The organism is Eisenbergiella tayi, assembly GCF_001881565.1.
GTDB classification, from domain to species: domain Bacteria; phylum Bacillota; class Clostridia; order Lachnospirales; family Lachnospiraceae; genus Eisenbergiella; species Eisenbergiella tayi.
Map to the genome: position 1 here is coordinate 479,938 of NZ_MPDJ01000005.1, position 57,671 is coordinate 537,608.

The following is a 57,671-nucleotide window of genomic DNA, read 5'->3' on the forward strand; positions in this document are numbered from 1 at the left end:
AAAGCGTCCCCTCTAAGGACCACCGACCGGCCCGGGCAGTTGACGGGCTGTAATCCCCGGAGGCATTCGGGCCGGAAAGGCAGGGCAGGCAAGGCAATATCCCGGGAGGGACGACGGCGGAACTGTTCCTCCTTTTGTTGTTTAAAATGTGTTATACTAACTTTTATCATTTTTTTTGGATTTGCGCAAACTTTTTTCCTTCCTGGGAAGTCTAATTAGTGTAAAGGGATGAAAATACAAGATTCATGAAAGAAGGTGGGGCACATGAGCCAACATTTAACTAAGAAACAATTCGCACAGTACATGGAAAACGGAAAGGCAAAATTTTATCGTCTCGCTTTCTGTTACGTCAAAAACGAGCACGATGCTCTTGAAATAATTTCGGAAGCCACCTACAGAGGCTTTATTCATCTGAACAAACTGGAAAAACCGGAATTCTTCGATACCTGGATGAGCCGGATCATCATAAATTGTGCTTACGATTTATTGAAAAAACAGAAAAAATATGAATTTGTCGTTCCCGACGACAGCCTTTCCGAACCTCCGGATGCAGTTTCCATTGACGAGCGCATCGATTTATATCAGGCGCTGAACACCCTGCACCCGGAAGAAAAAACATTGATTATCCTCAAATATTTTGAAGACAGAAGCTTCCGTGAAATCGCGGAAACCATGAAACTGCCGGAAAGCACAGTGAAAACCCGGCTATACCGTACCATCGGCAAATTAAAAGAAGCCGTTTCGGTCTGACAACACCCAAGAAAGGAGCTGCTGTTATGAATAAAGGAAAAGAAAACTACAACAACATTCCCCTGCCCGACGGCCTTTCCGATGCCATCCGGACCGGATTGGACAGAGGTCAAAAATATACGGCAAAAAAATGGATTACCGGTTTCGGCTCTCTGGCCGCCGCCTGCCTGTGTCTGGTCGTAATTATGCGGATATTTCCATTTACAAACGGAACCGGCGGAGATAACTCCAATATCCCTTCCCCTGCCAATTCTTCCGACACGCCGGTAACGCCCCAGGCCTTCTCCGATGAAAGACCCGTAGAGGTTCAGGAACCGGAGAATTACCGGATACCCTGCAAACAGACAACGGAAACCTCTCCCAAAATGCCGGTTTATCATGTGGAAGAAAAATGGGCTCCCCACCGCCTTATTTTTACCCTTTATGACATCCGTGATTTCGACTTCGACGCTGTGAGCAAGCCTCTCTTGGAGTCTTCCATGGTACAGGATGTATACCGCAGCATCCTCCTCGATGATTCTGCCGTAAGCTTTGTGGTTGAACTTCCCATCAATATCGAATACCAGCTTTCGGAGCATACCGGGGACGGCTATGTGGAACTCAGCCTCCGCCCTTCCGATACCGCGGATGAAATACGCGAAATTTATTTTCTTTCCTCTCCTGAAATGGACGGCGGAGAAGAAACCGCACTGTTCCGGGAATCCCTTCCTATCGGAGAATACAGCATAGTGAAAACCCGGGAAGGAAAATTCCTTGTAGTTTCAGGCGAATTTGAAACACAGCAGGAGGCGGAAGAAATGCTTGCACAATTGGAACAGAACGGAATGGAACCCGGAACCCTGCAGGTCGCATCCTGTATGAGCGATGAATCCCCTGCGGGCAGCGCCTCTCAGGATACCGTCACCCTGCCTGAGACAACAATGCCTTCCACTATCCGTGTATATGGTACGGTGACGGAAATCAACGGCAGCCAGGTCACAATTTCCAACGATAACCAGGATGACCCCTATTCCACAATCATCCTCAACATTAATGAGGACACCCTCATATTAACCGCAGAAGACTGCAAAGAAAAAACTCTTAAAGATCTGCAGAAAGGCGACACCCTTTACGCCTATGTCAGCCCGGTCATGACCAGGAGCCTGCCTCCCATGTCCAACGCCGAATTAATCCTCTGCCAGATTCCCGCAGACATGATGGTTCCCACCTATGCTGCAATTACCGATGTTTCCTCCGATCCGGACGGCTCTCTCAGAATTACCACGGATCAGGAACTGGTTTGCTACATCAATGAGGATACCGTTATTAAGACTCTGGACGGCAAAAAGGATCTGGACAGCTCCGCACTTCAGTCCGGTAATAAAATACTGATCTGGTACCAGATTGCCACATTAAGCATACCTGCCCAGACCAACCCGGATGAGATCCGTGTACTTCCCTGACTTAATGCCCGCTGATACAAAATAAGCAGCGAATAGTCTTAACAGCACAACAGGTTTATTTATAAAAAGGTTTCTTACCGGCCTGACACCAGGCCCGGTAAGGAACCTTTTTCTTCCTCAAAGCCCCGATTTATTCTCTCGCTTCCGCAGCTACTTTCTGCACAAAGGCTTCCAAATCCTGGCTTCCCAGATCCCCATCATCCCTGCTCCGAACAGAAACCGTGCCGCTCTCCTCTTCCTTCTGTCCTACGATAAGCATATAGGGCACCTTTTCCATCTGTGCACTGCGGATCTTATAACCGATTTTTTCATCCCGGTTATCCATTTCACATCTGAGTCCTGCTGCCTTCAGCGCTGCCATAACCTTACCGGAGTATTCAAAAAACTTCTCAGAAATAGGCAGCACCTTCACCTGCACCGGAGCCAGCCATACCGGGAATTTCCCCGCATAATGCTCAATCAGAATACCGATAAAGCGTTCGATGGAGCCAAACACAACGCGGTGAATCATGATAGGACGGTGCTTTTCTCCGTCCGCCCCCATATATTCCGCCTCAAACCGCATAGGCAGCTGGAAATCCAGCTGAATCGTACCGCACTGCCATGTTCTGCCGATAGAATCCTCCAGATGGAAGTCGATTTTAGGTCCGTAAAAAGCGCCGTCTCCTTCGTTTACCACATAATCCATCCCTGTTTCTTCCAAAGCGCGGCGCAGGCCTTCCGTTGCCAGCTCCCAGTCCTCATCGCTGCCGATACTGTTTTCCGGACGAGTGGAAAGCTCTACATGATAAGGGAATCCGAACTTGCCGTATACTTCATTGATCAGCCTCATAACCCCCTTGATTTCATCTGTTATCTGTTCCTCCGTCATAAAAATATGGGCATCATCCTGAGTGAAGCAGCGCACACGCATCAGTCCGTGCAGCTGGCCGGATTTTTCATGACGGTGCACAAGCCCCAGTTCTCCTATGCGCAGGGGAAGATCCCGGTAGGATCTGGGCTGGGATTTATATACCAGCATTCCGCCCGGACAGTTCATGGGCTTTACCGCAAATTCTTCCTCATCAATTGTAGTGGTATACATGTTCTCCCTGTAATGATCCCAGTGTCCGGATGTTTCCCAAAGCTTCCTGTTTAGAAGGATAGGTGTGGAAATTTCCTGGTATCCTTCTCTCTCATGCAGTTTTCTCCAATAATCCACCAGCGTATTTTTCAGAATCATCCCCTTGGGCAGGAAGAACGGAAAGCCCGGCCCTTCCTCCATGAGAGTAAACAGCCCCAGTTCCTTTCCCAGTTTTCTGTGATCCCTCTTTTTAGCCTCCTCCATCCTCTCAAGATAAGCTGCCAACTGCTCTTTATCCGGGAAGGAAGTTCCATAAATCCTGGTAAGCATCTTATTTTTTTCGTTGCCTCTCCAGTAGGCTCCTGCCAGGCTTGTAAGCTTAATTGCCTTTACATATCCCGTATTGGCAAGATGAGGGCCGGCGCACAAATCCACAAAATCTCCCTGCCTGTAAAAACTGATTACCGCATCCTCAGGCAGATCCTCTATCAGTGCGACCTTATAATCCTCCTTTTTCTCTTTCATCAGGGCAAGCGCTTCTTCCCTGGGAAGAGTAAACCGCTCCAGCTTGAGGCGTTCCTTTACAATCTTCTTCATTTCCTTTTCAATCGCAGCAAAGTCATCGCTGGAAATAGGGCTGCTGAAATCAAAATCATAATAAAACCCATCATCAATGGCAGGCCCGATAGCCAGTTTGGCATCCGGGTACAGACGTTTCACCGCCTGCGCCAGTATATGGGAGGTTGTATGCCGGAACACAGCGGCCCCTTCCTTTTCCTCAAAATTCAGTTCTCCCTGCATTCCATTCTTCATAATTACTTCCATTACTTTGTTCTCCTTTCTCCTGCAATGTTTTTAGGTTTACATCCATCCCGGGCGCCGGCAAAAGCACATAAAAAAGCACCCTCAGAAAAAACAGCATTACCTGTTCTTCTAAGGGTGCATTCCATTTGTATAATAAAAACTATGGGCATCTGAAGCCTTTCGGCTCTTCTTCCCTGATTTTTATGGATCGGTTATGCACGGTTCCACCTTAATTTTTCACTTCAGATTCTTTCAAATCCTAATCTTTAACGCAGATATACGGCCACATTTATCTCTGCTGCACAGCCTTCACATGGCGGCTCCGGAATGGTCTTCACCTCTCTCATCCGTAAAAGGGCTTCCAGCTTCTGCCCTTCTCTCTGGTTACGCTGACTTAAGGCTACTCTTTCCTTCATTGCTTTTCGTTATTTAACTGTATATTAGCATTGCATAAATGGAAAGTCAACCATTTTTAACTTTTGATTTTTTAAAATCAGGAGCACCCACTTTTACCTGCACTCTATAATCATCTTTTCAGGCAGCCTTCCGGCTTTCTATATCTTTCTCTTCTCTTTCCAGCCACTCTCCAAAGTACTCCCGGATTACAGTAAAAGGAGCCGGTCCGATATCCAGAAGAAATGTATGGAATTCCATAGCATCGAATGCACTCCCCAGCGCTTCCTCCGCTTCCGCCCTCATCCTCTCAATCTCCAGATATCCGGTATAATACAACAGGTAATTGGAGGGATCCGCTATTATACTGTCATAAATCTCATCTGTCGTTTCGTCGCTGACAGAAAAAAACTGGCGGATAAAATCAGCGGCCTCTTTCCTGTCCCAGCCCTCGTAATTAATCCGGATATCCAGAAGTGCATACATCCCTTTGGTAATAGAACTGTTCCGGGCCAAAATTTCACCCATACCCTTCTCCAGGCCATTCCCTTCAAACTGATAAGAGCGATTTTCCACATAGGTTGCCCACCCTTCCGAATATGCGGAAAAATTAAGCACATGACGAAGTTCCTGCGTCTCCTTCCTCCGAAAATATTCGTGCTGATACAAATGCCCCGGGAACCCTTCATGAGCCAATAAGGTATAGGTATCATAGCTGCCTTTTCCGCCATTAATATAAATCACATTTTCCTGCGGCCGATCCATGGGAGGCACCATATAAAACGCGGGGCTCATACTGTCCTCCAGGCTTTCAGGCACATACTTAATCCGATACTCACTATCCGGCAGCTGCGGATATTCCTCCGCAATTGCCTCCTGTAAATTTTCCAGAACCTCTTGAGGATCCTGACTGAAAAAAGAATACTCACCGAATTTTTCCGCAAGCTCCGGCGACCGGCGCAAAGCAATACCTATGGCATTTATGTCCGCCTCCAGCTGCTCTTCCACTGCCTTCCTTAATTCATCTACCGTGGAAAAAGAAGGATAAATACTGTTTCTCACCAAATACTCATAGTATTTACGTCCTTTCGGGAAATAATAGATTCCCAAATCATTGCTTCCGCTTCCTTTCAGCGCTTCCAGGCCCTCCGCCAGTTTCTCGTAAGCCGGAACAAAATGCTCCTTCAGAAGCTCTCTGTTCTTCTCGATATAGGCTGCTTTTTCTTCCCCGTTTATTTCCGGAAGCTCCTCCAGCCGCTCCTGAAAGGCTTCATCCAACAGAGAGCCCTCCACATCCTCTATATAAACCCGACAGGATTCAACCACCTTATCCGCCATTCGATCACTCATAAAAAGACCCTCTTCGGCCTTCTTTTTTTCAAATTCCAAAAGCTCATTATAATAAACATCAATCTCTTCCAGAAGCCCAAGGTATATATCCACATTCTGCTTTCCATAAAAACGGTATTCTGCAAGAAGTACCGGAAGCATCAGATGCATCCCCGTAACCGTATTCAGGGGTTCTTCATACAGCTCCAGCCCCTTTCCAGCCCCTTCTCCCTTCAGCATCTCCGTCAGAATACGATATGTAATCCTCTGCTCTTCTGTCAGCTCATCCTCTTTTATACCCTTCAGCGCACTCAGAATCTCTTTGTCCAGTTCCCTGTCCTTCTCCATTTCCTCTACGGAATAAGAAGAAAAAGCGGAATCTGCTTTCGTAATCCCATAGGCCTGCGGATCCGCCAGCGTATAGTTCAATGAAAGTTCATCCTGTGACGCCAATTCCACAAACAAATCTCTTGTAAAGCTGTCAAATACCTGAACCGGATCCTGCTTCCCATTTTCAGCAAAATCCCCCGCCATCGCACTTCCGCATCCCGGCGCCAGGCTCATAACCAATAAAACTACGGAGAGTATAATCGCTGTACTTTTTTTCCCTGTCTTATTTCTCTTCTGTCTGCTTGTCAGCATATACTTTCTGTCCTCCCTGAAATCAAATCATACGATTCCTTTAATGTCCTGTTTAAGTTACGTTTCGCAGTTACTCATCCCATTCCCTTTGTGCCGGCCGTCTTTTTCGCGCCGCGTGCCCGGCTTGTCCCTTCCGGCCTTTGGCGCCGGCTGCGGCTCTGTAAGGATTCCTGTAAGGACCGTTATAAGCTCGCCGGTCCTTAGGCTGCGTCCTTTGCAGCCTTAGTACCGCTGCGTGATTATCCGAGCGCAAGCGTGTCCTGCAAGGAACCTTACAGAGCCGCGGCCGGCGCCAAAGGCCGGAAGAGACAAGCCGGGCACGCGGCGCGAAAAAGACGGCCGGCACAAAGGGAATGGGATGAGTAACATTTTACAAAAAGCGGGAATGCATGTGCATTCCCGCCTTATAATCAAATTCCTTCGTCCGGCTCCAGCAGTGCCTTCTCATACCTGTCCAGAATAATATTCTGGATATTCTCTCTTGTTGCCTGATTAATCGGATGGGCAATGTCCCTGTATTCGCCGTCTGTAGCCTTTTTGCTGGGCATTGCTATAAACAATCCTTTCTCTCCTTCAATTACTTTGATATCGTGAACGACGAATTCATCATCAATTGTAATAGATACGATGGCCTTCATCTTTCCTTCCTTGGTGATTTTGCGCACACGCACGTCTGTAATCTTCATTTGAGATTCCCCCTTTTATCTTTAGATGACATACCTCTCGTTTTTTTCTACCACAATCTTAATCCCGTCTTCCCCTTTATAGAAAGTATTGGCCCGGATAGTATCCCTGCTTTCCACAATGCAGTTCTCAATATGGGTATTATCACCGATGTAAACGTCATTCAAGATAACGGAATTCTTAATATAGCAATTGTTCCCTACAAAGGATTTTTTAAATATTACGGAGTCTTCCACCGTACCATTAACGATACATCCGCTGGAAATCAGGCTGTTGCTGACTTTTGCTCCCACATTGTATTTGGCAGGCGGCAGGTCGTCAACCTTGGAATAAATATCAGGATACTGCTTAAAGAAATAATTTCTGATTTCCGGCTTCAGGAAATCCATATTCGTGGAAAAATAATCTTCTACCGATGCGATATTGCGCCAGTATTCTTTAATTTTATATCCGTATATTCTTTTCTGATTCTTATAACGGATCAGGATATCCTTAACAAAATCATATCTGTCTTCCATAGCGCAGCGCTCAATCATTTCTATGAGCAGGCGGCGCCTGATAACATAAATTCCGCAGGAAATGGTATTGGACTTGGCTACAATAGGCTTTTCCTCAAATTCCTCTATCCGGCAGTCCTCGTTCATCTTAAGGGTACCATAGCGTTCCACATTAGCGCCGATAGGCATGTCCTTGCACACCACCGTAATATCGGCCTTTTTCTCAATATGGTATTCCAGGACCTTATTATAATCCATTTTATAAACACAGTCGCCGGATGCAATTACCACATAAGGCTCATGGCTGCTCTTCAGGAAAGACAGGTTCTGATAAATAGCGTCTGCGGTTCCTCTGTACCAATAGCTGTTGTCCGCCGTAACCGTAGGGGTGAAAACGAACAGACCGCCCTGTTTACGTCCGAAATCCCACCATTTGGAAGAATTCAGATGCTCATTCAGGCTTCTCGCATTGTACTGAGTGAATACGCCCACCTTCTGGATATGGGAGTTGGACATATTGCTGAGCGAAAAATCAATACTCCTGTAGCTTCCCGCGATAGGCATCGCTCCGATAGCTCTTTTCTGAGATAGCTCCTTCATTCTGTGATTATTGCCGCCTGCTAAAATTATTCCTATCGCTCTCAATTTTCGTCACCTGCCTTAATTAAAGATTTGCCGCTTGCAAGAGTGCCTGCCTGGTAATCCGTATCATCCGTCTCTCCGAATATCACCGTATTCTTTCCGATCTGTACGTTTGTGGGGATAGTACTCTTCTCTCCGACAGTTACAATGCCGCTGTTATAAATATGAGGTGCGATATCATTGTCGGCCTCATCTCCCACCCCCATTTTGACGTTATCGCCAACCAGCACATTCTCTGCAATAATGGCCTTATTCAGCTCACAATGACTGCCAATGACCGTATTATTCATAATAATGGAATCGCGGATCACCGTATCTTTTCCTACAGTAACACCGCATCCGATCACGGAATTATAAACCTTTCCGCAGATTTCCGATCCTTCACCGATTATGCTTCTCTCAATCACGCCGTCCGGAGCTATATACTGGGGAGGAAGGATCTCACTCTTTGTGTATATTTTCCAATATTCTTCATAAAGATTGAATTCAGGCACAATATCTATCAGTTCCATATTGGCTTCCCAATAGGAATTAAGCGTTCCAACGTCTTTCCAGTATCCGTTGAACTCATAAGCATACATGGGGGCCCCGTTTTCGTGGCAATAAGGAATGACATGTTTTCCAAAATCCAGATTGGGCTGATCGGCTCTGGCTATCAGCGCCTCCTTAAGGGTTTTCCAATTAAATATGTAAATTCCCATAGATGCCAGATTGCTTCTGGGACTCTCCGGTTTCTCTTCAAAGTCAACAATCTTACTGTTCTCGTCCGTGATGACAATACCAAAACGCTTCGCTTCCTCCACCGGCACAGGCATTACCGCTATTGTGCACTCAGCGCCGTTCTGCTTATGGAAGTCAAGCATTACCTCATAGTCCATTTTGTAAATATGATCCCCTGACAAAATCAGAACATAATCCGGATTGTAACTGTCCATATAATCAATATTCTGATATATGGCATTAGCCGTACCTGTATACCATTCGCTGTTCTCACTCTTTTCATAAGGAGGAAGTACAGTGACACCGCCTATATTCCTGTCCAAATCCCACGGAATACCGATTCCTATATGGGTATTCAGCCTCAGCGGCTGATACTGTGTCAGCACACCTACGGTATCCACGCCTGAATTAATACAGTTGCTCAATGGGAAATCAATAATCCGGTACTTGCCGCCGAAGGACACGGCAGGTTTGGCCACTTTGGAGGTCAGCACACCCAGCCTGCTTCCCTGACCGCCAGCAAGCAGCATAGCAATCATTTCTTTCTTAATCATGTCATCACCTCATGTTTCTGCATCCATATTCTGCATAGATTTACGTATATAACGTAATAAGATTATAACACATGCTTGTACAAAAGTGAATAATCTTTTACAATTTCTTTCTGCGCTTATTTTTTAAATTTTGTGTATATTTAACATATTTAAAACATTAACTTTTCTTCTATTATCTATTTTACATAACATATGCCCGGTATTTCTTATGCACCTTTCTTCTATTTTTCACAAAATATGCGGTATATCGACAAAAAATCCTTTTACTCCGTTTTGATTTTGTAATTCCCTATTGGTTTTTTTTTCATGAATGCGTATAATACATATCAGAATGAACAAAGACTGCTTAGTCTGCGTACACTGTCAGTAGAGGGCGTAAATGGCTGATGGCAGATCGTTTTGTCCAAATAATAAACAGGAAGGGTATCCCTATGTATCAAGTAGATTTTAATCATCCGGTTCACATTTACTTCATCGGCATCGGCGGCATCAGCATGAGCGGCCTGGCAGAAATTCTTCTTTCAGAAGGCTTCCGTGTATCCGGTTCCGACGCAAAAAAATCATCTCTTACCGAACTTCTGGAAAAACAGGGTGCTGTTGTACACTACGGACAGCGCCGTGAAAATATAACAAATGATATCGATTTAGTTGTCTATACCGCCGCTATCCACAAGGATAATCCGGAATTTGCCGCCATGGAGGAGCTGGGTCTTCCCAGCCTGACGCGCGCCCAGCTTCTGGGACAGATGATGCGCAATTACAAAACTCCCATCGGCGTGAGCGGCACCCACGGCAAAACCACCACTACTTCCATGATAACGGAAATACTGCTGGCGGCCGGTACTGATCCCACGATTTCCGTGGGAGGTATCCTGAAATCCATTCAGGGTAATATCAGGGTAGGCAAGTCCGACCTTTTTGTAACGGAGGCTTGTGAATACACCAACAGCTTTTTAAGCTTTTATCCCAGAATCGGTATTATTCTTAATATAGAAGAAGACCATCTGGACTTTTTCAGGGATTTGGATGATATCCGTTCCTCCTTCCGCCGTTTTGCACAGCTTCTGCCTGAAGACGGCCTGCTCATTATAAGCGGCGATATCTCCGATTATGAAGAAATCACCAGAGGGCTTTCCTGTTCCGTCCTCACCTTTGGCTCCGATTCCTCCTGCGATTATTATTATGACGGTATCAGCCACGATGAATTTGCCCATGCTTCCTTCACCCTGCACCGCCGCGGAGGATCAGATATTCCTGTCAGTCTGGGCATCCCCGGGGAACATAATATCCTCAACGCACTGGCTGCGCTGGCTCTGGCGGATTATCTGAAGTTAGATATGGAAACAGCCGCACGGGCCCTGAAAAATTTTACCGGCACGGATCGGCGTTTCGAATACAAAGGCTCCGTAGAGGGAATTACCATAGTAGATGATTATGCACATCACCCTACAGAAATTACTGCAACCTTAAAAGCCGCCAGAAATTATCCCCACCAGACCCTTTGGTGCGTTTTCCAGCCGCACACCTATACAAGAACCAAAGCCTTCCTTCCCGAATTTGCCCAGGCCCTTTCCCTTGCCGACAAAGTGATACTGGCAGATATTTATCCTGCCAGGGAAACGGATACTCTGGGGATCAGTTCCAGGTCCTTGCAGGAAATAATCGTAAATTCAGGAACGGAATGTCATTATTTTCCTTCCTTTGAGGAAATTCAGAAATTTATTTTAGAAAATTGTACCCCCGGTGACCTGTTGATAACTATGGGGGCCGGAGACGTTGTAAATATAGGAGAAAACCTCTTAAAGCAATAGTTATCCACAATATCCACATTTTTCATGTGTATGAAAAGTGTGGATATTTGTTTTTTGCCTTTCCCCGGTTTCCGTGCCCCCACACTTATAATCCACATTATCCACATTTTCCACAATTCCTGAAAATCCAGTGTTTACAAGGTTTTTCGGCATTTTGACTGTTTCTTTTTCCACACCCTTATGATATAATGCATTTGCTTAAAATAGAAAATAGAAGAAATAGGTGAGATTATGAGTTGTCTGAGGATTTACCAGGATAACTATATTGACGCGACCATCGTCTCCAACCGCTTTATCGATGAATATATGGCGGAAGCCAACGATGCGCAGCTGAAAATATATCTGTATCTTTTGCGCATGATGAATGCAGGACGTACCTTCAGTATTTCCGGAATTGCAGATGCCTTCAACCACACGGAAAAGGATGTGATGAGGGCATTAAAATACTGGGAAAAATGCAAGGTACTTTCTCTTGAATATGATAATGAGAAAAACCTGGTCGGTATTCATCTCCTGGAGCTTGAAAATAAGGAGGAACCGGCTGTTTCCAAAGCGCCCGTAGTTTCTCTGCTGCCCCGGCAGGAGGAGAAAAACGAGGAAGCGGAAATTCTCCCGGAAAAGGCCGAAGCCAAAAGTGCGGCCTCTTATGCTGTGCAGTCTCCTTCCAAGGAAGAAAATAAGCCCCCTCAGGCTGCCCCGTCGGCGTTTGCCAAGCCTTCCTATACCCTGGACGAGCTGAAGGCCTTCCAGGAAAAGGAATCTACGGCCCAGCTTCTTTTTATTGCCGAGCAGTACCTGGGCAGGACTCTGAGCCCTTCCGATATGAAATCGATTCTTTTCTTCTCTGATCATCTTCATTTTTCAGATGATTTGATTGATTATCTGCTCCAATACTGCGTGGAACGCGGAAAAAAAGACTTCCGTTATATGGAAAAGGTTGCCATCAGCTGGGCGGAAGCCAATATATCCACTCCCGCAGAGGCGGAAGGACATGCCAGCCGCTATGATAAATGTGTTTATTCCATTATGAACGCCCTGGGCAAAACCAATTCCCCCACCAGGAAAGAAGCGGAATTCATCCGCCGCTGGCGTGAGGAATATGCTTTTGAAACAGATATTATTATCGAATCCTGTGAAAGAACCGTTTTGGCCACCGACAGGCACCGTTTCGAATACGCGGACAAGATCCTGGCCTCCTGGAAGGAAGCCGGAGTACATCACAAAGCCGATATCGCCAAGCTGGACGAAGGTTTCCAGAAAAACCGGCCGGCAAAGCCCGCATCGGATCGTTCCATTGATAAATATAATCGTTTTATGCATAACGATTACGATTATGACGCCCTGGAGCAGGAGCTTCTGCGTAACTGAATCAGTCTGGTAAAGGAGAACAGCCGTGGCCTTAACAAATACCCAATATAATTCCATCATGAGGCTGTACGAGCAGAGACAGACCAAAAACCGTCATTTACGTGACGAACGGCTTCATTATGTATATAATCATGTGACCGGATACCGGAATCTGGATGAGTCCGTTGCCACCTTATCTGTCGCACAGGGAAAGAAGATGCTCAATGGCGATCTTAATGCCCTGTCCGAACTGAAAGAGCGGCTCCATAAGCTCACCAGCGACAAAAGAAAGCTGCTGTGCGACGCAGGACTTCCTTCTGATTATCTGGAGCCTATTTTCGACTGCCCCGACTGCCAGGATACAGGCTATGTCAACGGCATAAAATGCCATTGCTTCCGTCAGGCGGAAATAGAACTGCTCTATCAGCAGTCCAATCTGAAAGAAGTGCTGGAAAAAGAAAATTTTAATACTCTGTCCTTTGATTATTTTCAAGGGGAAGATCTGGCCGCTTTTCAGACAGCGGTTAAACGGTGCCAGGATTTCGCCCGTACCTTCAGCCATTCGGGAAGCAACCTTTTCCTTTACGGTACGGTGGGAACAGGAAAAACCTTCCTGAGCAACTGTATCGCCAGAGAATCTATTGAAAGCGGGCATTCCGTAATATACTTCAGCGCTTCCAGCCTTTTTGACACCCTTTCCCGCAATGCCTTTGATTTTAAGAACCAGGAAACCCTGGATTACTTGTATAATGATTTATATAATTGTGACCTTCTGGTCATCGATGACCTCGGGACAGAGCAGCATACTCCATACAATGTGTCCCGTCTTTTTACGTGTCTGAACGAACGCTTAATACGTAGGAAATCCATGATTATTTCCACAAATCTCTCTCTTCCTGATTTGAAGGAACGTTATCAGGAAAGAATATTTTCACGGATAACCAGCAATTTTGAGTTCTGCAAGCTGACAGGACCGGATATCCGAATGTACAAAAAAAGATTAACCAACAGAAAGTGAGGATCCCATTCCATGGCGGAAGAAAAACGAAACCTAGAAACAATCCCTGCAGGCTCTCTTGGCATTATCTCTCTGGCAGGCTGTAAAACTCTTGGAGAACAGGTAGACCACTACCTGGTAAAATGGCGTCAGGAAAGAGAAAGTGAGCACAAAAACAGCCTTGCATTTTCCGGCTATCAGCGCGATTCTTATATCCTGCAAAGCAAGGTGCCGCGTTTTGGAACCGGCGAAGGAAAGGGTGTCATTCTGGAGTCTGTACGTGGTATGGACCTTTATCTTCTTGTAGATGTGGTAAATTACAGCCTGACCTATTCCCTCTGCGGCCATGAAAACCATATGTCACCGGATGATCATTTCCAGGATCTGAAGCGTATCATATCCGCCGTGGGAGGCAAGGCCAGAAGAATCAATGTTATCATGCCTTTCCTCTATGAAAGCAGACAGCATAAACGTTCCAGCCGTGAATCCCTGGACTGTGCCATCGCACTTCAGGAGCTTGTAAAAATGGGTGTGGACAATATCATCACCTTCGATGCCCACGACCCCAGAGTACAGAACGCAATCCCGCTCCACGGCTTTGAAACCGTGCAGCCTGCATATCAGTTTATTAAAAATCTTCTCCGCAACCAAAAGGATCTCCAGATTGATTCCGATCATATGATGGTAATCAGCCCCGATGAAGGCGGTATGGGACGGGCTATCTACATCGCCAATGTCCTTGGACTGGATATGGGTATGTTCTACAAACGCAGAGACTATACCAAAATCGTGAACGGACGCAATCCTATCGTGGCTCATGAATTCCTGGGTTCCGATGTGGAAGGCAAGGATATGATCGTCATTGACGATATGATTTCCTCCGGCGAAAGCGTCCTTGAGGTTGCCGCAGCCTTAAAGAAAAGAAAAGCCCGCAAGATTTTCATCTGCGCTACCTTCGGCCTCTTTACCAATGGCCTGGAAGGTTTCGACAAAGCCTTTGCGGACGGAATTATTGACCGTGTCCTGACCACCAACCTGATTTATCAGACTCCTGAACTTCTGGAAAGGGACTGGTACATCAATTGTAATATGAGCAAATATGTTGCATACCTTATAGATACTCTGAACCACGATACTTCCATCAGCGATTTGCTGGATCCTAATGAAAAGATTCAGAAGCTGCTGGGAAGGTATCGGTCCAATATACTTTAATGATATATGATATTTAAAAATTTGTTTAGCAGAATAAGCGGGAAAGCCAAACCTTTTTCCTCTTTTGGGATTAGGGTTTGGCTTTTTTTCGCCAATGTATTCAAGTTTCTTCCTTTATCTCCTATTCCTCGAAGTCCGCTAATTTGAGTTAGAGTTGAGTCAAAAGCCACGTCAGGCCTTGACTTTCACTCATTTCCTGTTATACTAAAAAAGCCGCAAACCCTCATAAATACTAAGGATTCGCGGCGACTAACCCGTGTGTTCGAGACCTTCCACACGTAAAACAAAACTTATCAAGGTTTCGCTTTATCAGCCTCTATCTGACCTTCTTTCGCCCATGGATTCAAGGTTCTTCCTTTATCTCCTTTTCTCTGGGTTCCTCTAATTTGATTCCAAATTGAGTCAAAAATTGAGTCAGGTTACTTCCTTTTCCCCCTTATCTCACGTTTCAAATAAACGTAAAATCATCTTGTTTTTAGCATCCGGTTCTGCTATACTTATTATCGGTGCTACCCTACACGGTAGGCGGTTGCCCTCTTCCAGAGGGACTGTGACCCTCTGATTACATAGAAACCTGCTTGCAGGAATCCAGTACGAAAGAGGGAATGGATAATGAGCGACTTTGAACTGTTATCGTTGGTTCTGATGATTCTTGCAATCATCATTCCTCTCCTGATAGCTTACATAGAAGCAAAGAAATAACCGCCGTGTCCCTGAGAAAGATCGGCGGTTATTTCTGCTAATTTTTTGATTGGGGCAACCGTCTATCGGTAGCACCTTTTATATAAGTATAATAGCACTTCTATGTTCACATTGCAAGATTTTCTATAAACAGATTTTCCATTAAAAGCATTTCCTGCGCCTTTTCATTTCCCAGTACATGTACATATAAATCCATTGTCATGCTGATATTGGAATGTCCTAATATCGTTTTTAATACATGTGGTTTCATACCATTTTCGATTGCCCTTGTTGCAAAAGCATGTCTTAAGGTATGGCAGGTAAAATGTCCCACCGCTATTCCGTCCTCTAACATATGTTTTTCTATCATTTCCAGTTGTATCTCCACACGGGAACGGCTTAACTCTGAACCGTCCGGCAGGCAGAATACAAAATTATCCGCATTTCCCATTCCCTTGTTATCAGCCTGCCTTTTCATTTCCGACAAGATATCATATGCCTGTGAAAGCATGGGTATTTTTCTTTTCGATGCTTTTGTTTTCGGAGTATCAAGCATATGTCCTTCCCCAGTTACCCAGACAAGCGTATGGTTTACAGATATTAATTTTTTCTCAAAATCTATGTCACACCACCGTAAAGCCCTCGCTTCCCCATTCCTCATTCCTGTCATTATAATAATGCGGAATAAGTCATACAAATAGCTTTCCTTAATATATTCCATGAAGTGTTGCTGTTCTTCTTTTGTAAACACATACTTTTCCTGTTTTTCTCTGCAATTTGGGATTTCTGCGAATGGCACCGGGTTGAAGGAAATCAGACGGTTATTCAATGCTTTCTTAAAACAGCCGTTAAGCGTCGCCCCTACAAGCTTAATTGTCCCTGCCACAAAATCCCTGTCATGAAGGTTATTATATAAAGTCTGGATATCATCCACTGTTACATCCTTCAGCTTCTTTTTTCCTATCCCCTTCCTCACATAATAATCATAGTGGTTCTTGTAATTATAGTACGTCCCATATTTTACGGTTTTCTTTTTATAGGTTTCCATCCACTTGTCAAACCATGCATTCAGTGTAAGGGTACATTCCTTAATATATGTCCCCTTCTTCAGCTCAACCCGCATTTCCTCCATGCGCTGGTTCAGCCGTTTCCACTGCGTATCATACAATACATAGGGCTGTCCCTGATAGGTAAACCTCCCAAGATAGCTTTTCCTGTCCTCCCTCCATGAAATTCCTTTCGGTAAACCTTCCTTTTTAATTGTAGCCGCCATAACCACACATCCTTTCTGTTATAATTGTTCCCAAAAACTTTCCGTAAACTGGTAACTCCCTGTTGGGAGGGGAAGGGTAACGCTTCCTTCCCCCTGTGTCAATATCAGACTGCGATTTTTTCCAGATAGCTTTCCACTTTATTGATGTTGTACCAGACACGCCGCCCCACATAGACACGGGCTTTTGCTTCCTGTCCTATCTGTACCGCCGTTTTGTAGCCGCAGTTCAGCCTTGCCTGTAACTGTTCCACATTCACCATGATTGGGTTTTCCGCACATTCAAATTTTGTTTTTCTCATGCTAAAAATTCCTCCCTATACTTTGATATTCATTCATGCTGATTACATACTTTGCCATTTCAGGCAGTTCATAATTAACCCAGATAAATTCTTGCCCCATATCCTTATGTTTTGTTGTCTGGCACGCCTTGACTATGTCAGCTAATTTATAACAATGCCATCCATACGGCAGGAGATAGGTGTCATAGAGATCGGCGCCTTTCTCTGCCCGGTATCCGCAGAGCATGATTTTACATTTTGCCTGACGGATTGTTTTTAAAAGCCTGACCTGCTCTCTGTGCGGAAGTTCGCAGGCATACACATTTCCCGCGCCCGCTCCCCGGAGTTCCTTCCTGTAAGGCGGGTCTACAAACGCAAAGGCTGAACTATTTCCTGATATTTTTTGTAACAGGCTGATACCATCCATGTTTTGAACACGAACCCCTTCCATACGTTCATAAACCTTTGGAATGTGAAGTTGAATCTGTTCCCCGTACTGCCATGTGGAAATCCCCTCCCGGAAACTTTTCCGGGTGCTGTTAAAACTCTGAGTAATCTGAATGTAAACCATGGCCGCCCTGTCTATGTCACTGATTCCCCGGTAATGGTTCTTTTTACACATCATGGCTTCCTCATAAAATTCTCGCCCATACCACAGGCCGCAGAGCCGCGTTGTCAGTTCCTTCCCCTTCTCCCTGTCCGCCATGACTTTCATCAGGCAGACAAGGTCGGGGTCAAGGTCGTTTATGACTTCCAGTTCGCTCCGTTTGTGATTTAAAAGGACGGCGGCTGAACCCATGAAGGGCTCATAGTATGCCCTGTGTTCCGGAATAAGGAAGTTGATTTTCGTTACCAGCCTCGTCTTTCCCCCGTACCACTGAAAAAACCTCACGATACTCATTGTAAAATTCCTCGTCTTCCTTTTCTTCAATTTCTTTTTCTGATGTTAACAAAATTTTGTAATACCGTTTTAATTCGCCGTTTATCCGGATGGAATAATCATATGGCCTGTTCTTTCCCGGTTCAAGCGCCCCCAAAATTTTTAGCCGTTTCAGGATTTCAAGCTTTTTGTAGCCTATTGCCTTTAATGTTTCATCCGTTTTCAAATCTGCTTCAAATCGGTTTACCTGTATATACCCATAGCCATCCCTGATAAACACTTCCGATTCTATATTGTCAATTAATTCTTCGCCGTTTTTTCGTATGTATTTACTCACTTCTGAGTGAATGCGTTCCACAGGTAACTTTTCCTCAATGTCAATTACCTTATAATCATTGATATGTATGTTACCTTTTATTGACGCTATATCGTTAAAAGTAAAGCCGCCTTCCATATCGTATAAAAAATCCAGTACCTTTGGCTTGGAATTAAAATCGCTCAACTTTATTGTAGTAATGTCTGACATAGTTCCGTTTGGTGCTTCCACATATAATTGGAATGACATTTTTTTAGTACCTATTTCCCGCAAATGCACAATCCTCACTTTGTAATCCCAGTCATTCGTATAAACAACCTGTCCTAATTTTTCCATAACTGCCACCTTTCCCATACTGATAATTATAATTTTTTTGTTACCGGCACAGTTGGGCAGAGTCCGCCCGTATATGCCCGGGCTTCCTCTAAATTTTTAGAACCTCTATGCTTTCTACAAATCTGCATAATATGGGCATATCCATAAACCTGCAGACTGTATACTCTTGTCAAAGTACGGTTATAAATCTTTATTGTCCTTCTTTTTTCTGACCACCTCGTTTCCTGTACCTTATGATGCTATTATAGCCGTTCGCTATATGTATTTAAATCTATATTAATATTTATATCACATACATTTAAGATGCTTTTATGTATTTATTTGTATTGCATTAAAGTTTATATGTAAGTCCTATTTTTATTTTTTGTATGGCATAATAAGGGGACGCATATACATTCCATGTAATGTACATGCGTCCCCTTATTCCATGCCCTGTCCTCAGTTTTCCCTCATTTTTCTTACTGCTGTAACTGCATTGATATACTCACAGTGCTTTGACAGCAGTTCCCTGTAGTGCTCCAGCTTTACCATATTTCCTATAATTTCATCCCAGTCCTTTATCTCCAGTTTTTCCAGTTCCTTTAAGAACCTCGCCATCCTGCTTTCCTCCATAAAGGCATATCCTTTATGGAAGTAATACCAGACACGGTACAGGGGGCTTTCCGTATCATAGGTGTTTTCTATTACCCCTTTTTTCAGAAGCCCATTTAATACCCGGATGACCTTGTCCGCCCTGTCCTCCATTGCCTTTTCTGCCAGTTTCAATGGATACCCTGCGTAATGCCTTACATGAAACAGGCACTTCCAGTCTGTTTCATCCAGTGTGTTAATTTCTATCATTGTGCCATTCTTCTCAAAATAGGTTCTGCTGATATGGAATTTTTCTTCCAGTCGTTCCTTCTCTTCCATGGATATCCCGAAATTCTCCCCACGGAACATCTTCTGTATGCGGTCCCTTGATATCCCTGCTACTATGGATTCATAAAAATCTATATTAGTTTTGCGTTTCCCGCCTGTCTTGTAAAAGATGCTATCCTTTTCCATATGCGAAAATAAATACCTTATAATATACATATTGACCATCACATGGAACCCGCTGTCCTTATCCATGAAAGCGCCTGTATTTTTACCCATACCCTGAACCTCCCTTTTTCTTACATTATATAAAGAATGTTCCCAAAAATCATCCCTTATTTTGGTAACTGCCTTGTATCTGTCATGTTCTTAACATTTATCAACCAGTCCCTTTTCTGCCTGAATAAACAGGTTCGAATTCTGATACTTTCTGATTTTTAATCTTTTTGGATTAGTTTTCTTTTTACAGAATTCAATCTAAAAAAATTAAAATTCTTTTTTCCGCACCCTCCCCCTGTTCCTTTTTTTGAAATTAATATAAAACATCAGGAAATACACACTTTTTTTAATAAAAAAGAATACACCTCTCTGGAAAATTGAGTTTCAATCTTAAAAAATTAAATTTCACTTTTTTTATTTTAATATTTTATATTATTACCTATGTCTGTCTGTATTCCATGTATCAACAGTTTCCAAAAACTGCACTCTATTTTGGGAACTGTTTTAAACAGACTTAGGTGTACTCCCTGTCCTTCCCACCAGTCCAGTTTCTGTATTCGTTTTTTCTTATATCTATTCCTTTCTGTGATTTCCCGTCACATGCCGTATTCTTCCCACCAGTCAGCATAATGTTATAAAAATACCTTTTAATCAGCAGAAAAAAAGGAACAGGGCTGTTCCTGCTCCCTGTTCCTTTTCTTACACTGATATTCTTTATATATGTTCATACTTGGTGTGTTCCTTTATCAGCTTATTTTTTATCTGTTCCTCTGAAAACTTATGTCCTGATAATTCCATAAGCTGTGGAAGGCTCAGTTTCTGTCTGGTAAATGCAAAGTATAGCTGTTCCTGTGTCACGTTCTTGACAGGCACAATGACTGGCTTTTCTATCTCCATGACCTTTTGCGAATTTTTGCTAATTGCCATTATCAGTTTATTCAGGTTGGCTACCACCTTCTGTAAGTCTGCTATCTGCTTTCCCAGTCCATTGATCTGTTGTTCTATGCTCATTTTTCATTTCCTCCTGTTTCCTCACTGTTTTCTTCTCCAATCCTGTCCATGTACTTTAGATAAACCTCTGTCAGCTTGTCTATTAATCGTCTATCTTCCTTTTCCGTGGAATGCTTTGGCGTATACGCAAGAAGGAGAATACTGCAAGTGTCTTTTTCCTTCCTTAATAAAGCTTTCCCCTTATGCGCTATGTTTGTTTTGATGTATTTCATGTTTTCTCTTTTTCTCCTTTCTGGAAAAATTGTTTCTGTTTCTTCCATAAAATGTATCTTTATAGGCTCTCCCTGTTTTCCTTCTTCCCTGATGGATAGCTGTCCCGTTTTCCCTCCCCTCCTGGACAATACCTTCCGCTGATACAACTTTTCTTTTAAATGCTGGCAGAAAAAAAGGAATGGCCTGCCAGATATTCCTGACAAACCATTCCTTTTTATCCATATTCAGAAATAGGCTTTCAAAATCATGCCCCTGTTTTCTCCCCCTTGGCTACTGGAACTTTTTTCCCATCCCATTGCTTCCGGTCAAAGGTAATGATTTTCCCATCTTCAACCTTCATGCCGCCTGCTATGGCTCCTAGTTCATAAAGGGCAAGTAATTTTTCAGCCTTTAGTGTTTCCCTTGCAAACCTTGAAGAAATCAAATGGTAATAAATTTCTCCATCCATTTCCTCTGTGCCTGTCACATAATAAAAAATATTCATCATCACAAGCCCGTCCTCAATCAATGGGATAAGCTTTCCAATGTGAACCTTACACATGATGTTTTCCATCATGTAACCTTCATGGTCAAGCTGTAATTCCCCTTTCCCATCCAGACATAAACCCAATATCTCTGATTTCCCATTTTTCAGAGCTGCTTTAATCTGTCCGGAAGTCATTTCAATGACCTGCTTCCCATCCCACAGTTCCCATCCCAGTTCACGCGCTCCTAAAAACAATCTGTTCACAGCTACCTTACACATAATTTCTTCCTCCATTTAAAATGTTTTTTAGTTTTAAGTTATTTGTTTTTCTCTTAACTTTAAATACATTTTAACGCGGTGGCTGTGGGTTGCAAGATGTGATAATATATAAAAAACAGCCCTGTGACCACCAGTAAACAAGTGATACTGCAAGACCGTTTTTTAATTCTGCCATTCTGTCTAAATTGTAATTTTTTTATAGTTTTAATGTCCTTTATGGATGCATATACGTGCCTATTACTTAAAGGTTATATACTTCAACGATTCTTCAAAAGCATTTCTATATGCAATACATTCAGGATTTATACACAATTCCCATTCACCGCCAACTACGCCATGCGGACATTTAGAACTCACACGGATTACTGTTTCATCCGCCACGGAACACCCTTTCATAGGAGGTAACGCAGGCGCATTATCTGCAATACAATTAAAATTCAAGTCAGTATACCCACAGCCATTGTAGGGATCCCTATCATCTATACCATTGCCATCATTATCTAAAAGGCCATCACTAAAATCTGTCCTAGGAATAATATATTTGTTGTCGAAGAGATTTTCATAGGGGCTATCATTTGGGTCAAATATACGTACGCGCACTTTACTTCCATCCTGATACGTATATATATAATAATCTAGGCAAGTCCATTCATCAAAGAATTCCTGTGCAACGATTTCTTTTCCATTATTTAAAGCCGGCACTGCTGGGATTCTCCCTTCCGCCTTTCCGTATTGTACATAATGCTGAAACAATAAACTTTCATCCGTCCCAAATGACGCCACTACATCAGGGTTATTCTGGGCGTAATATTCCGCGTCAAATATAGTACCGTCTGGCATTGTTTTTGGGGCTGCGGTTACAGTTATTCCCCCATACAATAATAATACTCCCATAGTCATAATTGTTAAAATACTTTTTTTCATCACGATTTCCTCCAATTTTTGTATTGCCTTCATCTTATAACGGCCTTATATTCTATAAAATAAATAATAATTTTTACAGAATATAAGGCCTCAAAATTAGCACAAACGTTCTATATAACTTTTATTTCCAGTAATATGGAAAGATTTTATAATTTTATTGTTCCCACCAGTCAATTGCCCAATATCCTGTATCAAAGGTATAAACTGTTACGCCACTAAAAAGTTCGCCATTCGCTTTTTCATAAAAGCTATCTAAATTTGTATTCTCATAATTATACCCATACCGGAATTTATCAACTAAAATAAATGTTTCCTGCCCATTGATTATTTTTTTTATCTCAAGGTATGTTGCTGTATCTCTATTTACCTCCACATCTATATAATACCCCGAGCCTGGTTCAAATGCGCCCAGCTTTATCCATTCCCCATCAGCAGATGTTCTATAAAAAGAATTTTCCACATCACTGCCATCATGGTGTATAAGCATTTTCGTTGTTATAACGTTAGCATCTAAGTTAACAGCCGAGTTAGCAGCTAACCTTCCTTCTGAAATACCATATTGTACATAATGCTGGTACAGCAGGTTTTCATCTGTCCCAAATACCGCCGCTACATCAGGATAATTCTGCGCATAAAATTCAGCGTCAAAAACGGTTCCGTCAGGCATTGTTTTAGGCTGTGCATATGCTGTCATACTGCACCCCAGCCCAAGTACTAAGATTGTTGTTGCTAAAAATACTTTTCTTTTCATATCTTTCTCCTTTGTTTATTATTTATTAAAGGGTATCAATCCCCATTAATAATTTCCCTCTTCAGTTTTTCAAATTCTTCCTGCTCTATTAACTGCTGTCCGTAAAGGGAGGAAAGCTCTTTCAGCCTTTCCACCTTGTCTTTGCCGGGAATGGGGGCACTAGCCTCCTTTTCCCCCGGGTATACGTAGCTGTACATATTTTGTACCTTGCCGATACATTTATAGAATTCCTTAATTTCCCTTCTCCCTAACTCGGTTACTGGAAAACTGATTGTTTCCGAAGTAAACTCAAGGCAGATTTTTGTCCTTCTTGTAGTAATCAGGTTTGCAATACAATAAACAATACCGATAATAATTGCAAGAAAACCTGCAACAAGGCACAATATTATTATCTGGGGATATTCTGCTTCCGTATCAATTATGTTTAACAGCAGTTGGGTAATAATGCTTTTAAACACTTTGACGTATGCCCCGAAAAGCAATACCATAGAAACTAAGCATATAATTAACCTGTTGGAATATATCGCACCTACCTTTATACCCTTCATTTCATTGGCATTTATCCTACGCTGCATTCTTATACGCCGGGTTATAACATACTTTTTTTGGAATACATTCCCTATAAAATAAAATGCTTTGTCTGTTAGCATGCAGAAGCCATGGTCAGAAGTATTTTTCTTTAGCAGTTCTTCTATATACATGCCCCCTAATATGCCTAATATCTTTTCATCTTTGCTACCGGCAAATTTCTGTACGCTTGCAAATAATTTCCCCTTGTCATTCTCCCATTGGGAATCGTCAAGCGGTGAGTCCTTCCCTTCCTTAGTCCTGGACGCTATCATACAAATAAACAAGACAACTGTAGCTATCAGCAGAAGTACCGACACCATTATGGTTGCTATTCCCATTACTCTTCTCCTTCTGACCCGGTATCCTGAAACAGTTCCATAACCATCTTATCCCGCACTTTCTTTTTCTTCCTTACAGACACGATAACTGATGTAAGCCCTATAGTGAGAACCAATATAATAAATGTCAAAAAAATTGTTGCCGAACTCATTGCTATTTTTCACCCCCAATGTAGTTTATTGTAATTTTCTCATATACTAAACGTTAAGTTAAAATTCCCGCATCCCTTCTTTCTGTCCGTTACCTGCCATTTAATTTTCTTTATTATAGTACTTTGCCGACACTTTTGCAACACTCATTGTGTTTTAAAATTACCCCTCTAGTGTTTTTATACTAATTACAATAAGCGTAGGAGGAAAACACATATGATTAATGGATTACCTGACAGGCTTAAATCTTTACGTTTAAAGTATCACTATTCCCAAAAGCAGGTGGCTGATTTACTTAATATGTCCCCTTCCATTGTATCCGGCTATGAAACAGGGGAGCGCACCCCCAGCGTTGAAGTACTCCTTTCTTTTTCCTATCTCTACAAATGTTCCACTGATTATCTTCTGGGTAAAGATGCCGCCATCCCTGATATGGTTCTTGATACCTCCGGCCTTAATGATAAACAGATACTTGCCCTGCAAACTATCATTGAATCAATGAAGGCATGAGACTTTTTCCCATGCCTTCTGTTTACCATATTACCTGCCACCTACTTAGGGTCATTTATGTATGACTGTAAATCACTGATGCAGTACATTACACATTCCAGGCATAATATTGCCTGTACTTCCAGCTTTTCTGTTTTCATACCCAGTATAAGGCTGTCAAGCATGCACTGTATTGCGCCCAGTCTGGTTGAAGCGTTTTCAATAATTTCTTCCATTTGCGCCAGTCCCCTTGTTTCATTCATCCTGCATGCCCCCATTTTCATAAGTATGCTTATTCCTTATATCTTCCTGCATCCCCTTTAATCTCTGCTGTTCTTCCTGAACCATATTAAGTATACCTTCCACAACTGTCTGCAGGACTAAAATGCAGTGTGGGCTGTCCTCAACCATCCCCCCGGTATCCAGCCCCTCATAAATGACAAACATAGTCTGGCTTAAATGTTCCAGTTCCCTTGCAATATGGGTAAGGCTATCAATCCTTTCCAATTCATTTTTTTCCATTACTTGCTCTCCTTCCAACTATTTTCTATTTACCTGTCAGGTGGAAGGATTATAACGCCGCCTTTATATCTATTCAATGTTTTTTTGATATATTAACAGTTGTATTTACGTTATTCTTATGCCTGATTCAGCAGTACCCAAGGAGAAAACAAACTAATTTCACTTTACTGCCTGTACCTCCTTGATTCCTCTTGTAATTTATCTTTTTTCATACTTTGTGGATTGGTATGTATCTATTTACTTTTGTGCCTATTTTTCTTGTCCAGAAAAAACAGACCCCTGCTGTAACTGAATTACCGGAAGGTGGTGGGGTGTTCCAAATGTTTAGCTGTTCCTTCTTAATTGTTCTCTTTCTTTACCCGGTCACTCATTTTTACTTAATATGTAATTCTGAATGATATACCTGCCTGTTTGCTTCAATTAATATGCATTTACCTTAAATAATACGCTTTCTGCTTTATTCATTACTTGTATCTTTCTCTCCTTAAAAGCCTTCAATGGCAGGTTTATTTATGATAAACAGTATAAAACTATCTGTTTCTCTTGTACTTATTTAACAATAAAGTATTTAACTACTTACTTCTATTGTACATCAATAGATTGCCTTTGTTGGTTATACTTATTGCTATGTTGGATTTCTCCATAAATTCACTTCCTAGAACCTAATTATCCTATTTTTACAGTCTGGAAACATAGTCTGTGTGGGGAAATTAAATGCTAATTACAGAACTGCCGGAGGGTGTGGGATATTATATAATTGTTTCCTCTTATATACTTACTGTAGCATTAATTCATTTACTAAAGAATTATAATCTGCCCTACTGTTATAAGGATTAGTTCTTATGTATAAGTCATTTTAACTTGACTGCTATTATAGGTTAACTGTTCATTTTATCTCTTTTGTATCTTCTATAAATTACTGTCATAAGAATTAGTTCTGTTGTATCCGGAAACAATTAACTTGCCTGCTATTACAGATTAACTGTTTATTTTAGTTTCTGTTGTATCTTTTATATATTCATGAAAAAACTTAGAAGCCAATCATCCGCAATCATAAATGTTTCTTTTTTGTTCATTAGGTGTATCCTTATTTTTTATAAATGTTTCTGCAAATGCCGCTTTCCTGCGATACTAAATGTTTCGCAAAAGAATAGGCAGTAGCATTCTTATTTACTGTAGAATCCTACTGCCCTGCTTTGCTTTCATATACATGCTGACATACATTCATTTTATCTTACTACATATCCTTCCCTCAAAATCTCCCCCTTCCTTTTTCACACCCTTCATCACAACTATTTTTTTCAAAATTTTTAAACTATATGTAGCAACTGCAATGTATACCGGAATGTATCGTTATTACTGTCCACTGTTGCTTTATAGTAACGCACTTTTTTCCCTTTTTATTTCCATGCACTTTTTCATTTTTCCATACTGCCATAAATTACAGACACAAAAATACAATTCCTTCAAAATGCTGAATCCGCTTCCTCTGTATCTTATTTTTACATACTGTTCCCTATAGAAATTACACCATGTATACCCTGCCATGTCTAATCAGGCAAGAAGAATGTCAGCCAAAATCTATTATCATGCTGTCCTCGTACTCTTTTACCTTCCTGTAAAACGTGCTCCTGCTGACATTTAATGCCCTGCTTGCCCCTGCCGCTGATACCCGTTTCTTTTTCCAGTCCTCATAGACTTCCAGAAAGTCGGGAAGCTCCTTCGGCTTACGCCCCTTATATTTCCCCTCTGCTTTTGCTATGGCTATCCCCTCCGCCTGACGCAGTAAGATATTCTGACGTTCAAGCTGTGCAATTGCTGCAAATACGGTCAGCATAAACTCCCCTGCCGGGGTACTTGTATCAATCCTTTCCTTTTGGCTGATAAACTGGACTCCTTTGCTGTTAAGAATATCTGTCAGTTCCAGTAAATCCTTTGTGTTCCTTGCGAACCTGCCAATGCTTTCCACTATGACTGTATCGCCCTTCCTCACATATTCAAGCATTTCCTTTAATTGCATCCTGTCCGTATTCTTGCCTGAAATCTCGTCAATGAAAACTTTATCTGCTTCCAACTGTTCCATTAAAACCTCTTGTCTTGCTGTATTCTGTTCTTCTGTACTTACCCTTACATAACCGACCCTTTCTTCACTCATAATGCTTCCGCTCCTACTCACTAGATTTCTAAATGAAGAAAATCAAGCGTTCCCATTAGACTATACCCTGCCGCTACAATATTATTGAACCGGAAAACTGTCACAATAGAGCAGATTTTCTATTAACAGAGCGTCTTATGGTACACTTTTTTCTTTGTCTCATTTAGATACCTATAATCATTTCAGAGCACTTTTTCTTGATATACATACTGTCCTTTTATCACTGACCATGCAAAATCTGATTTTACAAGCTTTTCCTATTTCCTCCCATTGTCATTCCCATAAAAAAGGAGTGAAAGGCAGACAACACTTCCCACCTCTCCGGTGCTGATTTTTCATATTGCCTGCACTCCCGGCAATATGTCATTACCTTTGAATTATAAACGCAAATTTTTTAGAAGAATATTTTCATCCGTGACACGCTTTTGTTTAGCCATACAAGACAATTTGATGTCTTATTATGTTTTCACTTTTCTATATGTTACTAATCAACAAATTTATAGCCACTAACTAATATCCTTATCTTTCAATAAGTCTGCCTTTCACCCCGAAAGCCATTATATCGGAATTACCAGACATTTGACTGTAGGGAATATGCCGGTTTTCCACCTAAGGGACTATCATTTTTTAATCCTGCCGTCTACCTCCCCTGCCCATCCTCATTCAAATACCCCTGTAGCCATCTAGTATCCCCCTGTTTCCTCCCTAATCCCCGCCCCTCATAAATCCCCTATCCAGTCCCCATCCTTCATCTGCCTTCCTCTCCCCGTTATCTCCCTTCCCCAAAAGTTGAGTCAAAAGTTGAGTCAGGCCTTGACTTTCCCCCATTTCCTGTTATACTAAAAAAGCCGCAAACCCTTATAAATACTAAGGATTCGCGGCGGCTAACCCGTGTGTTCGAGACCTTCCACACGTAAAACAAAACTAAAGGAGAACAGAATAATGCAAAAGAAGAACATTCAATTCCTGACCCAGGCGGCTATGATTGCCGCTATTTATGTTGTGCTCACATTTGTAGCCAACGCTTTCGGCCTCGCCAATTATGCTGTGCAGGTCCGTTTCTCTGAGGCGCTCACCATTCTGCCAATTTTTACCCCTGCCGGGATTCCCGGACTATTTATCGGTTGTCTTATCAGCAACATCCTTACCGGATGTGCCATTCCGGATATCATATTCGGTTCCCTCGCCACGCTGATCGGCGCGTTTGGCACCCGTGCGCTGAAATCCAACCGTTTCCTGGCTGTACTGCCGCCTATTGCCGCCAATGCAATAATCGTACCTTTGATACTGAAATATGCTTATGGCCTGGAACCGCTCTGGTTTTCCTTTTTGACAGTAACCGCCGGAGAAATTATTTCCTGCGGCGTCCTCGGACTTCTGCTTGCCTTCGCATTAAATAAATACCGGAAACAGATTTTCGGAAACTGAATATGGGAACATAAATAAGGCTCCTGCGGGAGCCTTATTTTTATGCCATTCTCTGTTTCCGGATTTTTTCCACAAAGGGCCGGATCGTTTCTGCCATTTCTCTTGCTTTATAGTGGTGTAGATAATGGCCGCAATCGTACTGGATTAATTCACAGTTCAGCCTTTCCGCATATTTCTTTTGAAGGGGCACCCAGAAACCGCCCAGCTCCTTTCCATCCGAACAGAATAAGAGAAAGGGAACTTCGGGCTTTCTGTGTTTCTTCACCATCTCTGCATTCGCATATACGGATGCCGCCTCTTCCAGAACAACCTTATTTAAAAAGTTTCTGTTCCCCAGAAGTTTTGCCTGCCGGTATTCCTCCTCCGTCAGTCCTTCTTTACCCACCACCTGCAGCAGCGGACAGCGTTGTATTCCAAAAAAAGCAAGCATTCCCATAAGCTTTAAAGAACCGGGATTCGCTTTCTTATTTTCATATGCCTTGGGAAAAGCCATATCCATCCCCACGATTCCCATAACCTCATCAGGATATTTCTGTGCCCAGTAAATTGCTTCCAGCCCGGACATCGAATGGGGCAGGAGCACAAAAGGCCCCTTTTCCCCCGCCAGACGCAGAGCCAGTCGGGTTTCTTCCAGCATGGCGTCCAGCTGTCTGCTTCGCTTTTTAATCTCCGAATAGCCATAGCCGGCCTTTTCCACTACCACACACCGATAACAGGATGAAAGCTTCCGGTAGAGCGGCCTGAAATCATAAACAGGCGCCGCTGTTCCTCCTCCTGAAAGAAAGACCAGCGTTACTGCTTCGTCATGTACTCTGCCGTCGCTGCCATCCAGTTCCTCCGGGCCTTCCGTATATACATGCATTCTGTGCCCGTTAACTTCCACCATCGTCCCCGGAGCCGTCAGCTGTTCCTGTTCCGTATACAGAAGCCTTCTGTGTACAGCTGCGGCGGCAGTCAGACCGCCTGCCGCTCCTGCCAGTGTCCATTTCCATTTTTTCATATTTCCTGTTCCTTTCCTTCCTTATGTGGCTCCCCACTTTCCGGCCGTATCCGGAAACTTACTTTTCCATGACCTTCCGGTGTATTTTCAATCTGTACTTCCCCATTATGAAATCGGGCGACTTCCCGGGCGAAGGCAAGGCCAATCCCCATATGTCCATCCTGAGGGCGGCTTTCCCCCTCCGTATACATGGGCTCCAGTGCATGGCACAGTGCCTGTGGGGAAAAACCCGGCCCTTCATCAGACACACAGATTTCCAGCAAGGGCGCCTGCCATCTGCAATGGATCACTATTCTTTTTTCTTCCGGCGTATGCTCCGCCGCATTTCTTACAATATTCAGCACTGCCCGGCAGACATCCTGCCTGGCTAATATCAGTTCCGGCAATACAGCACCTTCATATTCCGCCTTCACTCCGAATACCCTGGCTATTTCTTCCGCTCCGTTAAAAATTTCCTGCTGCAGCAGTTCCCCTGATACCGGCTGTTTGTTTTCTTCACCTTCCGATACATTCCGGGTCATTCTTTTCAGTCTTTCCAAATATCTGCCTGCCGCTTCCGTATTTTTAAGAATGGCGCTCAAACACTCCTGCTGCTCCTCTGTGAGCGGCGTTTCTTCCAGAAGCTGGGCATTTCCGCTTATTATGGTGAGAGGTGTTTTCAGGTCATGAAGCAGCGCACTGGTCTGGGAGATGCGGCTGTGTTCCATTTTCCATTGTTCCTGCAGCGAATTACGCAGAGCCGTACGCAGTTCCTCCATGGCATCCATCACCTCGTCATATTCCCGGATTCCCGAACTGCCGAAGGGCTCCTCCAGTTCTCCGCGGGACAGGCTGAGCGCGGCATCCTGCAAAACGGAAAGCCTTCTGCGGAAAATCTTCACATATCGATGGGTCACAAGCCCCAGGCTCACGATAAGAACAGCTCCCCAAAAGATAAAATACCATTTTTCAACATCTGGAATCAGCTTTCTTCCTTCAGGATTAATCAGCTCCATCTTATATTGGAATTGAAGAACAGCCTCTTTTCCTTCCCCTTCCGCTTTTACATGATAATATCCACCGGAATCTTTTCCGGATTCCCTATATTCCTCCGCGGCGGCCTGTTCCTCATCGTTCATATCGGTTTCCGCCAGCTCTCCGTTTTCCCATATGGCATAGCTGCATAAGAAAGGAACCAGTTCTCTGCTTATTCCCTCCTTCTTCATACGTTCCGCCGCTTCCGCCGCCATCCGTTCCCCGGCATTTGCAGGATATGCAACGCCCTTATTCACAAGCAGGTTCAGCCCTATCCAAAAGGACACTGCAATCAGGCACGCTGTAAAACCGCACAAAAACATATACTGAATCAATATCCGTATCAGGCTTACGCCTTTTCTGCATTCCATCTGTATCCTATCCCCCAAACGGTTTCAACCGGCGATGCCCCGAAGGCCGCCAGCTTTGCCCGCAGGTTTTTGATATGCTCTGTTACCGCCGCCTCACTGGAATCGCTGTCGTACCCGAAAATTTCTTCCAGAATCTGCTGTCTCGTATATACCAGTCCCGGATGTCTGGCGAACATCTCGCAAAGCTGATATTCGCTTTTTGTCAACGGCAGCTCTTCTTCCTTCACATATACCCGTTTCGCCTGTAAATCAAAGTGTATCCTGCCCGATACGAACCGGTAAACGGGCACGCGCTGTTCCCGGCGCAGGTGTGCTTCTACCCTGGCTCTCAGCTGAGGCAGGCTGAAGGGCTTGGTAAGATAATCATCGCCCCCTGCTCCCAGCCCATAAAGCACATCCTCATCTTCCCCTTTCGCTGTAAGGAACAAAATAGGACAGTCCGTAAAAGAACGGATCCTGGCACAGGCCGCCACTCCATCCTCTCCCGGCATCATGACATCCAGGATTATCAGCTCCGCCTGGCTGCAGAGCTTTTCGTCCAGCGCCCGGGTGTCATACATCACAGTCACCGAATGCCCATCCTTTTCCAGCGCGCGCTTCAGAAGCCTGCAAATATCTTCCGAATCATCTGCCACAATAATCCTGGCCATATACTTCCTCTCCCTTCTTCAGCATCACAAAAGCTGCATCACCCAGGATATCCCGTACAGGATATATACATGGGCCGGATAAAACCAGAAAATAACTTTTTATTCCCCTTCCCTCTTTGTCCGTTGTAAAGATACATAGGTATTGCCGCGAAACCGCTCATCCAGCCATACATCGTAGTGATCAGCATTTCCGCCGTAGCTCCGGGCGTAAGAAGGAACGGGAATACCCCTTCCAAAATCAGGGCCAGTACAAAAAATACGGCCGCCTGAAGCGCACGTCTTTTCCGGAATAAATACAGAAGGATTCCTTCCAGTATAAAGTAAGTCCCTCCGTCTATAATAGCGGAATGCATGGGAAGAAGCGTATAATGCAGAAGGAGCACCGCATTCGCTGCCGAAGGAACAGCCTGTATAAGCCCCATTCCTACAAACGGCCAGATCAGAGGAAGCACAATCGCCGAAAGCCCTCTTCCCCATTTTTTCTGCTTACACCAGTCAATTCCCTGCAGTATCACCAGCAATATGGAAAAAGTCGCAAGCATCTGATTCTGGGGTACGAAGCCATCCGGCCTTCTTACAAAGCAGATGAAAATATACTGCAGCAGCCCCATCCCCACGGCAATGGCATATATCCTGAGAAAATATTTTTTACGGTTCCGGGTATGTTGGAAACCTTCCAGCAGGCAAAACAAAAACAACGGAGCCGATAATCTGCCCAGCATAGAAAACCATTCCGGTATCTTACCTGTAAACTCGAAAAAATAATGGATATGATCCATCACCATGAGCACCAGCGCTATCCATTTCAGCTGAAAATCAGTGAATCCTTTTTTACATATTTCATTCTTCATATGAACCTTCCTCCTGTATTCGGAAGAATACCTCATCATAACAAGACGGTATTCTTTTTTTGATATACAGGAGTGTAACAGGTAATTATAAGGAATTTATAAGGATTCGTCATCCTGCAGCTGTTTTTCTTTCCGCGTCCTGATGAAGCCTACAATGGCGTAATATACGGGAACCGTTAAAAACAGCAGCCAGCCCGGATGCCAGAGACTTTTGAATATGCCAAGAAGCAGGTATATCATCATAATAAGAACGGGAAAGGCAAACCATCCCATATCTTTTCTCCGGAAGGCCTCCACACAGGAATGAAATAAGGGTATGGTAAAAAAGATCACCCAGGCCGGATGCCATGCTCCGGTAAGCACACCGATTGCTATAAAGGCGGCGATTACCAGCAGCGTGAAGGGAAATTCCACACCAGCCCATTCCCGGAAAAAATGAGAATCATATCTTTTTCCATTCACATAAATGCCGTTGGAATCCAGATGAACTTCATCCTTATCCTTCTCGATTACATGAATTCCTTTCCAGCCGACATGTACTTCACTGTCTTTATCCTTGCAGTGGATTCCGCTTAAACCGATATGTACATATTCATCCGGTTCTTTTTCCGGAGACAGGATTTCTCCCTCCTCTTCCCGTATTTCCTTTTCAGGCAGTTTCTCTTCTTCCATATCCATATAGGAAACCGGAATTTCATCTTCCGTGCTCAGAAGCTCATCCATGGATATTCCATAAATCCTCGACAGAAGAATCAGATTATCCGTATCGGGTGATGCCTCCGCCCGTTCCCATTTGCTCACTGCCTGACGGCTGATTCCCAGCTTTTCTGCCAATGCCTCCTGGGACAGACTGTTCCGCTTTCTTAAGGTTACAAGCCTGTTGGCAATTTCAATATTCATGTTTTAATCCTCCTGTCTTGTGTGGAACACTTCGTTCCCGACTGTCTGCATTATAAGGGGATCTCTCAAAGTTGCACTACCAATTCTGCTTTTCATTGCCGCAACTATCGGTTGCAAACCCTGTATTATGGGGATTTACAGCTTATATAGCAAGGCCCCATTCTGCCTTCGTAGAATGGGGCTCATCTTACACCGCCTGTTATTTTTTAACGTATGACAGGAAATGACAGCCGGTTTCTTCAAACCACTGGGCGGCCTCATTCATTCCCATTTTATATACCGAACCCATTTCCGGATTCATCAGTACGACATTTTTTTCATTAAAGCCGATAATCAATACCGCGTTTCCGTCTCCGAGAATAGCCAGAACAGGAATTTCTCTGTCAGGATAATACAGTACACTTTCCAGACTGCAGCCTGACAAATCCAGAACCTGCATACCATCCAGATTTTCTTCAAGGACCTCCTGTACCGTTTTTCCCTGTGCAAGCAGATATTCCGAATTTCTCATAATACCTTCATAAGAAAATAGGGAATCCAGACAGACGGCAAGGCTGTTCTTTTCTTCAGTTACAGGAACGCCTTCGATAGCCATGATCTGGTTTTTCACATTCAGCCGGCCTCTTCGCCAGATATAGGCGCCGCTCTCTCCCATCACAGTGCCCGCTATATCATTGGCCAGATTGATCGCTTCTCCTGCCGCCGACATAATCGTCACCTCTCCGCCCGGACTGTATACATAATAGCTTTCTTCCGCTATCTGGGACTGAGGTATCTGAATTTCCCTGCTGCCTTCATACAGGACTTCCTTAGGTGTAAGGAACTTGAGTTTTTTACCGTCGAGATCGGACTTCATCTGGATTTCGGTAATATTTTTATATTCCTCCAAAGGAATAGTAATAATCTTATTGCTTCTCTGGACATCCACCACACCGCTTACAATCTGGTCATTCTCACAGGGGACAAAATTTCCCTCCCCATCCTTTTCCACACGATCCAGGATGATCTGGTTTTCATTCATGCTGCAGCCGGTCACATATACCCCTGATTTTTCATAGGTCTTCAGGACTTTTCCATTCTCATCCTGAATTTTAATCTGATACATGGGAAATACCATTTTGCCGGTATCATCCAGGCTTACATCGGATATCCGGGCCATCCCATATACCAAATCCTCATTCATAAATCCAAGGGCCATGATATAATTGCCGCTTCCTGCGTCTATTGTCACCTGTTCCGTACTGTTTAAATTCATCAGGGTAAGACTGGTGCTTTCGTATTTTTTCCCCTGATCCGGCCAGACAATCATCCGGTTGCTCTCCGATACCTGATAACTGTCGCCGTTCAGGTTCTCCGCCACCACTTCCACGGTCTGCCTGTCAAGATGGATGCAGATGAACTGACTGTCCAGAAGCATATAGAGCTCATTTTTTCCGTTGACATAAGCCAGCTGTTCCACTTCCGCCTTAAATATTTCCGGCGCCTTCAGGGTGGGAATAAAAGCCAGTTCCTCCACCGTATTCAGGGAATTGTTATACAGATAAACCTCCGCCCCCGTATAGCCTTCCCTTCTGCCCCGGCTTATATATCCATAAACCATGAAAAATACATTTCCCGCTTCATCCACCTGGAGAATTTTAAATTCGTGCCCGCCGTAAAAGGAACGCTCATCCTTTCCGTTTGGATCATAAAAAGAAAATAATTTGGACAGCTTATTATCGGTCATATTCAGGCTGTAAAGCACGCCGGCCTGAGCAAAGGCTAGAATTTTCCCTCCGTCGCTTTCCATCATTTCCACATTCGGATCCGTGATTCCAAGCGCAATTTTGTCTCCTACAAAAGCGGATTTATCTTCCGAAAAAATATCACTCATGCGTCTTTCAAAATCCAGTAGGTACATGGTCCCGTCTGTCCCCTGCCGGACGCGGTAGACCTCATCCACCACGGCAAAGGTTTCCTTTTCCTGACGCATATAGCTCACTATATATTCCACCGTTACAGACGCTGTCTGTTCTGTGATATCACGGATAGTAAAGACCGGCTCCGTGAGCTGTTCCACAGTCAGTCCGGCCCAGCCGATCTGAGAGGCGCTGCTGTGTATGTTCACCTTGCTGAGCGTGGAATTATCTCCTTCGCTGTTGGGCTCCAGATTGCCCTCGAACCCGGAAGGCCAGTCCTCATGGAAGGTGGCGGCGCTGAAATCCCTGACAAAAGCCAGCTTTTCCTTCACGCCATAACCGTCCGCCTGTATGATCCTGGTATAATACCGGGCGCATCTGCCGTCCTCCAGGTTCAGAAGAAACGTCAGGCTGTATTCTGTCTTCTCATCTATCAAATCCTTCAGCACGATATCTGCGGTGATGTTTTCTCCGTCCATACGGAAGTTGGTGATCTCCGTATTTTCCACCAGCCGGCTTCCGTCCACGCTTCTTACCTCAAAGGCCATGGAATCCACGGTCTGATCATATTTTTTTACACTTATGGAAAGTTTTCTGTCCGGGCCGATGGGCATAATACTTTCCTTCATATATTTTTCTTCCATAGGAGAAAGGAAGCCATGCATCATATTCACATGTTCCCCGCCCATATTTATATAAACGAGAGGCAGCTCCGGCAGCTTCATTTCTGCCGTCATGTCCGTATTTCCTTTATTCAAAAACAGGCTGCTCATTAAAAGCACCACAATAAATGTTGCTGCAAATACGCATCCCTTGATAATTGTCTTCTTCATTCCCATTCCTTTTTATTTGCCTACAGGCCTCTCCAGCAGCTCCTGCAGACAGGTATGCACATGCAGGAAGTCTGCCATTTTATTTATTCCCGTATCAACAGGCTTTCCGCCGTCCCGCTTCACAGCCCGAATCAGGATATTTTTAGGTGTATGCTCCATATCTATGAATTCCAGCAGCTGGGTATCATATCCCGCCTCCTCCAGCAGGTTTGCACGCAGCGCGTCCGTCAGAAGAGCGGACATACGCTCCTTCACCAGGCCATATTTCAAGGCCGGCTGAAGAGCCTCGCATTGGATCTGCCGGTTCATTTCATGCTGGCAGCACGGGACGGAAAGGATCACTCCGGCATCCCAGCATATCGCTTTATACAGCGCATAATCCGTGGCAGTGTCGCAGGCATGGAGGGTAACCACCATGTCCACCTTCTCCTCCCCTGTATAATCAGCAATGTCCCCCTGCATAAATTCCAGGCCGGTATATCCGTATTTCTCCGCCAGCTTACTGCAATTGCGTATGACCTCTTTCTTCAGATCCAGGCCGGTAATGCGGATATCCAGCCCGCAGAGCTCATGAAGATAATAATACATGGCAAAGGTAAGATAGCTCTTCCCACAGCCAAAATCTATGATTCGCACACATCTCTCTTTAGGAAGTATAGGCATAATATCCGCAATAAATTCCAGGAATCTGTTAATCTGCCTGAATTTGTCATAACGGCTTTTTATAATCTGCCCGTCCTCGGTCTGTACTCCAAGGTCCTTCAGGAACGCAACCGGACGGCCTTCCTCAAGAATATATTTTTTCGTCCTGTTATGGGAAAGCTCCCGGCCTTCCCTTTTGACGCTGTTTTTCTTCTTAATGGTAATCTTTCCTTTTTTGCTGACCAGGACCACCGCCTGGTAATCCATAGTCTCCACGTCCATCTGACGGAAAGAGGAAACCAAAGCTTTTCCCACTTTTTCCGCCGCCTCACCGGCAGTCAGGTTTTCATGGAATACCTGATTCCCCCGAAAGCTCTCCAGCTGAAAATAAATTTCTGTCTTTATCATTACAGGCCTCAGCTTAAGGCGGATATCCCCATCCTTATTCCTGGGGCCGCCAACACTGAGCTGATATAATCTTTCATTCAGGCTTTCTTCTAACAGCTTGTATAATTCTTCCATCCAAAGTACCTCTGTTTTTCTTTTCTTCCTCAAACATTCCTGCGGGTGTTTTTATACGACAGGAACGGCATCCTATCGTATAAAAACAAGCCTTCCCTGCCTTGCTGCAGGCTGAAAGTCTGAATCTATTTTAATTCCTCCGCATAAAAACCACAACTAGAATTTTAAAAAGCCGTTGTTTCTTCTGCCCTTTGAAGAACAAATCCCGCAGCCGCCTCCTCTGCCATGTCTTCTTCTGAAAATTTCATAATAAAGAAGGACCTGAATCAAATCCCCTTTATTCCGGCGATCCGTTTCCCTGTGGGAGGTAACCTCCATCTGCTGTTTTTCCGCAGAAGGAATTTCTTCCTGCGTTCCCTCCGCGCATTTTCCGGGTTCCTGAGCCGGTATCTTCACCGGTTCCTGATTCTCTGTTTTTCTGTTTTCCATGAAAGCATTCGCAGGAATCTGGCCCGAAAGCTCCGTACGTTCCTCTTCTCTCAATATCTTATCGATTATGCCCTCACTCAGACGGTACATAGCCAGCCGATCCGGATATTCATCATAAATAAGGCTTCCGTTATAATCCATAGTATCCAGGATATCCATGATCTTCTTCTGATAACGGCGGGCTTCCTCCGGATAAAGCTGAAGAAAATATTCCAGATCCCTTACGGCATCATCCTCGTCATCCCAATACATGGGCATAGGATAAGTCATATAAAAAGGAAGCGGCTTTTTTGTGCTGCCGCAGCCTCCGAAAGGACAGCCGTAATCCATATTTCCTCCCATGTTCCTCCATTCATCCTGAATCCCTTTTCCCCCGTACTCTCTGTAGCTCTTCTGGCCTCCTCTGTACTCCGGCATATTCCGCCCTTTATCTTCATTGCGGTAAGGCTCTTCCGGAAATCTTCCCGGGAATTTCCTTATATCATCCATCACTTTCCCTTTCCGAATTGTTCCGCCCCTGAAGACAGTCTCAGGCGCTTCACATCCAATCGTCTTTATCTTATGTTATGCGATCGGACAGGAAAGGGTTTATATCGATTTCTTTTTACCGGCAATCGTTTCGGCTGCATGCACGGCCAGTTCCGCTTCTTCCTTGCTGCAATTGCCGTAATACCTCGCTTTTTCGTAAAGCCGGAGCAGCTCGTCCACTGCCTTTTCTTTTTCCGGTTCAGGCGCAGGAACTGTCTCCAGCAGCTCCCTTGCGGTCCTGCAGTCCTTCGGCGCTCCCAGCTTTCTTACGGTACGGATAAAATATTTTCTTATCTTTTGTTCCGGTGTCCTGGTCAGAAAAGGAAGAGGCTTTTCCTTCTCTTTCTTTTTTCTTCTCCGTTCCAGAGACTCCCTGATCTCTGTGGCCTGTCCTTCTTCCTCATCCTGCACGATACCTTTTTCATAAAATTTCTTCACCGCGGCAAGCACCAGCCTGTACAGCAGAAAACAAATCAGGGCAATCGTCAGCGCTGCCATCAGATATTCCGTTATTTTAATCAGGACATCCAGCCAGGCCGGCGTCGCAGCCGCTTCGGACAGGCCCATATCCATCTGCCCGGCCGCCGCCCCTTCCTCAATCATTTCCCCTTCTTTCCCGGAAAAAAGACTCAGCAGAAAGCTGATACATACGGCAATGGCCCTGGCGATATAATACGCAGCCGTTTTCACCAGATCCATCATGCCCCGGACAAGCCGGTTATTGGTTCCCGCACCCAGGATACATACGGCAATCACCCCGAAAACAGCCGCAAGCCCGCCGCCCTGCACCAGCATTTTACGTACAGGGATATGGGCGTTGCTGCTGCGGTTGAACTTCACAAACTGCACCAGATGCTCCAGGTAGGCGTAAACAAAATAAAAAAAGGTATAAATAAGGGCCGTGTTCACTATCCGGCCGCAGGCCGTTTCCTGTCCCAGATAAGCACATAGCAGAAAGGAGCCTCCCGCCGCAATCCCTCCCGCAACAGGTCCAAGCTGGCCTTCCCCCACCTCCTGCCTGGAAATCCGAAGCTGGAAGGAGCGCACCAGATAACCCGCTGCCAGAACACCGAAGACCACTCTCTGCATGACACCGTCTCCCAGAAGAAAAACAGCGGCGGCAGCCAAAACGGCATGACAGGCCACAAACGTCAGGAAATGCCCCGCCTTTTCCCGTATGAGCAGAAAAAGCAAGGGTACTGCCAGAAAAAGCAGCTGGCGCAGGATTCCCGGCGCTTTCACCAGAGCGCCTGTCTCTCCCACGAGCCCTTCCAGATTGGAAAAGGAAGAAAAAACCACTGTTTCCAGGCAGAATACCACCAGGAAATTCATCACTACTTCCAGTATCTGCATACTGTATCTGAGCCGCTTATTTTCCATTCAGCATTTCCTCCGCATCCAATCTGATAAAATGCAGCGCTTCTTCCTCCTCCACATGGCTTTCCATCCGGGGAAAAAGCGGACACATCCAGGTAAAGTCCGTGCCCATCCGTGCAAACGTCCGGATATCCTCCTGAAATTCCGGGCTTCTGTCCACCGACAAAAACAAAGTAGCCATATCCTTACCCTCTTCCTCCAGTTCTCCCCTGAAAAGCTCTCCGAAGGGATATACCCCTTCCTCCAGGCTGATTCTGGCAAAGGCCCTGTTTATGCTCTCCATATGGCCCGGCCCCGCGCTGGGCTGCATTTTCATGGGGTCGCCTGTGAGAACATCCCTTCCGTTGGCATAAACCGCCACACGGATCCCCTGTTCCAGCAGTTCTCCCGCAAATCGGGCGGCAATGGATATGCACAGCTCCACCAGCTGTTCATTTTTCAGGATTCCGGTATCCGCCAGATTCAGGAAAATCCGCACTGCCCTGAGCGAAGTATAATTTCTTATATTCACCATCAAATCGCCCGTCCGCGCCGTGGCCTTCCAGTTTATGGTTTTCATCTCGTCATAAGGCGCATATTCCCGGATCCCCCGATATTCAAAAGGATCCTCCAGCATATGCCTTTTGGCCAAAATCTCTCCGTTCAGCTTCTGCAGGGCGCTGTCCAGTTCCACTCCGGAAACAGGGGCAGGATAAACATACAGTGTGCTGTCCGCCGTGGCCGAGGATATCATTTCCCTTGTCAGAAATAAATCCGCCGCCACCAGATCCATCTCCCGGAGCCTGAAATATCCCCTTGCCCCGCAGACAAAGGGAATTGTCCTTATGACACGCTGCCTGGGACCCAGCGAAAGGATATCGTTCCGGTAGTATTTGTCGGTAACAGCCCCGTCCCCTTCGTCAGAAAACCGGAGCTTCCTGGAAACCTGAAACTTCACCTTCAGCATGGGGAGCGGGAGAAGCTTTCCGTTCTCCACCCGCTCGGAAAGCTGGCATACTTCCCCTTCCACCGCACTTTCTCTTGAAAAGGACAGCTCTGCGGAAAGATCCTTCTCCCAATAATGGCCATAGATCCATTTTTGAAGATAAAACAGAAATACGGCGCCAAAAACAATCCAGATTATCAGCATGTCTTTCCCCCTGTGGCTTATTTTCTGCTAAAGTCTTCTACCGGAACAGGAACCGCTGCCAGGATATCCTCCAGAAGCTTCACAGCTTCCTCCTGCCTGCTCCTTCCAAAAGAAAATACCAGCCTGTGAGCCAGAACGGAGGATGCCAGCTTTTTCACATCATCCGGAATCACATAGGCTCTGCCTTCCATACAGGCCCGGGCCTTCGCGCAGCGCATCAGTGCCAGCGTCCCTCTGGGGCTTACTCCCATGACTATTTTTTCCTGCTTCCTTGTCGCCAGGGCAATATCTGCCAGATAGCCGTTGACGAGAGGATGTACATAAACCCTTTCCGCTTCTTCTTTTATGGAAAGCAGCTCCTTTTTGGACATCACCGGCTTCAGCTCCGGCAGGGGATCCTTATCCTTATAGGTCTCCAGAATCCGGATTTCCTCTTCCCGATCCGGAAGCCCCATGGAAAGCTTCATGATAAAACGGTCCGTCTGTGCCTCCGGCAGAGGAAAGGTTCCCGCTGTCTCCACAGGATTCTGGGTGGCAATTACGAAAAACGGAGCATCCATCTTTCTTGTCTCTCCGTCTACCGTCACCTGCCGTTCCTCCATACATTCCAGAAGGCCAGCCTGCGTCCTGGGCGTCGCCCTGTTGATTTCATCCGCCAGTAGTATATTGGTAAAAACAGGGCCTTCCTTCCAGACAAAGCTCTCTGTTTCCCGGCTGTAAATGTGCATACCCGTAATATCAGCAGGCAGCATATCCGGCGTGAACTGGATCCTTCCGAAGTCCACTCCGAGTGAAGCGGACAAAGCCTTCGCCATCTTTGTCTTTCCGGTACCCGGCACATCCTCCAAAAGCACATGCCCGCCGGCCAGAAGCCCGGCCAGAAGCTTTTCCAGCACCTCTTCTTTCCCGATAATCACCTTTCCCACATTTTCCAGAACCTTACTTATATCCTCTCGCATACGCGCGCCTCCCGCTGCCTGTATTCTATACCCATATGTAATACCCGAATCGGAACGAAAAAGCAGGCATACTCCCAACGGGACGATTTTCCCCGTCTGGCTACACCTGCTTTCTCCCCCTTTATTTCAAAACATTAATACGTGCCATCGCTCTTTCCAAAGCCGTCTCCGCCCTTGCCAGATCCGTATTGGATTCATGGCGTTTGATACGTTCCTCAGCTCTTTCCAGCGCTGCCTTGGCACGGTTTTCGTCAATTTCCTCAGGCCATTCCACAACCTCTGCAAGAACTGTCACCTTATCCTGCAGAATCTCCACAAAACCTGCATGCAGCGCGGCTTCCCGCCTGCCCTCTTCAGTCGTGATCGTGAGAATGCCCGGCTTGATCATAACGGTCATAGGGATATGGCCTTTGTAGATACCAATTGCCCCTTCCGTGGTATTGAACTCCACCATGCTTACCGGACCCTCATAAAAAATTCTTTCCGGTGTGATGATTTTCAATGTAAAGTTCCTGTCTTCTGCCATAACCGCTCCTCTATCTTACTCATGCGCAAGTGCACCGGCACGCTCCCGTACATCGTCAATACTTCCCGCATTGAGGAAATAGCTTTCCGGAATATCATCATGCTCGCCGTCCAGAATCTCACGGAAGCTGCGGATAGTTTCAGAAATAGGAACATATTTTCCTTCCATACCGGTAAACTGTCCTGCCACAAAGAACGGCTGGGAAAGGAATCTCTGCACCTTTCTCGCACGGGAAACCACCAGCTTGTCTTCTTCAGAAAGCTCGTCCATACCCAGGATAGCAATGATATCCTGCAGTTCATTATAGCGCTGGAGCAGCTCCTGCACGCCTCTGGCCACCTTGTAATGCTCCTCGCCCACAATTCTGGGATCAAGGATTCTGGAAGTGGATTCCAAAGGATCCACCGCCGGGTAAATACCAAGCTCCACGATGGAACGGGAAAGTACCGTAGTCGCATCCAGATGGGCAAAGGTTGTTGCCGGCGCAGGGTCCGTCAAGTCATCCGCGGGTACATATACTGCCTGTACGGATGTGATGGAACCATTTTTGGTAGAAGTGATACGCTCCTGCAAAGCACCCATTTCTGTCTGCAGCGTGGGCTGGTAGCCTACTGCGGAAGGCATACGTCCCAGAAGTGCGGACACTTCGGAACCGGCCTGTGTAAACCTGAATATATTGTCAATAAACAAAAGCACGTCCTTGCCGCCCTTATCACGGAAATACTCCGCCATCGTCAGACCGGAAAGCCCTACTCTCATTCTGGCTCCCGGAGGCTCATTCATCTGTCCGAAAACCATGGTGGTCTTGTCTATAACCCCGGATTCCTTCATTTCATAATAAAGGTCATTTCCTTCTCTGGTCCGCTCACCTACGCCGGTGAATACGGAGTATCCGCCGTGCTCTGTGGCGATGTTACGGATCAGCTCCTGGATCAGAACTGTCTTTCCAACGCCTGCGCCTCCGAAAAGACCGATCTTACCGCCCTTCTGATAAGGGCAAAGCAAATCAACGACCTTTATACCCGTCTCCAGCAGTTCCGTTTCCGTGGACTGCTCTTCAAATTCCGGCGCGGGCCTGTGAATAGGCTCATAGCTCACTCCGGCGGGAGCCGGAAGATTATCAATAGGCTCGCCCAGAACATTAAACATACGTCCCAGGGTCTTCTCTCCAACCGGCACACTGATGGGAGCCCCTGTGGCAATTACATCCATGCCCCTCACCAGTCCGTCTGTGGAACCCATGGCAACACAGCGTACAATATCGTCACCCAGATGCTGGGCAACCTCCACTACAAGCGTGCCGCCGCTTCTGGTAGGAATTTTCAACGCTTCGTTTATATCAGGCAGACAGTCCTGTTCAAATTTCACGTCCAGAACCGCGCCGATAACCTGCGTGATTTTTCCGTTTTTATTCTCTGCCATTGTTGTTTCCTTTCCTTTATTTTTACCAGTATTAACTGAACACAAGCGATCACTGGCTGATCGCAAGAGATCATTAGCTTATTGCAGGCGATCACTAGCTGATCGCAAGCAATCATTAACTTATTGCAGGCGATCACTAGCTGATCGCCTGGGCGCCTGCTATAATTTCTGTCAGTTCCTGGGTGATGGAGCTCTGGCGGGCTCTGTTGAACGCAAGCGTCAGATCGTCGATCATATCCTCCGCATTGCTGGTAGCAGAATCCATGGCCTGCATCCTCGCGCCGTTCTCACTGGCAGAAGCCTCCAAAAGGCCTCCGTAAATCATACTGGTAATATATTTGGGAATCAGCAGATCCAACGCGTCCACTTCTTCCATTTCAAAATTCATGGGCGCTTCCGGCCCTGTAAATTCTTCTTTCTGTCCGGCAGCCTTTTCCCCTGTAACCGTACCGGAATCAGATACGCCTGAAGCAGAATCCTTTTCCGATGAAGACGGCTCCGCGCTTACGGGCAGCAGCCTGTTCATAACGGGAATATGCACTACCGTATTTTTGAATACTGTATAAGCCAGGTAGATTTCACCGATCTCACCCTGTTCAAAAGCCTCCAATACACGCCTTCCGATATGCATGGCATCGTGGTAGGAGGGTTCGTCCATAACCTCCGAATAATCGGCGGCAATATGGTATCCGCTGCGTTCCAGCGCATCCTTCCCCTTCTTTCCAACCGCATAAACCACCACATCTTCCTTGGGAAGATCTCCTCTTGTAAGAAGCTTGGTAATATTGGAATTGTATCCTCCGGCCAGGCCTCTGTTGGAGGTGATGACAATCACCCCTTTTTTGCTGCCTGTGCCGCCGTCCAGGTAGGGGTGCCTGATATTCTCAGACATTCCCAGAATGGACTTTACCGTCTGATACATGGTATCGAAATATGGCTTGGACTCCTCGGCTTTTGTTTTGGCCTTCTGCAGCTTGACGGTAGAGACCAGCTTCATCGCTTTCGTTATCTGCTGGGTACTCTGGATACTTCCCTTCCGTCTTTTAATGTCTCTCATGGAAGCCATACAAATTCACCTGTTCTTTCTATCTGAATTGTGCCTTGCACTCTTCAATGGCCTTGATCAGCGCTTTTTCCGTATCCTCGGAGATCACCTTTTCCGTTCTGATTGCAGCGGGTATCTCAGGATACTTCACATTCAGAAATTCAAACAATTCGCTTTCAAACCTGGTAATTTCCGTTACCGGAATATCCAGCAGGTACTTGTTTGTTGCCGCGAAAATAATAATAACCTGGTATTCAACAGCCATGGGCTTATACTGGGGCTGCTTCAGAACCTCTCTGATTCTTTCGCCCTGCGCCAGCTTCTCCTTGGTGTCCGCATCCAGTTCGGATCCAAACTGGGAGAAGGCTGCCAGCTCCCTGTACTGTGCCAGCTCCACACGGATGGGGGCGGCTATTTTTTTCATTGCCTTAATCTGAGCGGCTCCACCTACACGGGATACGCTCAAACCGGCGTTTACTGCCGGACGGAAACCTGCATTGAACATTTCCGTCTCCAGATAAATCTGGCCGTCGGTAATGGAAATAACATTGGTGGGGATATAAGCGGAAACGTCACCTGCCTGGGTTTCAATGATAGGAAGAGCTGTCAGGGATCCCCCGCCGTACTCCTCATTCATTCTCGCCGCACGCTCCAGAAGCCTGGAATGCAGATAGAATACATCTCCGGGATATGCCTCACGTCCCGGCGGTCTCTTCAGCAGAAGGGACAGGGTACGGTAAGCCGCGGCATGCTTGGTAAGGTCATCATAAACCACCAGCACGTCCCCGCCGTTTTCCATCCATTCCTCACCGATTGCACAGCCGGAGTAAGGTGCTATATACTGTAACGGTGCCAGCTCACTGGCAGCGGATGCCACTACCGTCGTATAAGACATGGCGCCGAATTCTTCCAGGGTCTTAACAATTGATGCAACCGTTGAAGCCTTCTGACCGATTGCAACATAAATACACTTAACGTTCTGCCCCTTCTGATTGATAATTGTGTCAATGGCAATGGCAGTTTTTCCTGTCTGCCTGTCGCCGATAATCAGCTCACGCTGCCCTCTTCCGATGGGAACCATGGAGTCGATGGCTTTGATACCCGTCTGCAGAGGAGTATCTACTGATTTTCTCGTAATAACGCCGGACGCAACCCTCTCGATTTTGCGGTATTTGTCCGTCTGAATGGGCCCTTTGCCGTCAATCGGCTGTCCAAGGGCATTAACTACACGGCCTGTCATTGCATCGCCTACAGGAACCTCAACCACCCTGCCGGTGGTCTTAACCATATCGCCTTCCCGGATATTTCTTTGGCTGCCAAGAAGAACGGCACCCACATTATCCTCTTCCAGGTTCAGTACCATTCCGTATACTTCACCGGGAAATTCCAAAAGCTCACCCTGCATTGCGTTTTCAAGTCCGTGGATACGTGCGATACCGTCCGCAACCTGGATGACCGTACCAACTTCCGCCACTTCCAGCTTGGAGGAGTATCGCTCAATCTGTTCTTTTATAACCGAGCTTATCTCTTCTGGTTTTAAATTCATGGACTTTCAACCTTCCTCATATTCCGCCTCAGGGGCGGTTTTCCATTTTCCCGCATACACGGGATCCTCTTTATGAAAGCTGTACCTTCATCAGCTGCCTCTGCAGCCCTTCCAGCTTCGTACGGATACTAGAATCAACCACCCTGTCACCAATCCGGATAACCAGACCGCCAATCAGATCTTTATCAAGGCTGTAATGCAGCTCCATTTTACTGTACTGCGTGGTTTCTATCAGGCGTTTTTCTATCCTGGCCTTCTGTCCGTCGGTAAGCGCCCCGGCGCTGGTAACATATGCCACCCCGATTTTGTGGAAAGCCTTGTATCTGTCCGTATAGTAAGTAAAAATATCATCAATTGCGCCGTAACGGCCCTTGTGAATCAACACCTCCAGAAAACCGTATAAAGTATCGGAAAGCTTTCCTTCAAAAACATTGTGAAGGATTTCAAGTTTTTCATCCCTTCCGATATCCGGATGATTCATCAGGCTGGAAAACCCGGGATTCTCTTTCAGAATTTTCCAAAGAGAATCTATCTCATCCATAAGACTGTCCACGATTTCCTTTTCCATTCCCAGGCTAAACAGCGCTTCTCCGTAAGTCTCCGAAACTAGCTTAGCCATGTGCTATCACCTATTTCCTTAAGAGTTTCATCAATCAGGCTGTCCTGAGCCGCAGCGTCGATGGTATTCCCGATAACCTTGCCCGCAAGCACGCTTGCAAGGGAAACCATTTCATTCTTTACCTCATCGGCCACCTTCTTCTTCTCCAGATCCGCTTCAATTTTGGCTCTGGCTACAATTCTGGCGGCTTCAGCCCTGGCCTCCGTAATAATACGGGTTTCATTGGCCGTTGCCTTCTTTCTGGTAGCGCTGAGGATTTCATCAGCTTCTTTATTGATGTTTGCCAGCTTGTCCTCATATTCCTTTTTCAGAGCGGCAGCTTCTTCCTGGCTGACTCTCGCTTCTTCCAGTTCATTCCGGATTTTATCCTGTCTTTTTTTCAGGAATTCCCTTGCCGGATTAAACAGGAAATAAGACATTGCCAGAAACAGCACAAATACGGCTATTATAGACAATACGGCGTCCGCGAGCAGCTGGAAATCCAGATCAAAAAGACGGGGCGTCATTTCGTCAGCAGTCATTAATACTGCCGTCACTAATTTTGTCGTCAAGATGCAGGCCTCCTTTCATTTCTATTTTTGATTGAGGCCGCACCTTAAATCAGCGGTTTAACGAACATGAGCAGCATGGCAACAAGAAGTCCGTAAAGACCTGTTGTTTCGGCAACTGCCTGTCCAAGAAGCATTGTGGATGTAATATCAGATTTAGCGCCGGGATTGCGTCCTACTGCCGCGGCAGCGTGTCCTGCTGCAATACCCTGTCCTACACCAGGTCCGATACCTGCGATAACCGCAAGACCTGCACCGATTGCTGAACATCCTAAAATAAAGCTTTCATTGAACTCCATAATTTCCTCCATTCTTCCGCATAAAAGCGGTTTTGCATTATTTTTCATCTATGAACAATTACGCCGGTTCCTTCCTGCGCTGTTGTTTCCCTTACTTATCTCCGATAGCATCTGAAATATAAGTCATAGTCAGCATACAGAATACGTATGTCTGAATTGCGCCGGAGAACAGGTCGAAATATACGTGCAGCGCTGCCGGCCATATCACTGCAAACCATTTTAACAATCCATATACCAGAGCCATCATAACGGTACCGGAAAGCACATTTGCAAAAAGACGCAGTGACAGGGATATGGGAACTGCCACATCACCGATAATATTTATGGGCGCCCAGATAGGCCATGGTTCACAAAGGCCTTTCAGGAAGCCTGACACCTTCTGATACTTCAGTTTATTAAAGAAAATCAGAGTAAACGTCAAAAGCCCCAGAGGCAGTGTCACGCCATAGTCCGCCGTAGGCGGCCGCAGGCCGAACAAACCCGAAATGTTGCATATCAGAATAAAAATAAATATCGTTCCGATATAGTTTGCAAACTTTACGGCATTCCTGCCCATTACGTTGTTTATCATACCATCCAGCTTTTCCACAACCATTTCCACAATGTTCTGAAAAAAGCCCGGCACTTCCGAAGCCCGCTTCATTGCCCGGTTTGCAGCTATGGCAAACCCTATAAGCACAAGCATAATAATCAGCAGGCATACATGGGTGGTGGTAATCCACACCTTATGTCCGAAGAAACTGTAAGAAAAGATTCCATGTATCATAAAATCCACTTCCGAATCCGCAGACAGCAAAATACCATTCATTATAAATTCACCTCCTTCTTTTCCATATTTTCGGCACCGTCCGTTCCGTCGGGGTGCCCGTTCCATTCAGGGGGATCCTGAAGCACAAACGCCTCCCCTTCCCCCTCTTTATCAGGATGCAGACGTCTGTGCACAAAAGGCTGCAGATAAGCCGCCGCCTTTAAACCCATAATTCCCAGAAAAACCGCCAGCGGATTAGCCGCTCTCGTCAGCATTACCACCGCAAAAACCACAACTATCACGGCATATCTGATAAAAGCCGTTTTCCTGATATAGCCCTGGGCTGCGCCTCCCCTGTCCAGCCCCCGATCGAGGGCCCACCACATATGGAAGGCCGAAGCACCTGCCAGCAGGATTCCCAGCCATAATCCCAGACTGTAATCCGCCTTTTCCTTTAAAAACCATACAGGGATCAACTGACAGACGATCCCCCACAGCAGTATGCCCGTCCATAATTCCAGGACAGTTTCATTTACTTTTTCCAGAAGATTTTTCATCATGACTGCCTTTACTCTTGTCCCCAGTTAATTTTTGTGCCAATACATATATGTTCCTGAACCCGGCAAGCGCACCGACAAAGAACAGTATAACCATAAAAAAAGATGTGCCAAGCTTTTTATCCAAAAACATGCCCGCAAAGGAGCACAAAAAAATGGGGACCAGCATATAAATGCCAAACTGCGTTATCAGGGACAAATACCTGAAAACATTCTTATCCACTTCTGTATTCCTTTCGCCGATTATACAACACTAACCCCAGGGTAAAAACACTCATTTATGATTATACCCATTTTCATGGTTTCTGTCTAGCAAAACAGTGGTTTTTTTCATTGACATTTTGTCCGGTTAAGAGTAGTATTTTGGACAAATACATACTTCATTTTCAAACCTTTGGCATACCCTGAACAGACGCAGTCCCTGCGTCCCAAAGGAGGAGGAGGCGCTTATGAAAGATCCCATCCTGTACCGCAGACGTCTGATTCCCGAAGAATGCGTTCTTCTGAAGGATGACAGGATTCTTCTGCATGCAGACAACATTCTGGTAACCAGCTGGCAGGCGCTGAAACCAAGAAAGGATCTTCACCACGGCTATTCCTGCTATTTTTTCAAAGAAGGCTACAAAATCAGCAAATTCTATGCCGCAGACAACACCCTGCTCTACTACTACTGCGACATCATTACCCACGACTATAACGAAAAAACGAACACCCTCATCGTCACAGACCTCCTGGCAGACGTAATCATATACCCCGACGGCTTCGTCAAGGTAGTAGATCTGGCCGAAATATCCCAGGCCCTCTCAGCCAACCTCCTAACCATCCCCCAGCTCCAGTCCGCCCTCCTCTCCCTCGACGCCCTCCTAAACCTCATCTACGCCGGCAAACTCGAAGAACTGACCGCCCCCATAAACCGCTTCGACCCAGCCCAAAGCCTGCTCCTTCAGCAATAAACCATTTATTAACAAATTCAATCTTCTACCACACAAAGCCAAGGCGAAAACCACCATTCCCCGCCATGGCTTTTTTATTAAACAATCAAAAACCTACGCCTGCCAGCTCCCCCACGGTTTCATGAACCGGTCTGCATCCGGCCTTCGGTCTTCGTCCCCGTGCATTCTGTCTCAGCAGGTGCATCGCAAAAAAAGGGAGCTGTTTCTTACCGTTTTGATCCTATAATACATTGCCCGCCCTTAGCGGCGCTGTAAGCGACTAAAGTCGCTCGACGACCGAAGGGAGGAGTTTAAGCCGCGTTGGCAATGTATTATAGGAACAAAATGGTTAGAAACAGCTCCCTTTTTTTGTCTGCACCTGCCGAGACAGAATGCACGGGGACGAAGACCGAAGGCCGGATGCAGACCGGTTCATGAAACCGTGGGGGAGCCCCCCGCCGCACCACTTTTTTAATAAAACACATGCCCCCCAATATTGATACCCTCCAGCCCCGGTATCGGCGTCCTGAAATACACACAATTTCCCACATTGGTCATTCCTCTCATCGCCTCATCCGCCGCCCGGTAGCAGCTGGCCGTCGCCCTGTTTTCCGCAAGAGCAAGAGCAAGACGTCCTGTGGACACCGGTTCAAACTGCCGGTTCTGATAAATAACGCCGGAAAGAGTGCTGGGATAAACGGAACTGAGCACGCGGTTGATAACCACCGCGCCAACCGCCACCTGCCCGTCATAGGGTTCCCCGCCCGCCTCACAATAAATCAGATTGGCAAGCAGATATCTGTCATCCTCCGTAAAGGAAACCTCGGAAATGTCACGCCAGCTGGAATTAGCCGCCAGTCTGGATTTTGCCATTTCTTCCGCCAGCTGCTTCTGAAGAGCGGATATATTCTTATTCTGCTCCTCGATCTGTGCCTCAAGCGCCGCAACCTGGGCCTCTGCACCGGCAATCTGATTGGAGTAGCTGCTTATATTTCCCTTTGTTTTATTAATCAGTCCGCTGAATTTTTCATGCTCCGCCTCTGCGGAAGCCTTCATCTCATCTAGCTCTTCCTTTTCCTTCTCCAGACGTGCTTCTGTTTCCTCTACCTGCTTTCTTGTTTCCTTGTACTGGGCAAGCATTTTCTGATCATAGGCGGCAATCTGCTCGAAATATTCTGATTTATTCAGAAAATCCGAAAAGGAGGAGGACGAAAACAATGCCTCCAGGTACATCTGGCTGTTTTGCTCATACATGAACTGAATCCGCTTTTTCATACAGGTATACTGCCATTCTTCCGTTTTCTTGGCTTCCTCCAGCTCTTCCTGCGTCTTGGCGATTTCATCATTTTTAGCGATAATATTGTTTTCTATGGTTTCCAGGTTATTGCTCACTTCCGTCAGCTGCGTAGTAAGCCCGGCCAGTTCTCCTGCCAGGCCGGTCTTCGCTTCTTCCATATTATCAATATTGGTTTCCGTGGCATTTTTCTGTTCTTCCGTAGCCTGCTTTTCCTGCTTTGCCTTTTCCAGCTTTTCCTTCGTATCAGAAGTGGCTCCAGCCCGGATAACCGGAATGCTGACCAGCAACACAGCCGTCAAAACCCCTGTAAGCAGCCTTCGCCTTCCAGCTGTCTTCATCCCATCTCTCCTCTTATAATTCAATTGTCACATTACGGCCCGCAGATTCATACTGACGGTAAACCACCCCCGCCGCATCCAGCATCCGCTTGGAAGCGCGCACAGCCGGAGTATCCGCATATTTGTCACATTCATATATAACTTCTTTGATACCGCTCTGAATAATTGCCTTGGCACATTCATTGCAGGGAAAAAGGGAAACATAAAGCTTAGCCCCGGCAAGGCTTCCTCCCCGGTAATTAAGAATGGCATTCAGTTCACTGTGAGTGACATAAGGATACTTGGTATCCTCTTCCTCCCCCTTTTTATCCCATGGGAATTCATCATCGGAACAGCCGATGGGGAACCCGTTATAACCCATGGAAAGAATTTTATTATCCTGGCTCACTATGCACGCCCCCACCTGGGTGCTGGGGTCCTTGGAACGCATGCCGGACAGCTTGGCCACTCCCATAAAATACTCATCCCAGGTTATATAATCGGTCCTTTTCATGAAAATTCCCCTTATTTCTTTTATTTTGTACCAAAAATCCTGTCTCCGGCATCTCCCAGGCCGGGAACAATATAGCCGTGATCATTCAGCCTTTCATCCAGCGCTCCCACATACAGATCCACGTCCGGATGCAGCTCCTGCATCTTCGCGATACCTTCCGGCGCCGCAATAATGCACATGAAATGAATCTTCTTACAGCCTTTATCCTTCAGCATCTGGATGGCTGCTACGGAAGAACCGCCTGTAGCCAGCATGGGATCCACAACGAAAACCTCTCTGTCCGCACAGTCTGCGGGAAGCTTGCAGTAATATTCCACGGGTTCCAGCGTTTCCGGATCACGATACAGGCCGATATGCCCGATTTTGGCTGCCGGAATCAGGTTCAGCACACCGTCCACCATTCCCAGGCCGGCACGGAGGATAGGCACAATCGCCATTTTCTTTCCCTTCAGCTCCTTCACTGTGGTGTCACAGATGGGTGTGGTGATTTGCACATCAGCCAGCGGCAGGCTCCTTGTGGCCTCATAGCAGATGAGCATGGCAATTTCACTGATTGTCTGCCTGAAATCCTTGGTGCCCGTTTCAATTCTCCTGATGTACCCGATTTTGTGCTGAATCAGCGGATGATCCATGATTACTACCTTTGCCATAATATTTGTCCTCCTGTATGTTTTTATACCTTTACCTATCTTCCGGCGTCCCTGAGGGACATATCCGCGTCCCTTTTATCCTTTTTATTCAATAGCCTTTACCCTTCGGGCATGCTTTTCTTCCCCTGAAAAAGGAGTGCCTAGAAATGTTTCCACAATGCCCAGAGCCAGGTTTTTTCCTATTATGCCCGCTCCCATAGCCAGCATATTCGCATCGTTATGCTCTCTGGTAAGTCTTGCAGAAACTGTGTCCGCACAAAGCGCGCAGCGGATTCCCTTCACCTTATTCGCCACAATGGAAATACCGATACCTGTGGTACAGATAACAATTCCCATATCACACTCTCCGCCTGCCACCGCTTCCGCAGCCGCCCTTCCGTATTCTGGATAATCACAGGACTCCTTTCCCATACATCCGAAATCCTTAAAAGCAATCCCTTTCTCCTTTAAGTATCCGATTACTTCCTGTTTTAAATCATAACCGCCGTGGTCACTTCCTAATGCTACCAGCATAAACGCACCTTTCCGCCTTCCGGCTTTTATTATTTGAATGATAATTACTTATCCTTCCATCATACTGTAATAATCCGGTGTCCCGCCGCTTTCAGCAGCCGGTTCATAATTGCTTGCCCCATTCCATAGGAAGAAAAGGATTCCGTATACATCACTTCCACCTCTTCATCATCAAATTCCCTCAGAATCCGATACAGGCTGTGGGCAATGGCTTCTTCATCCTCCCGGCTCCCCACGCTCTTCACGCTGTCGGCCGTATAACGGGCAAAAGTCTCATCCGTTGCGATTACTCCGGTTTTCTTTCCTTCCGCCGCCGCACAGGCACAAAGACTGTTAATATGCTCCACAACAGCCTCTGCACTGCCTTCCACAATGGAAAGCTCACCCTTGGGTGCATAATGCCTGTATTTCATACCCGGGGCCTTGGGACGCTGTGCGGTGGTCCCGTCCAGAATCGTCTGATCCAATTCCACCTCTCCCAGCACCTTCTCCAGCATTTCCTGCGTCACATAGCCGGGACGCAGAATGATGGGTTCCGGCCCCGACACATCCACAATCGTGGATTCCAGGCCGATTCCCACGGCTCCGCCGTCCAATATCATATCTATTCTGCCGTTCATATCCTCCGCCACATATTCCGCCATCGTGGGGCTGGGTCTCCCCGATGCATTGGCACTGGGTGCTGCCACAAAGCCTCCGGCCGCTTCAATAAGCCTCCGTGCCACCGGATGGGATGGGAAACGGATTGCCACCGTATCCAGCCCTCCTGTGGTTTCTTTGGGAACCGTATCCTTTTTCTGCAGAATCATGGTCAGGGGCCCCGGCCAGAAGGCTTCGGCCAGACGTTCCGCCTCCTCCGTCACGGGCTCCGCAATCCGGTAAATATCCTCCCATCTGCAGATATGCACAATAAGAGGATTATCCGAAGGCCTTCCTTTGGCCGCATATATTTTTTTGGAAGAATCCGGATTCAGCGCATCTCCCCCAAGGCCATAAACCGTTTCCGTGGGAAATGCCACCAGACCGCCGGCCTTCAGGATATCTCCTGCCCGGCGGATTTGCTCCTCATCCGCATTGTCTCCTTTTATCACCGCATATATCGTATCCATAGTACCGCTTTTCTTCCCCTTTCCAAAAGGGAAACTTTATTCCCTGCCGCCTGAAAATCCGCCGACAGGCTTACTTCCTGGACATTATACCACATTCAGTACTGATGTAAAAGGAAAAAAAGCCCGGCACTTTTTATAAAACCGCATAAAAACGGCCGGACTTTTCCTGAGTCCTGCCGCTTTCTTATACTTTCCTTTTTATTTTTTACCAAAGCTGCAATTCCTGCCGGCCGGTAATTTCATACAGCGATCCCTTCCAGTATACACCTGCGGATATCCCATCCGGTAATTCCACACACATCCTGCCCCCATTCCGGATTATTTTCACCCTGCCCATGGGTGTATTATGCCATGCACTGAATTCTTTTACACGGTCCAAAAAGCAGGGCCTCAGTACAATCCGGCTCCAGCCCGGTTCGCATTCCTCGGGAACAAGTCCTGTCAGCGCCTTAAACATCCATGCTCCCACGGCGGAACGCATATGGTGATTCAGGGAGCCCTTCTTCCCGCTCCAATGCTCCCAGAGAGTGCCTCCCCCATTCTGAAGCATAAAGGCCCAGCCCGGGAATTCTTTCTGTCCCGCTATCTTCAGCGCATCTTCCTGATATCCGTAACGGGTGAGCATTTCCAACGTATAAACCGAACCGAAAATACCGCCTCCCGCCCGGTACCCCTTCCTGCGCACAATACCGGCTAACTCTTTTGCTTCCTTTTCCGGATTTTCCGATAACCCGAAAAACAGGACACAGCTCAAATAACTCTCCGTTCTATTGCAGGATCCATAATAATCCCTCATTATCGCCGCCTTTACATAATCGGCCAGTACCTTCCACTCCTTTTCATCTCCTTTTTGGAGAAGTGCGGATATCTGCTCCATAATCTGTGCCATACGCATCACAAAGCAGCTCAGTATCATCCCGGCAGGGCATACCTCCTGTGATTCATCCGGCAGGAAGTCTCCCAGCCCGCTTTTACAGATTCCGTCCTCCGATATCTGCTGTGTGTAACGCATGTATTTTTTCATTGCTTCATAGTAACGCTCCGGAATTTCTTTTTTCCCCGTAAACCGGTATAGCTGCCATGGAATAAAAATCAGCGCCCCATCCCAGGTCGGCCCGCTCTGATAGTTATATCCATAGACGCTTGTGGGCGCAATGCACGGAAGCTGCCCACTCGGCCACTGACAATCCGCCAGACTGTCAAGATACTGCAGATAAGCATCCTCCATATCCAGATTCAGCAGGGCAAATTCACAGGACATATGGGCATCCCCGGTCCATCCATTCTTTTCCCGATGGGGACAGTCAGTAGGGATATGATGGAAATTGGTTTTTACCGACCACAGCGAAGCATCATATATGCTCTGCAGTACAGGATCCGAACACCGAAGGCCCCCTGCCGTTTTAAAAACCGTATAAAATACACGGGCCCTGATCTGCCGGACGGCCGCCTCTCCCTTCACCTGTACATAACGAAAACCTTTATAACTGAATTCGGGATGCCATGATTCCTCCTCATCACTCCCTTTTCGATAAAAATCGATCTGGTTTCTTGGAATGTCACAATGGCGTTTAATCAGCGTCTGATCGATATTTCCCTGTCCGTCAAGCCGCTCTCCATACAGGATTTCCACCGTATCCCCTTTCTTACCATCCAGGGTTATTTCCACATCTCCGGAAAGATTCCGTCCGAAATCATATACTCCGTTTTTCACCGATACCGGCTGTCTGTATTCCTGAATCCGTATTCCAGGCAGCTTCTGCTCTTTCAGGATTCCCCCCGGTCCTTTCGCAATTACCGCCTGACTCCATTCCTTTTCTTCTGCTCCGGCATCATAGTTTTCTCCGAAACGTACGGAATTATAGGTCCACTTTCCCTCCCTGCACTGCCATTTTGTATCCGACCATAAGATAAACTGACCATCGGCATAAATCTGGCATATCAGCTGAAGATGATTTTTCCACACCGCATGTTCAAAATCAAAGCAATCTTCTCCCGGCTCATGAAACCAGCCGTTTCCCAAAGTCACCTCTATTTCATTGCTTCCCTCTGTCAGAAATTCCGTTATATCACAGGTATTATAGAGCACAGTCCTGTCATAAGCGGTAAAAGCAGGCTGCAGAAGTTCCTCCCCCACCCGCTTCCCGTTTATTTTCAGGTAATAAAAACCAAGTCCGCAGATATCTATGGATGCACTTTCCGGTCTTTTCGTCAGGCTGAAAATCCTTCGAAAAACCGGAGTGACATTTTCCGGACACGTTTCAAACATAATCCATTTGGCCTTCCATTCTTTCATACCAGTCTCCTCTATTTCATCTCCGGATACTCCCGGAAATAGCCTGCCGCTTCCAGCTCACACAGCAGCTGCTGTTCTTCTCCGTCAGATAAATCCACAGCCGGTTTTTCCGCTTTTCCCAAAGAAATCCCCTTTCGGTTAAAAAGAAATTTCATAGCCCGGATCTGCCCGTATTTTAAAAGAACTTCGATGATATTGTCCGCCTGGAACTGCCAATTCCGGGCAGACTTCATATCACCTTCCCTGAAAGCCCCATAAATCTTTTTGTAAATACCCGGCATAATGTTATAGGTGGAACCGATTCCCCCGTCGGCTCCCATAACAAGTCCGCAAAGCAGCGTTTCATCCGGCCCGTTCAAAAGATTGATGTTTCCGCCCTGAAGCCTGGAAATACGAAACAGCTCATAATAATCATTCCTGGTAAATTTCATCCCGATCACCCCTGGCAGCTCAAGGACTTTTTCCATCAGGACCGTGGGATCCTGTTCCCCCAGCATATAATTGACATAGACCAGCATGGGAATATCCACGTCCTCCGACAGCTGTCTGTAATAATCCACTGTTTCTTCCATACCATAGCGGTATACCGGAGGAGGAGTCGCAGATATG

The 57,671-nt window shown here is 45.8% G+C and carries 57 protein-coding genes (1 of these 57 running past the window's edge); 9 read left to right on the forward strand and 48 right to left on the reverse strand.

Going from position 1 to position 57,671, the window contains the following annotated elements; translation table 11 throughout:
- The first annotated feature begins 264 nt into the window (after positions 1-264).
- Positions 265-750, forward strand: a complete 486-nt coding sequence (locus BLA28_RS20185) for a sigma-70 family RNA polymerase sigma factor (RefSeq protein WP_009251887.1) — start codon at positions 265-267, stop codon at positions 748-750.
- A gap of 26 nt (positions 751-776) precedes the next feature.
- Complete coding sequence (locus BLA28_RS20190; RefSeq protein WP_071699363.1) at positions 777-2,192, forward strand: hypothetical protein; 1,416 nt, start codon at positions 777-779, stop codon at positions 2,190-2,192.
- Positions 2,193-2,322: 130 nt separating this feature from the next.
- Here BLA28_RS20190 and thrS read toward each other — a convergent pair whose 3' ends face one another.
- The 6 genes from thrS to BLA28_RS20215 all read right to left on the reverse strand — a co-directional run bounded on the left by thrS (position 2,323) and on the right by BLA28_RS20215 (position 9,520).
- Entirely contained in the window at positions 2,323-4,080 is a 1,758-nt protein-coding gene (gene thrS, locus BLA28_RS20195) for a threonine--tRNA ligase (RefSeq protein ID WP_071699364.1), read from the reverse strand.
- A 245-nt stretch (positions 4,081-4,325) separates the two neighbouring features.
- On the reverse strand, positions 4,326-4,475 hold the full coding sequence (locus tag BLA28_RS33850) for a hypothetical protein (protein ID WP_155859861.1): 150 nt from the start codon (positions 4,473-4,475) through the stop codon (positions 4,326-4,328).
- 118 nt (positions 4,476-4,593) lie between these two features.
- On the reverse strand, positions 4,594-6,423 hold the full coding sequence (locus BLA28_RS20200) for a DUF885 domain-containing protein (protein WP_071699365.1): 1,830 nt from the start codon (positions 6,421-6,423) through the stop codon (positions 4,594-4,596).
- 410 nt (positions 6,424-6,833) lie between these two features.
- Positions 6,834-7,109: a septation regulator SpoVG gene (gene spoVG, locus BLA28_RS20205; protein ID WP_009251891.1), complete on the reverse strand. Its 276-nt coding sequence runs from the start codon at positions 7,107-7,109 to the stop codon at positions 6,834-6,836.
- Between the two features lie 21 nt (positions 7,110-7,130).
- Positions 7,131-8,249 carry a glucose-1-phosphate adenylyltransferase subunit GlgD gene (gene glgD, locus BLA28_RS20210; RefSeq protein ID WP_025482526.1) on the reverse strand — a complete coding sequence of 373 codons (1,119 nt, stop codon included), beginning with the start codon at positions 8,247-8,249 and terminating at the stop codon, positions 7,131-7,133.
- A complete protein-coding gene (locus BLA28_RS20215) occupies positions 8,246-9,520 on the reverse strand; it encodes a glucose-1-phosphate adenylyltransferase (protein ID WP_009251893.1) in 1,275 nt (424 codons plus the stop codon). Before BLA28_RS20215 ends, glgD begins: the two co-directional genes overlap by 4 nt.
- Before the next feature lie 431 nt (positions 9,521-9,951).
- Between BLA28_RS20215 and murC the strand changes: the two genes are divergently transcribed.
- The 4 genes from murC (at position 9,952) to BLA28_RS20235 (ending at position 14,887) form a co-directional block, all read left to right on the forward strand.
- Positions 9,952-11,331 (forward strand): UDP-N-acetylmuramate--L-alanine ligase, encoded by a 1,380-nt coding sequence (gene murC / locus BLA28_RS20220; RefSeq protein WP_071699366.1) that lies wholly within the window; start codon positions 9,952-9,954, stop codon positions 11,329-11,331.
- Between the two features lie 231 nt (positions 11,332-11,562).
- On the forward strand, positions 11,563-12,699 hold the full coding sequence (locus BLA28_RS20225) for a DnaD domain protein (protein ID WP_069150873.1): 1,137 nt from the start codon (positions 11,563-11,565) through the stop codon (positions 12,697-12,699).
- Positions 12,700-12,724: 25 nt separating this feature from the next.
- Positions 12,725-13,696: an ATP-binding protein gene (locus tag BLA28_RS20230; RefSeq protein WP_009251896.1), complete on the forward strand. Its 972-nt coding sequence runs from the start codon at positions 12,725-12,727 to the stop codon at positions 13,694-13,696.
- A 12-nt stretch (positions 13,697-13,708) separates the two neighbouring features.
- Positions 13,709-14,887 (forward strand): ribose-phosphate pyrophosphokinase, encoded by a 1,179-nt coding sequence (locus BLA28_RS20235; protein WP_009251897.1) that lies wholly within the window; start codon positions 13,709-13,711, stop codon positions 14,885-14,887.
- A gap of 808 nt (positions 14,888-15,695) precedes the next feature.
- On the opposite strand, the gene BLA28_RS20240 is transcribed toward BLA28_RS20235, so the two are convergent.
- The 11 genes from BLA28_RS20240 to BLA28_RS20295 form a co-directional block, all read right to left on the reverse strand.
- On the reverse strand, positions 15,696-16,841 hold the full coding sequence (locus BLA28_RS20240) for a tyrosine-type recombinase/integrase (RefSeq protein WP_071699367.1): 1,146 nt from the start codon (positions 16,839-16,841) through the stop codon (positions 15,696-15,698).
- A 104-nt stretch (positions 16,842-16,945) separates the two neighbouring features.
- Entirely contained in the window at positions 16,946-17,140 is a 195-nt protein-coding gene (locus BLA28_RS20245) for a hypothetical protein (RefSeq protein ID WP_071699368.1), read from the reverse strand.
- Between the two features lies 1 nt (position 17,141).
- Positions 17,142-18,020: a DNA adenine methylase gene (locus tag BLA28_RS20250; protein ID WP_071699369.1), complete on the reverse strand. Its 879-nt coding sequence runs from the start codon at positions 18,018-18,020 to the stop codon at positions 17,142-17,144.
- On the reverse strand, positions 17,926-18,651 hold the full coding sequence (locus tag BLA28_RS20255; protein WP_071699370.1) for a hypothetical protein: 726 nt from the start codon (positions 18,649-18,651) through the stop codon (positions 17,926-17,928). The genes BLA28_RS20250 and BLA28_RS20255 overlap by 95 nt, the downstream gene beginning before the upstream one ends.
- 438 nt (positions 18,652-19,089) lie before the next feature.
- Complete coding sequence (locus tag BLA28_RS20260; RefSeq protein WP_071699371.1) at positions 19,090-19,785, reverse strand: hypothetical protein; 696 nt, start codon at positions 19,783-19,785, stop codon at positions 19,090-19,092.
- Between the two features lie 654 nt (positions 19,786-20,439).
- A complete protein-coding gene (locus tag BLA28_RS20265; RefSeq protein WP_071699372.1) occupies positions 20,440-20,736 on the reverse strand; it encodes a hypothetical protein in 297 nt (98 codons plus the stop codon).
- A complete protein-coding gene (locus BLA28_RS20270) occupies positions 20,733-20,996 on the reverse strand; it encodes a hypothetical protein (protein WP_143131511.1) in 264 nt (87 codons plus the stop codon). Before BLA28_RS20270 ends, BLA28_RS20265 begins: the two co-directional genes overlap by 4 nt.
- A gap of 197 nt (positions 20,997-21,193) precedes the next feature.
- Positions 21,194-21,694 carry a hypothetical protein gene (locus BLA28_RS20280; RefSeq protein ID WP_071699375.1) on the reverse strand — a complete coding sequence of 167 codons (501 nt, stop codon included), beginning with the start codon at positions 21,692-21,694 and terminating at the stop codon, positions 21,194-21,196.
- Positions 21,695-21,931: 237 nt separating this feature from the next.
- Positions 21,932-22,618 carry a hypothetical protein gene (locus tag BLA28_RS20285; protein ID WP_143131512.1) on the reverse strand — a complete coding sequence of 229 codons (687 nt, stop codon included), beginning with the start codon at positions 22,616-22,618 and terminating at the stop codon, positions 21,932-21,934.
- A 154-nt stretch (positions 22,619-22,772) separates the two neighbouring features.
- Positions 22,773-23,369: a hypothetical protein gene (locus BLA28_RS20290; RefSeq protein WP_071699377.1), complete on the reverse strand. Its 597-nt coding sequence runs from the start codon at positions 23,367-23,369 to the stop codon at positions 22,773-22,775.
- A gap of 35 nt (positions 23,370-23,404) precedes the next feature.
- Positions 23,405-24,277: a hypothetical protein gene (locus BLA28_RS20295; RefSeq protein WP_071699378.1), complete on the reverse strand. Its 873-nt coding sequence runs from the start codon at positions 24,275-24,277 to the stop codon at positions 23,405-23,407.
- 366 nt (positions 24,278-24,643) lie between these two features.
- On the opposite strand from BLA28_RS20295, the gene BLA28_RS20300 reads away from it, so the two are divergent.
- Positions 24,644-24,937, forward strand: coding sequence for a helix-turn-helix domain-containing protein (locus BLA28_RS20300; protein WP_071699379.1), 294 nt, complete (start codon positions 24,644-24,646; stop codon positions 24,935-24,937).
- Between the two features lie 41 nt (positions 24,938-24,978).
- On the opposite strand, the gene BLA28_RS20305 is transcribed toward BLA28_RS20300, so the two are convergent.
- The 3 genes from BLA28_RS20305 to BLA28_RS20315 form a co-directional block, all read right to left on the reverse strand.
- A complete protein-coding gene (locus BLA28_RS20305) occupies positions 24,979-25,179 on the reverse strand; it encodes a hypothetical protein (RefSeq protein ID WP_071699380.1) in 201 nt (66 codons plus the stop codon).
- Positions 25,172-25,438, reverse strand: coding sequence for a hypothetical protein (locus BLA28_RS20310; protein ID WP_071699381.1), 267 nt, complete (start codon positions 25,436-25,438; stop codon positions 25,172-25,174). Before BLA28_RS20310 ends, BLA28_RS20305 begins: the two co-directional genes overlap by 8 nt.
- Before the next feature lie 1,570 nt (positions 25,439-27,008).
- Complete coding sequence (locus tag BLA28_RS20315) at positions 27,009-27,593, reverse strand: recombinase family protein (RefSeq protein ID WP_071699382.1); 585 nt, start codon at positions 27,591-27,593, stop codon at positions 27,009-27,011.
- A 942-nt stretch (positions 27,594-28,535) separates the two neighbouring features.
- On the opposite strand from BLA28_RS20315, the gene BLA28_RS20320 reads away from it, so the two are divergent.
- Positions 28,536-29,021 carry a QueT transporter family protein gene (locus BLA28_RS20320; protein WP_009251899.1) on the forward strand — a complete coding sequence of 162 codons (486 nt, stop codon included), beginning with the start codon at positions 28,536-28,538 and terminating at the stop codon, positions 29,019-29,021.
- A gap of 40 nt (positions 29,022-29,061) precedes the next feature.
- Here the strand turns inward: BLA28_RS20320 and BLA28_RS20325 are convergent, their stop codons facing one another.
- From BLA28_RS20325 to BLA28_RS20425, 21 genes are all read right to left on the reverse strand, one after another.
- Positions 29,062-30,021 (reverse strand): alpha/beta fold hydrolase, encoded by a 960-nt coding sequence (locus tag BLA28_RS20325; RefSeq protein ID WP_069157846.1) that lies wholly within the window; start codon positions 30,019-30,021, stop codon positions 29,062-29,064.
- Positions 30,018-31,406, reverse strand: a complete 1,389-nt coding sequence (locus BLA28_RS20330) for a sensor histidine kinase (RefSeq protein WP_069157847.1) — start codon at positions 31,404-31,406, stop codon at positions 30,018-30,020. The genes BLA28_RS20325 and BLA28_RS20330 overlap by 4 nt, the downstream gene beginning before the upstream one ends.
- On the reverse strand, positions 31,385-32,056 hold the full coding sequence (locus BLA28_RS20335; RefSeq protein ID WP_009251902.1) for a response regulator transcription factor: 672 nt from the start codon (positions 32,054-32,056) through the stop codon (positions 31,385-31,387). The genes BLA28_RS20330 and BLA28_RS20335 overlap by 22 nt, the downstream gene beginning before the upstream one ends.
- Positions 32,057-32,094: 38 nt before the next feature.
- Positions 32,095-32,907 (reverse strand): TraX family protein, encoded by an 813-nt coding sequence (locus BLA28_RS20340; RefSeq protein ID WP_242955500.1) that lies wholly within the window; start codon positions 32,905-32,907, stop codon positions 32,095-32,097.
- 96 nt (positions 32,908-33,003) lie between these two features.
- On the reverse strand, positions 33,004-33,807 hold the full coding sequence (locus BLA28_RS20345) for a helix-turn-helix domain-containing protein (protein WP_009251904.1): 804 nt from the start codon (positions 33,805-33,807) through the stop codon (positions 33,004-33,006).
- A gap of 199 nt (positions 33,808-34,006) precedes the next feature.
- Positions 34,007-36,538: a hypothetical protein gene (locus BLA28_RS20350; RefSeq protein ID WP_071699383.1), complete on the reverse strand. Its 2,532-nt coding sequence runs from the start codon at positions 36,536-36,538 to the stop codon at positions 34,007-34,009.
- A 12-nt stretch (positions 36,539-36,550) separates the two neighbouring features.
- The gene (locus tag BLA28_RS20355) at positions 36,551-37,702 is read right to left on the reverse strand and encodes a class I SAM-dependent methyltransferase (RefSeq protein ID WP_071699384.1); all 1,152 of its coding nucleotides are present in this window, start codon (positions 37,700-37,702) and stop codon (positions 36,551-36,553) included.
- 156 nt (positions 37,703-37,858) lie between these two features.
- Positions 37,859-38,620: a hypothetical protein gene (locus tag BLA28_RS20360; protein WP_071699385.1), complete on the reverse strand. Its 762-nt coding sequence runs from the start codon at positions 38,618-38,620 to the stop codon at positions 37,859-37,861.
- Positions 38,621-38,719: 99 nt separating this feature from the next.
- Positions 38,720-40,039, reverse strand: coding sequence for a DUF4129 domain-containing protein (locus tag BLA28_RS20365; RefSeq protein WP_071699386.1), 1,320 nt, complete (start codon positions 40,037-40,039; stop codon positions 38,720-38,722).
- Entirely contained in the window at positions 40,029-41,165 is a 1,137-nt protein-coding gene (locus BLA28_RS20370; RefSeq protein ID WP_009251909.1) for a DUF58 domain-containing protein, read from the reverse strand. Before BLA28_RS20370 ends, BLA28_RS20365 begins: the two co-directional genes overlap by 11 nt.
- Before the next feature lie 17 nt (positions 41,166-41,182).
- A complete protein-coding gene (locus BLA28_RS20375; RefSeq protein WP_009251910.1) occupies positions 41,183-42,124 on the reverse strand; it encodes an AAA family ATPase in 942 nt (313 codons plus the stop codon).
- Positions 42,125-42,245: 121 nt separating this feature from the next.
- A complete protein-coding gene (atpC, locus tag BLA28_RS20380) occupies positions 42,246-42,650 on the reverse strand; it encodes an ATP synthase F1 subunit epsilon (protein WP_009251911.1) in 405 nt (134 codons plus the stop codon).
- 15 nt (positions 42,651-42,665) lie between these two features.
- Positions 42,666-44,072 carry a F0F1 ATP synthase subunit beta gene (gene atpD / locus BLA28_RS20385; RefSeq protein ID WP_044971112.1) on the reverse strand — a complete coding sequence of 469 codons (1,407 nt, stop codon included), beginning with the start codon at positions 44,070-44,072 and terminating at the stop codon, positions 42,666-42,668.
- 136 nt (positions 44,073-44,208) lie between these two features.
- The gene (gene atpG / locus BLA28_RS20390; RefSeq protein WP_044971114.1) at positions 44,209-45,138 is read right to left on the reverse strand and encodes an ATP synthase F1 subunit gamma; all 930 of its coding nucleotides are present in this window, start codon (positions 45,136-45,138) and stop codon (positions 44,209-44,211) included.
- A gap of 19 nt (positions 45,139-45,157) precedes the next feature.
- Positions 45,158-46,663 (reverse strand): F0F1 ATP synthase subunit alpha, encoded by a 1,506-nt coding sequence (gene atpA, locus BLA28_RS20395; protein ID WP_071699387.1) that lies wholly within the window; start codon positions 46,661-46,663, stop codon positions 45,158-45,160.
- Positions 46,664-46,733: 70 nt separating this feature from the next.
- Positions 46,734-47,282: an ATP synthase F1 subunit delta gene (gene atpH / locus BLA28_RS20400; protein WP_069150867.1), complete on the reverse strand. Its 549-nt coding sequence runs from the start codon at positions 47,280-47,282 to the stop codon at positions 46,734-46,736.
- Positions 47,270-47,833, reverse strand: a complete 564-nt coding sequence (atpF, locus tag BLA28_RS20405; RefSeq protein WP_081330045.1) for a F0F1 ATP synthase subunit B — start codon at positions 47,831-47,833, stop codon at positions 47,270-47,272. The genes atpH and atpF overlap by 13 nt, the downstream gene beginning before the upstream one ends.
- A 44-nt stretch (positions 47,834-47,877) precedes the next feature.
- Positions 47,878-48,129: an ATP synthase F0 subunit C gene (gene atpE / locus BLA28_RS20410; protein ID WP_009251917.1), complete on the reverse strand. Its 252-nt coding sequence runs from the start codon at positions 48,127-48,129 to the stop codon at positions 47,878-47,880.
- A gap of 91 nt (positions 48,130-48,220) precedes the next feature.
- The gene (gene atpB, locus BLA28_RS20415) at positions 48,221-48,937 is read right to left on the reverse strand and encodes a F0F1 ATP synthase subunit A (protein ID WP_069150866.1); all 717 of its coding nucleotides are present in this window, start codon (positions 48,935-48,937) and stop codon (positions 48,221-48,223) included.
- Positions 48,937-49,437, reverse strand: coding sequence for an ATP synthase subunit I (locus BLA28_RS20420; RefSeq protein ID WP_044971460.1), 501 nt, complete (start codon positions 49,435-49,437; stop codon positions 48,937-48,939). The genes atpB and BLA28_RS20420 overlap by 1 nt, the downstream gene beginning before the upstream one ends.
- Positions 49,406-49,657 (reverse strand): AtpZ/AtpI family protein, encoded by a 252-nt coding sequence (locus tag BLA28_RS20425; RefSeq protein WP_009251920.1) that lies wholly within the window; start codon positions 49,655-49,657, stop codon positions 49,406-49,408. The genes BLA28_RS20420 and BLA28_RS20425 overlap by 32 nt, the downstream gene beginning before the upstream one ends.
- Before the next feature lie 226 nt (positions 49,658-49,883).
- Between BLA28_RS20425 and BLA28_RS20430 the strand changes: the two genes are divergently transcribed.
- Positions 49,884-50,387, forward strand: a complete 504-nt coding sequence (locus BLA28_RS20430; RefSeq protein WP_009251921.1) for a DUF402 domain-containing protein — start codon at positions 49,884-49,886, stop codon at positions 50,385-50,387.
- Positions 50,388-50,837: 450 nt separating this feature from the next.
- Here the strand turns inward: BLA28_RS20430 and BLA28_RS20435 are convergent, their stop codons facing one another.
- The 7 genes from BLA28_RS20435 to BLA28_RS20465 all read right to left on the reverse strand — a co-directional run.
- Entirely contained in the window at positions 50,838-52,001 is a 1,164-nt protein-coding gene (locus tag BLA28_RS20435; protein ID WP_069150864.1) for a cell wall hydrolase, read from the reverse strand.
- A 13-nt stretch (positions 52,002-52,014) separates the two neighbouring features.
- The gene (locus BLA28_RS20440; protein WP_009251923.1) at positions 52,015-52,494 is read right to left on the reverse strand and encodes a deoxycytidylate deaminase; all 480 of its coding nucleotides are present in this window, start codon (positions 52,492-52,494) and stop codon (positions 52,015-52,017) included.
- Between the two features lie 20 nt (positions 52,495-52,514).
- On the reverse strand, positions 52,515-53,144 hold the full coding sequence (upp, locus tag BLA28_RS20445; protein WP_009251924.1) for a uracil phosphoribosyltransferase: 630 nt from the start codon (positions 53,142-53,144) through the stop codon (positions 52,515-52,517).
- A gap of 84 nt (positions 53,145-53,228) precedes the next feature.
- On the reverse strand, positions 53,229-53,657 hold the full coding sequence (gene rpiB, locus BLA28_RS20450) for a ribose 5-phosphate isomerase B (RefSeq protein ID WP_242880607.1): 429 nt from the start codon (positions 53,655-53,657) through the stop codon (positions 53,229-53,231).
- Between the two features lie 59 nt (positions 53,658-53,716).
- A complete protein-coding gene (locus BLA28_RS20455) occupies positions 53,717-54,766 on the reverse strand; it encodes an L-threonylcarbamoyladenylate synthase (protein ID WP_069150863.1) in 1,050 nt (349 codons plus the stop codon).
- A gap of 205 nt (positions 54,767-54,971) precedes the next feature.
- The gene (locus tag BLA28_RS20460) at positions 54,972-57,062 is read right to left on the reverse strand and encodes a family 78 glycoside hydrolase catalytic domain (protein ID WP_071699388.1); all 2,091 of its coding nucleotides are present in this window, start codon (positions 57,060-57,062) and stop codon (positions 54,972-54,974) included.
- Between the two features lie 11 nt (positions 57,063-57,073).
- Positions 57,074-57,671: the 3' portion of a dihydrodipicolinate synthase family protein gene (locus BLA28_RS20465; RefSeq protein ID WP_169897277.1), read on the reverse strand. It continues 323 nt past the right edge of the window; 598 of the gene's 921 nt are visible here — the last part of the coding sequence; its start codon lies off the right edge, out of view — the gene reads right to left on this strand; the stop codon is at positions 57,074-57,076.

Bases quoted from the DNA above. Each gene is read 5' to 3' on its own strand.
- BLA28_RS20185 (WP_009251887.1), top strand. From the start codon at position 265: ATGAGCCAACATTTAACTAAGAAACAATTCGCACAGTACATGGAAAAC.
- BLA28_RS20190 (WP_071699363.1), top strand. From the start codon at position 777: ATGAATAAAGGAAAAGAAAACTACAACAACATTCCCCTGCCCGACGGC.
- thrS (WP_071699364.1), bottom strand. From the start codon at position 4,080: ATGGAAGTAATTATGAAGAATGGAATGCAGGGAGAACTGAATTTTGAG.
- BLA28_RS33850 (WP_155859861.1), bottom strand. From the start codon at position 4,475: ATGAAGGAAAGAGTAGCCTTAAGTCAGCGTAACCAGAGAGAAGGGCAG.
- BLA28_RS20200 (WP_071699365.1), bottom strand. From the start codon at position 6,423: ATGCTGACAAGCAGACAGAAGAGAAATAAGACAGGGAAAAAAAGTACA.
- spoVG (WP_009251891.1), bottom strand. From the start codon at position 7,109: ATGAAGATTACAGACGTGCGTGTGCGCAAAATCACCAAGGAAGGAAAG.
- BLA28_RS20215 (WP_009251893.1), bottom strand. From the start codon at position 9,520: ATGATTAAGAAAGAAATGATTGCTATGCTGCTTGCTGGCGGTCAGGGA.
- murC (WP_071699366.1), top strand. From the start codon at position 9,952: ATGTATCAAGTAGATTTTAATCATCCGGTTCACATTTACTTCATCGGC.
- BLA28_RS20225 (WP_069150873.1), top strand. From the start codon at position 11,563: ATGAGTTGTCTGAGGATTTACCAGGATAACTATATTGACGCGACCATC.
- BLA28_RS20235 (WP_009251897.1), top strand. From the start codon at position 13,709: ATGGCGGAAGAAAAACGAAACCTAGAAACAATCCCTGCAGGCTCTCTT.
- BLA28_RS20240 (WP_071699367.1), bottom strand. From the start codon at position 16,841: ATGGCGGCTACAATTAAAAAGGAAGGTTTACCGAAAGGAATTTCATGG.
- BLA28_RS20245 (WP_071699368.1), bottom strand. From the start codon at position 17,140: ATGAGAAAAACAAAATTTGAATGTGCGGAAAACCCAATCATGGTGAAT.
- BLA28_RS20250 (WP_071699369.1), bottom strand. From the start codon at position 18,020: ATGAGTATCGTGAGGTTTTTTCAGTGGTACGGGGGAAAGACGAGGCTG.
- BLA28_RS20255 (WP_071699370.1), bottom strand. From the start codon at position 18,651: ATGGAAAAATTAGGACAGGTTGTTTATACGAATGACTGGGATTACAAA.
- BLA28_RS20260 (WP_071699371.1), bottom strand. From the start codon at position 19,785: ATGGGTAAAAATACAGGCGCTTTCATGGATAAGGACAGCGGGTTCCAT.
- BLA28_RS20265 (WP_071699372.1), bottom strand. From the start codon at position 20,736: ATGAGCATAGAACAACAGATCAATGGACTGGGAAAGCAGATAGCAGAC.
- BLA28_RS20270 (WP_143131511.1), bottom strand. From the start codon at position 20,996: ATGGAAGAAACAGAAACAATTTTTCCAGAAAGGAGAAAAAGAGAAAAC.
- BLA28_RS20280 (WP_071699375.1), bottom strand. From the start codon at position 21,694: ATGTGTAAGGTAGCTGTGAACAGATTGTTTTTAGGAGCGCGTGAACTG.
- BLA28_RS20285 (WP_143131512.1), bottom strand. From the start codon at position 22,618: ATGAAAAAAAGTATTTTAACAATTATGACTATGGGAGTATTATTATTG.
- BLA28_RS20290 (WP_071699377.1), bottom strand. From the start codon at position 23,369: ATGAAAAGAAAAGTATTTTTAGCAACAACAATCTTAGTACTTGGGCTG.
- BLA28_RS20295 (WP_071699378.1), bottom strand. From the start codon at position 24,277: ATGGGAATAGCAACCATAATGGTGTCGGTACTTCTGCTGATAGCTACA.
- BLA28_RS20300 (WP_071699379.1), top strand. From the start codon at position 24,644: ATGATTAATGGATTACCTGACAGGCTTAAATCTTTACGTTTAAAGTAT.
- BLA28_RS20305 (WP_071699380.1), bottom strand. From the start codon at position 25,179: ATGAATGAAACAAGGGGACTGGCGCAAATGGAAGAAATTATTGAAAAC.
- BLA28_RS20310 (WP_071699381.1), bottom strand. From the start codon at position 25,438: ATGGAAAAAAATGAATTGGAAAGGATTGATAGCCTTACCCATATTGCA.
- BLA28_RS20315 (WP_071699382.1), bottom strand. From the start codon at position 27,593: ATGAGTGAAGAAAGGGTCGGTTATGTAAGGGTAAGTACAGAAGAACAG.
- BLA28_RS20320 (WP_009251899.1), top strand. From the start codon at position 28,536: ATGCAAAAGAAGAACATTCAATTCCTGACCCAGGCGGCTATGATTGCC.
- BLA28_RS20325 (WP_069157846.1), bottom strand. From the start codon at position 30,021: ATGAAAAAATGGAAATGGACACTGGCAGGAGCGGCAGGCGGTCTGACT.
- BLA28_RS20330 (WP_069157847.1), bottom strand. From the start codon at position 31,406: ATGGAATGCAGAAAAGGCGTAAGCCTGATACGGATATTGATTCAGTAT.
- BLA28_RS20335 (WP_009251902.1), bottom strand. From the start codon at position 32,056: ATGGCCAGGATTATTGTGGCAGATGATTCGGAAGATATTTGCAGGCTT.
- BLA28_RS20340 (WP_242955500.1), bottom strand. From the start codon at position 32,907: ATGAAGAATGAAATATGTAAAAAAGGATTCACTGATTTTCAGCTGAAA.
- BLA28_RS20345 (WP_009251904.1), bottom strand. From the start codon at position 33,807: ATGAATATTGAAATTGCCAACAGGCTTGTAACCTTAAGAAAGCGGAAC.
- BLA28_RS20350 (WP_071699383.1), bottom strand. From the start codon at position 36,538: ATGAAGAAGACAATTATCAAGGGATGCGTATTTGCAGCAACATTTATT.
- BLA28_RS20355 (WP_071699384.1), bottom strand. From the start codon at position 37,702: ATGGAAGAATTATACAAGCTGTTAGAAGAAAGCCTGAATGAAAGATTA.
- BLA28_RS20360 (WP_071699385.1), bottom strand. From the start codon at position 38,620: ATGGATGATATAAGGAAATTCCCGGGAAGATTTCCGGAAGAGCCTTAC.
- BLA28_RS20365 (WP_071699386.1), bottom strand. From the start codon at position 40,039: ATGGAAAATAAGCGGCTCAGATACAGTATGCAGATACTGGAAGTAGTG.
- BLA28_RS20370 (WP_009251909.1), bottom strand. From the start codon at position 41,165: ATGCTGATAATCTGGATTGTTTTTGGCGCCGTATTTCTGTTTTATCTT.
- BLA28_RS20375 (WP_009251910.1), bottom strand. From the start codon at position 42,124: ATGCGAGAGGATATAAGTAAGGTTCTGGAAAATGTGGGAAAGGTGATT.
- atpC (WP_009251911.1), bottom strand. From the start codon at position 42,650: ATGGCAGAAGACAGGAACTTTACATTGAAAATCATCACACCGGAAAGA.
- atpD (WP_044971112.1), bottom strand. From the start codon at position 44,072: ATGGCAGAGAATAAAAACGGAAAAATCACGCAGGTTATCGGCGCGGTT.
- atpG (WP_044971114.1), bottom strand. From the start codon at position 45,138: ATGGCTTCCATGAGAGACATTAAAAGACGGAAGGGAAGTATCCAGAGT.
- atpA (WP_071699387.1), bottom strand. From the start codon at position 46,663: ATGAATTTAAAACCAGAAGAGATAAGCTCGGTTATAAAAGAACAGATT.
- atpH (WP_069150867.1), bottom strand. From the start codon at position 47,282: ATGGCTAAGCTAGTTTCGGAGACTTACGGAGAAGCGCTGTTTAGCCTG.
- atpE (WP_009251917.1), bottom strand. From the start codon at position 48,129: ATGGAGTTCAATGAAAGCTTTATTTTAGGATGTTCAGCAATCGGTGCA.
- atpB (WP_069150866.1), bottom strand. From the start codon at position 48,937: ATGAATGGTATTTTGCTGTCTGCGGATTCGGAAGTGGATTTTATGATA.
- BLA28_RS20420 (WP_044971460.1), bottom strand. From the start codon at position 49,437: ATGATGAAAAATCTTCTGGAAAAAGTAAATGAAACTGTCCTGGAATTA.
- BLA28_RS20430 (WP_009251921.1), top strand. From the start codon at position 49,884: ATGAAAGATCCCATCCTGTACCGCAGACGTCTGATTCCCGAAGAATGC.
- BLA28_RS20435 (WP_069150864.1), bottom strand. From the start codon at position 52,001: ATGAAGACAGCTGGAAGGCGAAGGCTGCTTACAGGGGTTTTGACGGCT.
- BLA28_RS20440 (WP_009251923.1), bottom strand. From the start codon at position 52,494: ATGAAAAGGACCGATTATATAACCTGGGATGAGTATTTTATGGGAGTG.
- upp (WP_009251924.1), bottom strand. From the start codon at position 53,144: ATGGCAAAGGTAGTAATCATGGATCATCCGCTGATTCAGCACAAAATC.
- rpiB (WP_242880607.1), bottom strand. From the start codon at position 53,657: ATGCTGGTAGCATTAGGAAGTGACCACGGCGGTTATGATTTAAAACAG.
- BLA28_RS20455 (WP_069150863.1), bottom strand. From the start codon at position 54,766: ATGGATACGATATATGCGGTGATAAAAGGAGACAATGCGGATGAGGAG.
- BLA28_RS20460 (WP_071699388.1), bottom strand. From the start codon at position 57,062: ATGAAAGAATGGAAGGCCAAATGGATTATGTTTGAAACGTGTCCGGAA.